We start from the raw sequence: 57,671 nt of genomic DNA on the forward strand, positions 1-57,671 counted from the left end.
GATAAAACCATAGATACCAATATTTATACTGTACTGGCCTTTAATGTTCCGGGCAACGGAACGGATTCCTTCGTCATTGAAAAGTACCAGGATTTTACCACCAGGGATATTGCTAGAATTTTTATACAAGGACTTGAACTTCTGGAAATCGAACAGGTTTATGCCATCATCGGTGGCTCTGTCGGAGGCGGAATTGCCTGGGAAATGCTTGCACTGCAACCTGAGATTACACAAAATTTAATACCGATTGCAACAGACTGGAAATCCACAGACTGGATGATCGCAAATTGTTATTTGCAGGAACAAATCCTGAACAATTCCTCACGTCCCATAGAAGATGCGCGAATTCATGCCATGTTGTGTTACAGGTCCCCGGAATCATTCAAAGAAAAATTTCAACGTACGATCAACCCCAATCTTTCGATTTTTAATATAGAAAGCTGGCTGGCGCATCACGGGGAAAAATTGCAAAAGAGGTATCAATTATCATCGTACAAACTGATGAATCAATTGCTCAAAACCATAGATATTACCAGAAACACTGCCGATTTTGTAACCTTGCTGTCTAAAACAAACGCTGCGATTCATATTATAGGAATCAATTCAGACTTGTTTTTTACGCCAAAGGAAAACCGGGAAACGTATCAGGAATTAAAAAAATTCAAAGACAATGTGTATTACAGCGAAATAGATTCCGTACACGGACATGACGCTTTTTTAATCGAGTACAAACAATTAGACCATTTACTTGCCGATATTTTTAAGGCAGAAACAATAAAAAGATAAAATGAAAGTATTAAAATTTGGAGGCAGATCACTATCAAACGGAGAAGGACTTAACAAAGTTGTTTCGATAATTACAGAAAAAATAAATCAGGGCGAGAAAATTGCCGTTGTGGTTTCCGCCCGCGGAAATGCTACTGATGAATTGGAAGATATTTTAATAATTGCCTCTAAAAACGGAAATTACAAACCTTTATTAGAAAGTTTTAAAACCTATCAGATTTCAGATTATCCACAAGTTGATTTTTCAGAAGAATTTAATGTGCTGGATAAACTTTTTGAAGGCGTTAGCTTAATTGGTGATTACAGCAATAAAATCAAAGACCAGATTTTATCTAAAGGCGAATTGCTTTCGGCTAAATTACTTACTGCAATTTTGATTGAAAAAGGGGTTCCTGCCAATTTTGTAGACACCAGGGAACTACTGAAAACCGATTCGAAATTTGGTGATGCACAGCCTTTAGAACAGCTTTCCAAAAAAAATGTGGTTAATTATTTTAAAGAACATAACGGAGAAACAGTAAATATTGTCACTGGATTTATTGGTTCCAACAACAATAACGATACGACGACTTTAGGCAGAAACGGAAGCAATTATACCGCTTCGTTAATTGCCAATTATTTAAATGCAGAAGAACTTCAGAATTTCACGCACGTTGACGGAATCTACACCGCAAACCCCGATTTGGTGGCCGATGCAAAAAAAATCGAATATTTGTCTTTTAACGAAGCCAATGAGCTGGCCAATTTCGGAGCCACTATTCTGCATGCCAAAACGATAATTCCTTTATTGGAGAAAAATATTCCATTACGAATTTTAAATACGTTTAATCACGAAAACAGAGGGACATTAATCACTTCTGATGCTACGAAAGAAGGAATTAAAACACTTTCTGTTCTTGAGAATGTTTCGCTGGTAAATCTGGAAGGCCGCGGACTATTAGGCAAAGCAGGTGTTGATGCCCGAATTTTCAAAGTAATGGGGGATCATAATATCAGTGTAAGTATCATTTCGCAGGGTTCTTCAGAAAGAGGGATTGGCCTGGTGGTGGCCACTGACAAAGCTACATTGGCAATGGTCGAATTAGAAAAAGAGTTTGAAAATGACTTTTATTCTAAAGATGTTAATCAGATTACGGTAACAGACAACGTTTCGGTTATTTCGATTATCGGACAGGATTTGAGTACGTTTCACAAACCCTACACAGCATTAATCAAAAATAAAATTGTTCCTATACTCTTCAACAATACCGTTACCGGTAAAAACGTGAGTTTGGTGGTTAAGAAATCAGAACTGAACAGAGCGCTAAGCGTAATTCACGGAGAAATCTTCGGGGTTTCCAAAAAAATAAATATTGCGATTTTTGGTCACGGATTAGTGGGAGGAACTTTAATCAATCAGATATTAGAATCAGCTACGGCCATTGAAAAACGTAAAGGCATTAAACTGAATGTTTTTGCTATTGCGAATTCCAAGAAAGTAATTTTAAACAAAAAAGGCGTAACTTCAGACTGGAAAAATGAGATTCAGAATAACGGAATTGCCTATACAATAGACGATGTGATCGCGTACGCGAATGAGCACCATCTTGAAAATTTAATTGCAATCGATAATACGGCAAGTGCCACTTTTGTCGAAAATTATATTTCATTGATTGAAAGTAGTTTTGATCTGATTTCATCCAATAAAGTAGCCAATACGTTAAGCTACGGTTTCTATAAGGAACTGAGGAAGTCTTTGGCGGAAAATCAGAAGAATTACCTGTACGAAACCAATGTAGGTGCGGGATTGCCTTTAATTGATACGATAAAATTATTACACCTTTCCGGTGAAAATATCACCAAAATAAAAGGCGTTTTTTCCGGTACCCTGAGTTACTTGTTCAATAATTTCTCTGCCAAAGACGCTCCGTTTAGCCAGATTTTGCAGGAAGCAATTGACAATGGTTATACAGAACCGGATCCGCGTGAAGATTTATGCGGAAATGACGTAGGAAGAAAATTATTGATTTTGGCAAGGGAACTGGATTTGCAAAATGAATTTGAAGAAATCTCCATTCAGAACCTGATTCCGGAACATTTAAGAGACGGAAATGTTTCCGATTTCCTGACTAAATTAAAAGAATTTGATCCGATTTATGAAAAGATAAAAGCCGATCAGAAACCAAATCACGTTTTAAGATATATAGGAGAATTGTCCGGAGATCTTCAAAACGACAAAGGAATTCTGGAAGTAAAATTGGTTTCCGTTCCTTCAGATACTGCGTTAGGCGGATTGAAAGGTTCTGATTCTTTCTTTGAAATCTACACGGAATCGTACGGAGACCGACCAATCGTAATTCAGGGAGCCGGTGCCGGTTCAGCCGTTACAGCGAGAGGTGTTTTCGGGGATATTTTGAGATTATCAGACAAAGAGTAGTAATTTTAGAGGGCAGATTTTAGCGTTTAGATTTTCTAAATTGATTTCAGTTTGTCATTTCGACGAAGGAGAAATCACACTGGAAACTCGACAAAGATGGAGCAATTTTGAATTCAAATAAAAAAGCAAACAACACAACAAAAAAAACAAAAAAATGAAAGTAACCTTAAACAGAGTAAATGACGCATTTCATTTTAAATTAAAAAATGAACGGGGTCATGTAGTCGATGTGGACAGCAGAGCTGAATTTGGAGGAAGCGATTTAGGCGCAAGTCCGATGGAACTTGTTTTAATGGGCGTTGCGGGATGCAGTGCCATCGATATGATTTCGATTTTGAAGAAACAACGCCAGGAAATAACCTCTTTTAATGCTGAGGTAGAAGGACTTCGTGTTCAGATCGACGAGGCAAAACCTTTTAAGGAAATCAATGTGGTTTTCTATTTAGAGGGAGATATCAATCCGGAAAAGGCACATCGTGCTGCACAGCTTTCTTTCGAGAAATATTGTTCAGTAGCCAAAACGGTTGAACCAACAGCTACAATAAAATACAAGGTTGTACTGAATAATACAGAATTAGGAAATTAGTCAATTAGAGAATTAGATAATTCTTAAATAATCAAAATTCGCATCAAATTCTTTAGTGAATCTCTGCGAAATTTAAAAAGTGATGATTTGTGCTGCTTAGTGCAATTCGTGTTAAACAAAAAAAAAATGAACGAACAAGAATTTGGTTTTGAAACACAGGCCATAAGAACACAATTAGAAAGATCTCAGTATCTGGAGCATTCGGTGCCCTTATACTTATCGTCAAGCTTTGTATTTGAAGATGCAGAAGATATGAGAGCTTCTTTTACAGAAGAGAAAGAAAGAAATATTTACAGTCGTTTCAGCAACCCGAATACGACTGAATTTGTAGATAAAATATGTAAAATGGAAGGCGCTGAAGCCGGGTATGCATTTGCTACCGGAATGGCAGCCGTTTACTCCACTTTTGCAGCCTTATTAAATGCAGGAGATCATATTGTATCCGCGAGCAGCGTTTTTGGTTCGACACATGCATTGTTTATGACGTATTTCCCAAAGTGGAATATCGAAACTTCGTATTTTGAAATTAACAAACCGGAAACTATCGAGAGCTTCATTAAACCGAATACTAAAATATTATACGCAGAGTCCCCTACAAATCCCGGTGTCGATGTAATTGATCTGCAATTGTTGGGAGATATTGCCAAAAAACACAATCTGATTTTAATTATCGATAACTGTTTTGCAACACCATATCTGCAGCAGCCCATTAAGTTTGGGGCGCATCTGGTCGTGCATTCTGCCACAAAATTAATTGACGGTCAGGGCCGTGTTTTAGGCGGAGTGACGGTAGGAAGTGAAGATTTGATCAGACAAATCTATTTGTTTTCAAGAAATACAGGCCCGGCTTTATCTCCTTTTAATGCCTGGGTTTTATCAAAAAGTTTGGAAACGCTTGCAATTCGTGTCGAAAAACACTGCGAAAATGCCTTAAAAGTAGCGGAGTTTTTAGAAGCGCATCCGAATGTGAATAGCGTGAAATATCCGTTTTTGAAATCGCATCCACAATATGAAATCGCCAAAAAGCAAATGTTATTAGGTGGAAATATCATTGCGTTTGAAATCAAGGGTGGCATAGAAGCAGGACGAAAATTTTTAGATAAAATAAAACTTTGCTCGCTTTCTGCTAATATTGGAGACACTCGGTCCATTGTTACGCATCCGGCTTCAACCACACACAGTAAGTTGTCTGAAGCAGATCAGCTGGCGGTTGGGATTACACAAGGTTTGGTGCGTGTATCTGTAGGTTTAGAAACCGTAAAAGATGTAATTGCCGATTTGGATCAGGCACTTTCTTAAATAAATTTTAGAGTTTAGATTTCTGATTTTAGATTGTTAGAAATCCATAATGCAAATGATAAATAACGATTTTTGACTGTAATTTTATTATGGTTAAAAATCGTTATTCTATTTTGTAATTGTTTGGTTAAAAAGTATATTTTTGTTGGGAGTAAAATTTAAATACGATTACTAATCATAAACTTAAAACCACACCAAACATGAGCAACTCTACTTACATTCTTGATGACAAATTATTAGTTTCAGGCGGACAAAGATTTCTTAATTATCTTCTGGATACTATTTTTATTCTGGCATTAATCTTTCTTTTAGCTATTTTTTTAGGATTTTTTGGAGCTCTTTTAGGATTGAACGGATTAGCGAACTGGATGGATGGTATTGGTGACTTAGAAGGAAGAATACTTTTTATTCTTTTCACGATTATTTATTATACCGTGACCGAAGGTTTCTTTGGAAGATCTTTGGCTAAACTAATTACAGGTACAATTGTAGTGGATGAAAATGGCGAAAAACCTGATTTTGGAACTATTTTTAAAAGAAGCTTGTGCAGAGTAATTCCTTTTGACGGACTTTCGTTTCTGGGAAGTTCAGGAAGAGGATGGCATGATTCAATGTCTGATACTTATGTCGTGAATAAAAAAGCTTTAGATGAAGAAGTGAAAATATTTCATGAATTTAACTTAATTGGTGTTCAGGAAACAGAGTCATAAAGAAAATGAAAACGATTAGATTAAAAAATAAAGATCAAAACGGGAGTCCCTTTATAGATATTCCTGAAAAGAAATTACTAACGTCTGATCGTGATCGCTTCTTTAACTGTATTATTGATTTTGTCTTTATTCTTATTACGATATTCATTATTACATTGTTTGTTATAATTACGGGAAATATTTTTCGATGGGATATCTATAGAAGATGGGAAGAAACTTTGGCTCATCTTGGATTCGTAGGAACGTATCTTTCTTTTGCTATTATTTACTATTTTATTTTTGAGAGTCTTTCGGGCAGAACTTTAGGAAAGATCATGACAGGTAGCATTATAATTAATGAATTTGGAGTAAAACCCGGTGTTGCTGTTATTTTCAAAAGAACATTATGTCGTTTTATTCCTTTTGAGGCTTTATCTTTTTTAGGAGAATCAGGAAGAATGTGGCATGATTCTCTATCTAATACCTATGTAGTTGAAAAAAATGTCTTAGAGGATGAAATGAAACTGCAAGAATTGAATTTAATTGGATCAGAAGAAGTAATTTGATAGGTAAGGTAGAATTTAAATTGATCTTGTTAGTATTCTCATATAAAAAGCATATTTTTGTTATTTAAAAATATAAGTTTGCGGATTTAGATAAAAATCTAAAATCAGCATTCTAAAATCTAAAATATTTAAAAAGTGCTTTCAAAGAAAACAAAATACGGAATCAAAGCTTTAACTTATTTAGCAAGACGCGAGAATAACGAACCTGTGCAAATTGCTGAAATTGCAAAGAGCGAACATATTTCAATTAAATTCCTGGAAAGTATTTTGTTGCTGCTAAGAAACTCCGGTTTCCTTGGTGCTAAAAAAGGAAAAGGCGGCGGGTATTACTTAATTAAAGATCCGAAGGACATCAGTATGGCCAAAGTCTACCGTATTCTCGAAGGTCCGATTGCATTGCTGCCTTGTGCAAGTCATAATTTTTATGAACGATGCGATGATTGTGATGACGAGTCAACCTGCGCCGCAAGAAGATTAATGACGGAGGTTAGGGATAATACGCTTAAAATACTGGAAAGTAATTCGTTGGCTGATATTGCATTTTAACATTTTTAAAATATTATTTTTAAAGAAATTTACTACTTTTCGATAATTAATTTTTTATTCTCTAATTGATTAAAGAACGACGTAAATTTTATGAACATACACGGAAAAGAAATAAACCTGGACTTTGACTTTCCTGAAATTAACGGAAATCCTACTGTTTTTGTTGACAAAATTATATTAGAAAAAACGGAATTAGAAATTTTGAATAGTTCAGTTCCAAGGGAGTTATATATTTTTGGCGCGATTGTAAAAACGGGCGAAATACATTGGGAGTTTGGCGAATTGAAACGATTGGAATTTATAGTTGTTGAAAAAAAATCAGAAACGAATGAATTTATTCATCATCATCTTGCACAGGATGAATCTGTAATGTATAAACGCAAGAAGGATTTGACAGGTAGTGAGTGCGTTGATATGCTAAAGAAGAAAGATATTTTATATCTTAAACGTCTTCCAAAATGGAAAGCTTCTGATGCCGGAATTCCTAAATACGGAGACAAGCTTTTTCATTTTTGCTCACAAATTTATCTTCCCGAAAATAAAACAACCAAACAATACATGAGTTGGGGGGCAACTATTTTTGTTTTTTTGCACGTGACAGAAGAGGATGAACTTTTGGTGCAGATTTTTGAACAGGATACATCCGAGCAAATAGCTGAAGATCGTTACAAACTTGAGGAACAAATGTTTCTGTTTGATCAAAACTATTTAAAACTCGAATTTGTAGCGAAATTAATTACAAAAGGAGACAAGTTTTTACATGAATATATTTTGAATCATAAGAAAACGAATAAAGAAATATTGGCACTTCTATTAGAAAACGGGAAGTCAAAGACATTTAAAAATGAAGTTTTAAAGAAGATTAAAGGTTAGTTTTATTTAAAAAATCAATTTATAGCCTACCATAAACAACATTACGGCAATAGCGTTTCTAAGGAGTAAGTCAGGAACTTTTCCGCTTAACATGCTTCCGATATAAATTCCGGGTAAGGATCCCAATAGCAATTGTCCAAGTAAAACCAAATCCAGATTTCCCATTGAAGCATGCCCAATTCCCGCTACAAGCGTTAAGGGTACCGCATGAGCAATTTCAGTCCCGACTAATTTCGGAGTGGGCAGCAACGGATAGAGGAAAAATAAAGTTACTGTTCCCAATGCACCCGCACCAATGGAAGTCAACGTTACCGTAGCTCCTAATAATACACCAATGGCAACCGTCAGTACATTCTGAGTCGTACTCTCTTTGTGAAAGCGGTCGCCGGCATGTTTTTTAGAAAACTTCATAATCCTGTTTTTAAACAAAATCGCCACAGAAGTAAAAAGCAATGCCCAGCCTAAACTGTATTTAATCAAAGCATTCAGGGTCGTAATATCGGTTTTGATGCTTTCTAATATCCACAAAGTGATCAGGGCAGCCGGCACACTTCCGAGAGAAAGCCAGCCCGTAATCTTCCAGTTGATATTACTTTTTTTATTATGCACATATACACCGCCCATTTTGGTAAAAGCGGCGTACAATAAATCAGTTCCAACAGCGGTCGTAGGAGGAATGTTGAACCACAATAAAATCGGAGTCATCAAAGAACCGCCGCCAACTCCGGTCATTCCTACTATAAAACCAACGACTAAGCCCGCAATTACTATTCCTATCTGAAAATCCATAAATAAAAATTTTTGCCAAAAATAATAACTAATTTACTACAATCCTATCGATTTTATAGACATTATATGTAGCGGTTTCTAATTATTGCTAAGTTATTGTTTTTTAGTTTGTTATTGTTACGGCTAATTCTCAAAGAAGTATCAATTTAGATAGAAAACGTAAGTTTTATTTTAAATGTTTGGCATTCAGTTGTTTTTTCAATTAAAAAATCCGGATATTGTTTTGTTATTTACAAATAAATACTAATTTTGCATAGTAATCTACTAAGCCGATAGGGTAATAGGTTTAAATTAAGGCATTTCAAAAAGATATGGAGAAAGGATTGGAAATAAACGCAGTTGAAACAAAGTCTGAAGTTTCTTTAAAAGAGAGATTGTGGATTATAATTCCGGTTGTATTGTTAATTGGTTTATTAGTAACACTTGGTTATAACCACTATTCTGAATTTACCTGGAATGGATTCGTAGAAGGTTTTAATCAGGAGCTTTTGGTTTTTTTCTTAATTGGGGTTTTCGCTCAGTTGGTAGACGGAACTTTAGGAATGGGTTACGGAGCCACTTCGACTTCATTTTTACTGGCTTACGGAGTTCCTCCTGTGGTGAGCAGTACTGCAGTTCACGTGTCAGAAATGTTTACAACCGGAGCATCGGCACTTTCGCATCACCGATTTGGGAATATCAATAAAAAGCTGGTAAAACATTTGTTGATTCCGGGAGTTTTAGGTTCCATAACTGGTGCTTATTTATTGTCAGATGTGATTAATGGAGATGTTATTAAGCCGTTTATTGCCGTTTATATGATTATTCTGGCCGTTATTATTATCAAAAAGGCCCTGAAAAAAAACATTGTAAAAAAGAAAACTAAAAAATTAAGTGTTTTGGCTGTTTTTGGCGGTTTTATGGATTCTGTTGGCGGTGGCGGCTGGGGACCAATTGTGACTTCAACATTATTAGGAAGAGGAAGAAACCCAAGATATACTATTGGTTCCGTAAATGCAGCTGAGTTTGCGATTTCATTTGCAAGTGGTATCACTTTTATGCTTTTTGGAGGAATCCACGGATGGCAGGTGATTATCGGTTTGATTTTAGGAGGCGTAATTTCGGCACCATTAGCCGCATTTTTAGTAAATAAAATTAAAAGAAAACCAATGATGATTGCAGTTGGAATACTAATCATTTTATTGAGTTTAAAAACATTATCTAAATTGTTATAAAATAAATTTAGAAAGGGAAAGAGAATATGAGTGCGACAGTTACAGAATCATTATTAGAAAAAACAAAAGACTTTACACTGGAACAAACATTGGCTTTTTTGGCTGATGAATACCCCGGGAAAGTAATTTTTTCAACTTCATTTGGACAGGAAGATCAGGTAATTACTGATTTTATCTTTAAAAATGATTTGGCCATCAAGGTTTTTACCTTAGATACCGGAAGATTATTTCAGGAAACGTATGATGTTTTTCACAAAACATTAAAAAAGTATAAAAAACAGATTGAAGTGTATTTTCCGGAAGCAGCGGCGGTAGAAAACTTACTTCAGACCAAGGGTCCGAACAGTTTTTATGATTCGGTTGAAAACAGAAAAGAATGCTGTTTTATTCGAAAAGTGGTGCCGCTACGAAAAGCTTTGTCCGGAAATGCAGTCTGGATTACGGGTTTAAGAACCGAGCAATCCGAAAACAGACATGATTTAAACCTGTTTGAATATGACGGAGGTTTTGAAATCATAAAATTCAATCCGTTACTAAAATGGAGTTTAGAAGAAGTAGAAAATCATCTGAAAGAATTTAATGTTCCGCAGAACGCCCTGCATAAGGAAGGTTTCGTAAGTATTGGCTGTGCGCCTTGTACCAGAGCAATTTTACCTGGGGAAGATATCAGAGCCGGAAGATGGTGGTGGGAATCGAGTCATAAGGAATGTGGTTTACATGGGGCTAAGAAAGACTAGGCAGAAGCTAGAAGATAGAGGAAAGAAGCTAGAGGAAAGAAAATAGAGAATAGAATAAAGATTACAGAATCAGGAATTAAGATTGGAGCAACGGATTTTTAATCTGTTGAACAAAAAGAAACAAAAAAACAGAATAACGATAGTTTAAGATTTTAGACCAGGTAAAACAACCTGAAGCCTGAAGCCTGAAACTTGAAACAAAAAAACACAATGAGTTCAGTATTAAAAACAAACGCTTTAGAGAGTGAAGCCATATACATTTTCAGAGAAGTAATTTCACAGTTTGACAAACCGGTTTTACTTTTCTCCGGAGGGAAAGATTCTATAACATTAGTTCGTTTGGCGCAAAAAGCCTTTTTTCCTGCAAAGATTCCGTTTCCTCTTTTACACGTTGATACCGGACACAATTTTCCTGAAACAATTGCTTTCAGAGATAAGCTGGTAGAAGAATTAGGATTGGAGCTGATCGTTCGTAATGTTCAGGATGCTATTGATGAAGGAAAAGTAGTGGAAGAAACCGGAAAATATTCCAGTAGAAACAGCTTACAGACAATCACGCTTTTGGATGCCATCGAAGAATTTAAATTCGATGCCTGCATTGGCGGAGCACGTCGTGATGAAGAAAAAGCAAGAGCAAAAGAGCGTATTTTTTCCGTTCGTGACGATTTCGGTCAGTGGGACGAAAAAAATCAACGCCCGGAGTTATTTGATATTTTGAATGGGAAAATAGAAAATGGTCAGAACGTTCGTGTTTTCCCAATTTCAAACTGGACAGAGTTAGACGTCTGGAGTTATATTGAGAAAGAGCACATCGAAATTCCGTCCATCTATTTTTCACATAAAAGAAAGGTTTTTTTGAGAGACGGTTTAATCTGGTCACATTCTCCTTTTGTGTACCAGGAAGAAGACGAACAAATCGAAGAACGAATTGTTCGCTTCAGAACCGTTGGAGATATGACTTGTACAGCCGCAGTTGATTCGTATGCAGCAACCATTCAGGAAGTAGTGGGAGAAATCAGAACTTCAACTATTTCTGAAAGAGGTGCCAGAATTGATGATAAACGTTCTGAAGCCGCAATGGAAAAGAGAAAACAACAAGGATACTTTTAGTAGTTGATAGTTGATGGTTTTAAGTTGATAGTTTTATCGTTTAGCCCAACCAATTTATAAAAAGTAGTTTCAATATTTGAAGGTTTTAGTTGACAGCTTGAAGCAAACAACTAACAACCAACAACCAATAACTAAAAAAATGGAAGTTTTAAAAATAGCAACAGCAGGAAGTGTAGATGACGGAAAAAGTACTTTAATCGGAAGATTATTATACGATACAAAATCATTGACGACCGATAAGATCGAGGCAATCGAAAAAAGCAGCAAACAAAAAGGATACGATTATCTTGATTTTTCACTGGCAACGGATGGATTAGTAGCCGAAAGAGAACAGGGAATCACAATTGATGTTGCGCACATTTATTTTTCGACTGCCAAGAAAAGTTACATTATTGCCGACACTCCGGGTCACGTAGAATATACCAGAAACATGGTTACAGGAGCTTCGACTTCTCAGGTTTCCATCATTTTAATCGATGCCAGAAAAGGGGTAATTGAGCAAACGTACCGTCACTTTTTCATCAATAATTTATTGAGAGTAAAAGAGGTAATTGTAGCGATCAACAAAATGGATTTGGTCGATTATTCGGAAGAAGTTTACAATAAAATCAAAGCCGATTTCCAGGCATTAAATGCTAAAAGCACGTTCAAAGAACAAAATGTAAGCTACATTCCGTTAAGTGCCATCAACGGCGGAAATGTGGTGGATCAGTCTAAAGATATGCCGTGGTACACCGGTCAAACCGTTTTAGAGCATTTAGAAGGACTGCATTCTTCGGATGTTTTTGAAGCCGGAAAAGCCCGTTTTCCGGTTCAGACCGTAATTCGTCCTAAGACACAGGAATACCATGATTTTAGAGGATATGCCGGAAAATTATACGGGAATTCCATAAAAGTAGGAGATGCGGTTACCGTTTTACCTTCTTTAACAGAATCAAAAGTATCTAAAATTCACTTTTTCGATAAAACATATGATGAAGCTGTTGCAGGTTCTTCTATTACCATCGAATTAGAAAACGATATCAATGTGACAAGAGGCGATATGATCGTAAAATCATCAGAGCTTCCAAAAATTGAAAAAGAAATCAGTACAACGGTCTGTTGGATGGACAGCAAAAAACTGGTGGCAGGGACGAAATATATTGTACAGCACAATACCAACTCCGTTTTGGCCAAAGTAGAAAGTATCAAGAATACGATCTCCACAGATTATTCCGGAACCAAAGAAGCCACACAATTAGCAATCAACGAAATTGGAGAAGTAACGATCAAATTAAGCAAGCCTTTGTATTTTGATGCCTACAACGACAATAAATCAAACGGAGCATTTATCCTGATTGATACCGCAACAAACACCACAGCAGGAGTAGGATTCATTCGATAAATGCATTAGGCTTTAAGCAATAAGCCTTAAGCAAAAACACAAAGTTAAAAAAGCCTAGAGCGTACAGCTTAAAGCCTAAAGCCAGAAATAAAATGGAAAGTTTTAGAACAGAAATAGAAAATCCGATAGTTCAGAAAGAGATTATCGATCTTGAAAAAAAGATTCACTTATTCCGTGGAGGAAAAATTGACGATGAGCGTTTTCGCAGTCTTCGTTTAGCACGAGGTATTTACGGACAACGTCAGGAAGGCGTACAAATGATTCGTATTAAATTGCCTTACGGTAAAGTAACGAGCGAACAATTGGTGCGAATTACCAAAGTTTCCGATGAATATTCAACCGGACGTTTGCATATAACAACCCGTCAGGACATTCAGATTCACTATGTAAGTTTAGACAGAACTCCGGAGCTTTGGGCAAACCTGGCCAAAGACGATATTACGTTGCGTGAAGCTTGTGGTAACACGGTTAGAAATATTACAGGAAGCGAACTAGCTGGTGTAGACGTAAACGAACCGTTTGACGTTTCGCCTTATGCCCATGGACTTTTCCAATATTTATTAAGAAATCCAATTTGTCAGGAAATGGGACGTAAATTTAAAATTTCGTTCTCATCCTCTGAAGAAGATACCGCTTTGAGTTATTTACACGATTTAGGATTTATTCCTAAAATTGTAAATGGTGAAAAAGGGTTTAAAATCATGTTTGGGGGAGGTTTGGGCTCACAGCCGGCGCATGCCGAATTGCTTTCAGAGTTTGTTCCCGTAAACCAGATTATTCCAACAGCAGAAGGAATCATCCGTATTTTTGACCGCTATGGTGAGCGTGCCAAAAGAATGAAAGCACGTATGAAGTTCCTGATCAAAGAAATGGGAAGAGATGTTTTCCTTGATCTGGTTGAAAAAGAGAAAAAAGCAATTGCTTTTGAAACGTACGAAATAGATACAACTGCTTTTGATGGTCCGATTCCGGAACCATTATTAGAAGTGCCGCAAGTTACGATTGAAGATACCGCAGCTTATGAATCGTGGAAAGAATCGAATGTAATTGCACAAAAACAAGCAGGTTATTACGCGATCGGAATCAAAGTTTTATTAGGCGATTTTTATACCGATAAAGCGAGATTGTTAGCCGACTTAATTAAAAATTATGCTGCCAATGAATTACGTTTTTCATTGCGTCAAAATATTGTAATCCGTCACGTAAAAGAGGAAAATCTTCCTTTCTTTTATCAGGAATTAGCCAAATTGGACTTTGTTCATTTAGGTTATAATTCGACAGCGGATATTACAGCTTGTCCGGGTACTGATACTTGTAATTTGGGGATTGCAAGTAGTACCGGTATAGCTGAAGAATTAGAAAGAGTAATCAATTCCGAGTACCCTCAGTACAAAAACAACCGTGAAATTGAAATCAAAATCAGTGGCTGTATGAATGCCTGCGGACAACACAATATGTCGGCAATTGGTTTTCAGGGAATGTCTATCAACTCCGGAAAATTGGTAGCGCCAGCCTTACAGGTTTTACTGGGCGGAGGAAGATTAGGAAACGGAGCTGGACGTTTTGCTGACAAAGTGATTAAAATTCCAAGCCGAAGAGGACCAGATGCATTGCGTACCATTTTAAATGATTTTGATGCGAATGCCAAAGGAGAAAAATTCCTGAATTATTACGATCTGAAAGGGGAGAAATATTTCTATGAAATTTTAAAGCCATTTGCAGATGTAACCAATTTAACAGAAGCTGATTTTATTGATTGGGGGAATGCCGATAACTACGTAAAAGCAGTTGGAGTAGGAGAATGTGCCGGAGTTGTCATAGATTTAGTGGCTACTTTATTATTAGAAGCCAAAGATAAACTGACTTTCGCCCAGGAATCATTCAACGAAGGAAAATGGTCAGATGCAATCTATCATGCTTACGCCGGATTTGTTAATGGTGCCAAAGCGTTATTGCTTGCAGAAAATGAAAAAACAAACCATCACGCAGGAATTGTAGACCTGTTTGACAATGTTTTTGTTTCAACTCAGAAAATCGAACTGGCAACAACATTCAGAGAATTGGTATATCAAATCAATCAGAATGAACCTTCAGAAGCATTTGCAAAACAATACATTCAGCAAGGAATTTCATTTTTTGATATTATAGAAAAATACAGAGCTCAAGAATTAGCAAATGCTTAAGACGATAAAACCCAAAGTAACTTTAGTTGGTGCAGGTCCCGGCGATCCGGATTTGCTTACGCTGAAAGCCGTAAAAGCACTGGCTGAAGCGAATGTGGTTTTGTACGATGCATTGGCCAATGATGAAATATTAGCACACGCTCCCAAAAATGCGATCCGTATTTTTGTAGGGAAAAAAATAGGAAATCACGCTTATACACAGGATCAGATCAACCAGCTGATAGTTGACAATGCTTTGACTTATGGAAACGTGGTTCGGTTAAAAGGCGGAGACCCTTTTATTTTCGGGCGTGGAAGCGAAGAAATCGAATTTGTTGAAAGTTTCGGAATTCCGACCGTTGTAGTACCCGGAATTTCTTCAGTAGTTGCCGTTCCGGCGAGTCAGGGAATTTCGATTACAAAAAGAGGTGTTTCGGAGAGTTTCTGGGCCATTACGGGTACCACTTCAGACCGGAAATTATCGTCAGACATAGCTTTGGCTGCACAATCTTCTGCAACAGTGGTCATTTTAATGGGAATGCACAAACTGTCTCAAATTGTCGATTTGTTTCAAAAAGAAAACAAAGGAAATTTACCCGTAGCGATTATTCAGAACGGAACAACCAAAGAAGAAAAAGTAGGTATCGGAAGAGTAGATTCGATTTTAGATATAGTAAAAGAGCAACAATTAAGTTCTCCGGCGATTATTGTTTTGGGAGAAGTGGTTCGTGAAAGTAATAAATTAAAAGGTTTTTACGAAGAATTTCTATCACAGGAAATCGTTCGATAAGATAAAAATCATCTAATTTTGATTGGATGAAAATAAATTAAAATGGAACAGAACGAATTATATCCCATATTCTTAAAACTTCATAATCTGAATGTGTTGATTGTGGGCGGAGGAAACGTTGGATTAGAGAAACTTTCTTTTTTGTTAAAGTCCAGTCCAAACGCCAATGTTGAGGTGGTAGCACCGGACTTTCATTTGGAAATCAAAGTTTTAGCTGAAAAGCATCCTTCAATTAAATTGACGGAAGCGCGGTTCAAAAAAAGAATGCTCAAAAAGCGCCATATGGTAATCGCTTGTACCGATGATTTAAAGGTCAATAAAAGAGTATACGATTTGTGCCGAAAGCGTTATCTGATTTGCAACATTGCTGATACACCGGATTTATGTGATTATTATTTAGGCGGAATTGTTACCAAGGGAAATGTAAAAATCGCCATTTCAACCAACGGAAAATCGCCAACAACCGCCAAAAGACTGCGGGAGTTTTTCGAAGAAGTGATCCCGGAAGATATCAATCAGATGGTGGAGAATCTCAATGAGTACAGGAAAACTTTAAAAGGCGATTTTGAGGAAAAGGTGAAGCGAATGAACGAAATCACCAATTCATTAAAAAATAAAGAGTAAAAAATTTCACAAGGAAATCAATGACAAAAATCATTGGCAAAAGAATAATTTATTCGTTTCTTTGTATTATTAAGAATGATTATAAACAACAAGCATAATGATTAAAACAGATATACTTATAATTGGAGCAGGACCAACAGGTTTATTTGCCGTTTTTGAGGCAGGATTATTAAAATTAAAATGTCATATTTTGGATGCTTTACCACAAGCAGGCGGACAACTTTCAGAATTGTACCCAAAAAAGCCTATTTATGATATTCCCGGATTCCCGGAAGTTTTGGCAGGAGATTTAATTGATAACCTACAGGAACAAATTAAACAGTTCGAGCCGGGTTACACTTTAGGAGAACGTGCTGAAACGATCGAAAAACAAGAAGACGGAAGTTTTATCGTAACCTCAAATAAGGGAACTAAATTTCACGCACCGGTTATTGCTATTGCCGGAGGTTTGGGAAGTTTTGAGCCCCGCAAACCACTTATAGAAGATATAGGTTTTTATGAAGATAAGGGAGTAAAATATTTCATCAAAAATCCGGAGAAATTCAGGGACAAAAGAGTAGTGATTGCCGGAGGAGGAGACTCAGCTTTAGACTGGAGTATTTTCCTTTCTAACGTAGCTTCAGAAGTTACTTTAATTCACCGAAGAAACGAATTTAGAGGAGCTTTAGATTCTGTAGAAAAAGTGCAGGAACTAAAAACAGCCGGAAAAATTAAACTAATCACCCCTGCAGAAGTAATCGGAATTAATGGTGCTGAGCATGTGGAGTCTTTAGATATCGAAGAAAACGGAGCACACCGCAAAATCGAAACTGATTTCTTTATTCCGCTTTTCGGATTAACGCCAAAATTAGGACCAATCGGAGACTGGGGACTTGAAATCGAGAAAAACGCGATTAAAGTAAACAATGCCTTGGATTACCAAACTAACATTCCCGGAATTTTCGCAATCGGAGACGTAAATACATACCCTGGAAAATTAAAATTGATTCTTTGCGGTTTCCACGAAGCCACTTTAATGTGCCAGGCAGCCTACCAAATCATCAATCCGGGTAAAAAATACGTTTTAAAATATACAACAGTTTCCGGTGTTGACGGTTTCGACGGAACCCGTAAAGAAGCGCCAAAAGCGGTTGTGAAAGCGATTGTTTAAGTTGCTAAGACACTAAGACACTAAGGTTCCAAGATTTTTATACATAAGGCTCAAACTATTAGTTTGGGCCTTTTTCGGTTTTTTAAACATCGATGCTTTTGGGAAAGACCATAAACATAACCAGTGGTTTCAACCACTGGAGCGTAATGCATATCAAAATGCATTGTGACGTTGCATAATCACGATCCGTCTTCCACGGTTAAAACCGTGGGCTGTATTTGAAAAACATAGGCGAAACTTTAACCTTGGAACCTTAATATCTCAGAATTTCGGCACCTTTAAAAAAACCTTAGTCCCGATAGCTATCGGGATAGTTACTTAGCATCTCAGCATCTTCAAAAAAACATTTGCAAATCGCAATGCTATTTCATAGCTTTGCACTGTTCTTAAAATTATTGAAAGTTATCACGAAAGGCGGAGGGAAAGACCCAATGAAACCTTAGCAACCCTTTATCATAAAGAAGGTGCTACATTCTACTTTATACTATTCTTAGTATTAAAGATAGATAACACAAATACATAAACGTATTTCTCAAAACTCTTCCTGACAACCATACAATATTATTTTACTGAATTCAGTATCATGAGCGATCATTGACGCATTTTTGTCGTCAATTTAAACCTGACGGGTTTTCAAAATCCATCAGGTTTAATTTCGGAATATAATTTAATAAAAAACCTGGCCTCTTAGAACCTTAGCGTCTTAGCAGTTAAAAGAAAAAAAACATGTCAATAACAATTCAGGAAGCAATTAAAAAAAATATCTTAATCCTTGACGGGGCCATGGGAACGATGCTGCAGCGTTATAACTTCTCCGAAGAAGATTTTCGTGGCGAGCGTTTCAAAGATTTTCCGCATCCGTTAAAAGGAAACAACGATTTACTATCCATAACACAACCACAAGCCATTCGCGATGTTCACGCTGCGTATTTTGATGCAGGTGCTGACATTGTAGAAACCAATACTTTTTCAGGAACGACGATCGGTATGGCCGATTATTTCCTGGAAGATCTGGTTTATGAATTAAATTACGAATCGGCTAAACTTGCCCGTGAAGTAGCCGATGAATTCACCGCTAAAAATCCGGACAAACCGCGTTTCGTCGCCGGTTCTATCGGACCGACCAACAGAACCGCAAGTATGTCACCGGATGTAAACGACCCGGGTTACAGAGCCGTAACGTTTGATGATTTGCGAATTGCCTACAAGCAACAAGTAGAAGCCTTAATGGATGGAGGCTGTGATTTACTTTTGGTAGAAACCATCTTTGATACGTTAAATGCCAAAGCAGCACTTTTCGCGATCGAAGAAGTAAAAGACGAACGTAATATCGATATTCCCATCATGGTTTCAGGTACGATTACAGATGCTTCCGGAAGGACACTTTCCGGGCAAACGGTAGAAGCTTTCCTGATTTCAGTATCGCATATTCCGTTATTGAGTGTAGGTTTCAATTGTGCTTTAGGAGCGGATTTATTGAAACCATACCTGAAAACATTGGCACAACATACCAGTTTTAATGTTTCGGCACACCCCAATGCAGGATTGCCAAACGCATTCGGACAATACGATGAAACCCCGGAACAAACTCAGGCCTTCATCAAAGAGTATTTAGACGATAATTTAATCAACATCATCGGCGGTTGTTGCGGAACAACTCCGGATCATATAAGATTGATTGCTGAGGTTGCGAAGGATTATAAGCCGCGTGTGGCACCGGTTATTGCATAACTTCACCGTGAGTTTTTCAATAAATATGAAGAAGATTTTGTTTCTGATTAGCTTGATGCTTGTAGGCTGTAATTACACAACAAATACAGTTTTTAAGAAAAGGATTAAATGTGAAGATTGTTTAGTTACAAAAGAAGAAACGGCAGTCGGAATAGCGGAACCGATTTTATTTGAATCATATGGTAAAGATCAAATAGAAGATCAAAGACCTTATACAGTAACAATAGAAAATGATTCTATTTGGCATATTGAAGGGACTTTTAATAGCATTGGTTTTGGAGGTGTGTTTGATATTAAAATCTCAGCAAAAAATGGTAAGGTTCTTTATATGATGCATGGAAAGTAAAAAGATAATTGAAAAACAAAATAACATAAATGTCTTTTGAAACCAAATTTGCGTGAGGGATAGAAGTGGATAGCCCACAGCCTGACGAAGGAAGTGCGAGGACTAGGAACGGATAGCCCGACCCGGAGGGACACGCCCAAATTAATATAAAAGATTACTGGTTTAAACGCCTAAAAAAATATAGAATAAAAAACTTAGAACCTTAGTATCTCAGGATCTTAGTAACTTTAAAAGAAATGACAGAAAACAGAAGAGACCTTGTATTAGCAGGATTAGAACCGTTAATTATTACGCCCGAAAGTGTTTTTGTAAACATTGGCGAGCGTACGAATGTAACAGGTTCCAGAAAATTCCTTCGTTTAATCAAGGAAGAGAAATATGACGAGGCGCTTGATATTGCAAGACAGCAGGTAGAAGGAGGAGCACAAATCATCGATATTAATATGGATGAAGGAATGCTGGATGGCGTTCAGGCAATGACTAAATTTTTGAATTTGATTGCATCCGAACCTGATATTTCGAGAGTGCCGATTATGATCGACAGTTCGAAATGGGAAATCATCGAGGCAGGTTTAAAAGTAGTACAGGGAAAAAGTGTTGTCAACTCGATTTCGTTGAAAGAAGGCGAAGAAGCCTTTATTCACCACGCCAAATTAATCAAACGTTACGGAGCGGCCGCCATTATCATGGCATTCGACGAAGTAGGCCAGGCCGATAATTTCGAACGAAGAGTCGAAATTTGCCAGCGTTCGTATGATATTCTGGTTAATAAAGTTGGTTTCCCTCCACAGGATATTATTTTCGATTTGAACATTTTCCCCGTTGCCACCGGAATGGAAGAACACCGCCTGAATGCGCTGGATTTTTTCAGAGGTACAAAATGGGTTCGCGAAAACCTGCCACACGCCCACATTAGTGGTGGAGTCAGTAACGTTTCGTTTTCTTTCAGAGGAAATGATACCGTTCGTGAAGCCATGCACTCGGTGTTTCTATACCACGCCATCCAGAACGGAATGACAATGGGAATCGTGAATCCGGAAATGCTTTCGATTTACGATGATATTCCAAAAGACTTACTGGAACATGTTGAAGACGTAATTCTGAACAGACGCGATGACGCAACGGAACGACTTTTAGATTTTGCCGAGAATGTAAAAGGCGAAGTAAAATCAGATGAAAAAGCGATTCAGGAATGGCGTTTAGGAACCGTTCAGGAACGTATCACGCATTCCCTGGTAAAAGGAGTTGATGCTTTTATAGAGATTGATGTCGAAGAAGCACGTTTAGCAGCCACAAAACCAATTGAAGTGATCGAAATCAATTTGATGACGGGAATGAATGTGGTTGGAGATTTATTCGGAAGCGGAAAAATGTTCCTGCCTCAGGTAGTGAAATCGGCACGTGTAATGAAAAAAGCCGTGGCGTATTTGTTGCCTTTTATTGAAGCCAGCAAACAAGCCGGCGATAAACAAGGAAACGGAAAAATCCTGATGGCTACCGTAAAAGGTGATGTGCACGATATTGGTAAAAATATTGTTTCGGTAGTTTTGGCCTGTAACAATTACGAGATTGTAGATCTTGGGGTTATGGTGCCTCCGGAAAAAATTATTGCTGCGGCGATTGAGCACAATGTAGACATTATCGGATTAAGCGGACTGATCACACCTTCGCTTGATGAAATGGTGTATCTGGCCAAAGAATTAGACAAACAAGGAATTAAAATCCCGATTATGATTGGTGGTGCAACGACTTCGCGCGCACATACCGCCGTGAAAATCGCTCCGCAATACAGAGAAACTGTAATCCACGTCAACGATGCTTCCAGAGCCGTTACCGTTGCAGGAAATCTGTTAGATCATAACCGTAAAATATATGCAAGTGATATTCGGGCAGAATATGATGCGTTTAGGGAAACATTTTTAAATCGTTCGAGAGATAAAAATTTCCTGACGATTGAACAGGCCCGTAAAAATAAATTACAACTGGACTGGGACGAATATACGCCAACCAAACCAAAAGTAATTGGCAAACAAATTATTGAAGTCGAATTGGATGTTTTGGTTCCGTATATTGACTGGACTCCATTTTTCAGAACCTGGGAATTGTTCGGAAAATATCCGGCGATTTTAACCGATGAGGTTGTAGGAACAGAAGCAACTTCTCTTTTTGCAGATGCCCAGGCCATGTTAAAAGTGATTCTGGCAGAGAAAAAACTATCCGCCAAAGGAATTTACGGTATTTTCCCGGCGAACCAGATTGATGATGACGATATCGAATTGCGTGATGAAAACGGAAAAGTACTGGAAAAATTCCTAACACTTCGTCAACAGTCACAAAAAACAAAAGGAGCACCAAATATCGCGTTGTCTGATTTTATTCTGCCAAAAGATTCCGGAATTACAGATTATATCGGCGCTTTTTGTGTCACAACAGGTTTTGGTGTAGACGAATGGGCAGCCGAATTTGAAAAGGACCTTGACGACTACAATTCGATTATGGTAAAAGCATTAGCGGATCGTTTTGCTGAAGCTTTCGCGGAATATTTACACGAAAAAGTACGTCAGGATTTCTGGGGTTATGATGCAGAAGAATCACTTTCGACAGAAGATCTAATCGAGGAAAATTATAAAGGAATCCGACCGGCACCAGGCTATCCGGCATGTCCTGATCACCTGGAGAAACCAACAATCTGGAAACTTCTGAATGTAGCCGAAGAAATTGGAGTAACCTTAACGGAAAGCATGGCCATGTGGCCGGCATCATCTGTATCAGGTTATTATTTCGGAAACCCAAAAAGCAAGTACTTCGGACTCGGAAAAATAAAAGAAGATCAGGTGGTCGATTACGCCAAACGACGTAATGTACCCACAGATTATGCAATGAAATGGTTAAACCCTAATATAGCAGATTAAAAATAGTTGATGGTTGATGGTTTTTGGTTGATAGATTTGAGGATCTACAAACTTTCAACTATAATTGATTGTAGTTTTAGCATATAAATCAAAACTATCAAACATCAACAAACAACTAATAAAAATGGAATACAGTAAATTGGGAGTTTGGCTGGAAGCGCGAAAATTGGTGAATTTATTATATGATTCATCTAAACTATTTCCAAAAGAAGAATTGTTTGCATTGACTAATCAAATGAGAAGGGCAGCAATTTCAATACCTTCAAATATCGCTGAAGGGTGCGGACGACAAACATCAAAAGAAACAATACACTTTCTTCATATTTCAAGAGGGTCATTGTATGAATTAGAAACCCAGTATTATTTAGCATTGGATCAAAGATATATTGATGAAAGCAACTTTAATATTGCACTTGAACAGATTCAAACTTGTAAAAAGTTATTAAACGGGTTTATTAACTATTATAAAAAATTAATATAGCTGAGGTTGCTATTTTTCAGTTGCAAAATGAGCCAACAACCATCAACCAACAACTATTGACCATAAATTATTGATTTACGTTTTTTGATTCAGATTTTTTACACAATTCAAACTCAAAACTCATAATTCATAACTCATAACTCTACTAATGAAAGTAACAGAACATATAGAAAACGCCAAAGGAAATACATTATTTTCATTTGAAATTATTCCGCCTCAAAAGGGGAAAAGCATTCAGGAATTATACGATAATATCGATCCGTTGATGGAGTTTAAACCACCGTTTATTGATGTAACCACTTCACGCGAAGAATATATTTACATCGACAAAGGAAACGGTCTTTTAGATAAAAAACTGACTCGTATGCGTCCGGGAACACTTGGAATCTGCGCTTCTATAAAACATAAATACAACGTAGATACTGTACCTCACGTACTCTGCGGAGGTTTTACCAAAGAAGAAACAGAATATCTTCTGGTGGATTGTAATTACCTGGGAATTGATAATATCATGGCTTTGCGTGGTGACGCCATGAAAGACGAACAATATTTTATCCCAAAAGCAGGAGGGAATGATTACGCGATCGATCTGGTAAAACAAATCAGTTTACTGAATCAGGGAAAATACCTGCACGAAGTAATGGATATCGACAACAAAGCTGATTTCTGTATTGGCGTTGCCGGTTATCCGGAGAAACATTTAGAATCGCCATCGCTTCAGTCGGATTTAAAAAGGCTGAAAGAAAAAGTAGATGCAGGAGCAGATTATGTGGTCACGCAAATGTTTTTCGACAATACAAAATATTTTGAATTTGTAGCAAAAGCCAGAGAAATGGGAATTACGGTGCCGATCATTCCGGGAATCAAACCTATCGCTGTGAAAAGGCATTTACAGATTCTGCCACAGATTTTCCGAATAGATTTACCCGAAGATTTGATTCATGAAGTTGATAAATGCAAAGATAACGCAGAGATAAAACAAGTCGGAATTGAGTGGGCCATTCAGCAGTCGTTAGAATTAAAAGCGGCGGGAGTTCCGGTATTGCATTATTATTCAATGGGAAAATCAGAGAATATCCGTCAGATTGCGAGTCGTATTTTTTAAGTTCATTGCAAGGAAAGAAGCAATCTCATAAAGCATCTCTGTAGTGCTTATTTTAGTGCGGTTGCTTCGTTCCTCGCAATGACCAAACAGATTGGAATTTGGACCCGGGCGATAGCGAATTGGCGAAGCAATTTTTTATTTGGAATTTAAATTAAGTTTATGAAAAAAGAAGAATTACAGGCAATCGCGGCACAACTAAAACATCCAACAGGAGAAAAAGGTATTGAGATGGCGAACATGATGCATGAAACCAACATCAACATGACGCGCCATTCCATTCAGAACTTAAATATTGCAGCAGAAAACAAAATTCTGGAACTCGGTCACGGAAATGCCGGGCATGTAGAATTTGTAATGCAGCAAGCTGAAAAATTAACCTATTACGGACTCGAAATGTCTGAATTAATGTTTCAGGAGGCGCGCCAGATCAATAGAAATTTGGTCTCTCAAAAACAGGCTTTCTTTTCGCTTTATGATGGAAATGCAATTCCGTTTCAGGATTCGTTTTTTGATAAAATTTTCACCGTAAACACTATTTATTTTTGGCAGGAACCTGAAAAATTTCTCATTGAAATCTACAGGATTTTAAAGGCAGATGGAAATTTCTGCTTAACATTTGCGGAGGAAAGTTTCATGAAGCACCTTCCGTTTACAGCATACGAATTTACCCTTTACAGCACAGAAACAGCAAAGCAGTTAATCGAAAAAACAGCTTTTAAAATTGTTTACACAGAAACCTTAACCGAAAAAGTAAAAAGCAAAACCGGCGAATTCATGGACAGGGCTTTTACCACTATCGTTTTGGAAAAATAAGAAAAAAACGACTTATTCGTTTTAGTGCTCTTTTTTTAAGTAATTTAATTGATTTTTTAGTTCACGTTTCTAATCCGGAATCCAATACTCTTTTAAAATTATGGAAGTTAAAAAAATCAATTTTCTACAAAGCTACAGCAGCATTTTATTACTTCTGGGCGGTATTATAATCGGAAGCATCCTCGGGTTAATTTTTAAAGACAAAGTTGAGGTTATAAAACCTCTTGGGGATATATTCCTAAACTTGCTGTTTACCGCTATCATTCCGCTTATTTTCTTTACCATTGCTTCTTCTGTTGCCAATTTGGAACAGACAGAAAAACTGGGCAGGCTTTTCATGATTATGATTGCGGTTTTTTTAAGCACCATCCTGATTTCAGCACTTGTTATGATTGTGGCAGTTTATCTTTTTCCGATTCATCAGAGTATTATCATTTCCAAAGTTCCACTGGAAAATATTCAATCCGGAAGTATTGGGGAGCAAATTGCACAATTGCTTACAGTAAATGATTTCTTTGAATTATTATCGCGAAAAAGTATGCTGGCATTGATTATTTTCTCTTTTCTTATCGGATTTGCAAGCTTGCAGTCGGGGGAAAAAGGAAGTGCTTTCAGAAGTTTTCTCGATTCTGGAAATGAAGTCATGAAACAGCTTTTGACCATGATTATGAAATTGGCTCCGATAGGGTTGGGCGCTTATTTTGCTTATCAGGTTGGAGTTTTCGGGCCGCAGTTATTCGGACTTTATGCTAAACCACTGGGCGTTTATTATGCCGCCTGTGTTTTTTATTTCTTCGTGTTTTTTAGTTTGTACGCTTTAGTCGCCGGAGGAAAAAGAGCTTTTATAGTTTTCTGGAGCAATAATATTACGCCTTCTTTAACAGCAGTAGGAACCTGTAGCAGCATTGCAACAATTCCGGCAAATCTTGAGGCAGCCGAAAAAATGAGCATACCCAAACATATCAGAAACCTCGTTATTCCGCTGGGAGGGCCTTTGCATAAAGACGGTTCGAGTATGTCCTCTATCTTAAAAATAACCTTTCTTTTTGCCATGTTTGGAAAAGATTTCACTTCACCCTCCACCATACTTCTGGCATTGGGCATTACTGTGATCGTTTCGATTGTAGAAGGCGGAATTCCAAATGGAGGTTATATAGGAGAAGTTTTAGCCATTACCGTTTACGGATTGCCAATGGAACAGGCTTTGCCGGTCGCCATGATTTTAGGAACTCTGGTTGACCCCATTGCCACTTTATTAAATGCCAATGGCGATGTAATTTCTTCTATGATGGTTGCCCGGTTTTCTGAAAAAACGAAATGGTAGCCTAAAGTTATTCTTATCCGGTTAAATAAAAAAAATCCGCTTTATCTGCAAAATCTGCGGGAAACAAAATTAAAAATACAGCTAACAAAATAAAAATGAATGCAATACTTCAACAAGATCTAAACGACTTCGAAAATATCTTAGAAAAAACAAAACAGCAGGGAATTGGTTTTTTGAATAATTTGGAAAACATTCCAACATCAAATAAAAACACAATTGATCCAACACGCGATTTAAACGAGTTAGGCCTTGGTTCAATAGAAGCCTTAAGAGAATTTAACGAGCGAATGGCACCCTTAATGGTTGCTTCTCCAGGGCCAAGATACCTGGGATTTGTGACCGGAGGATCAACACCGGCATCGATTGTAGGAGATTGGCTGGCTTCTGTTTATGACCAGAACACACAGGCGATAAAAGCACAAGGCGGAGTTTCAGCACTGATTGAATTTGAAACGATTCATCTGTTGTTGCAATTGTTTGATCTGCCCAAAACATTTTTAGGAGGATTTGTAACAGGAGCCACGATGTCCAATTTTACCTGCCTCGGAATTGCAAGACAATGGTTTGGAGCTCAGTTTGGAAAAGATTTTGCTAAGAACGGAATTTCGGAACCCCTGAATATTTTGACGGCTACACCGCACTCTTCGGCTGTAAAATCATTAGCGATGCTGGGAATTGGAAGTCAGAATTACAGCGTCATAAAAACTATAGAAGGAAATCGGGAGGCTATAGATACTATTGATTTAGAAGAAAAAATAAAAACCTTAAACGGAAAACCGTTTATTTTAATCTCAAGTGCAGGAACAGTAAACACAGCTGATTTTGATGATTTTAAAGCGATTTCGCTACTAAAAGAAAAGTATAATTTCTGGTGGCATATTGATGCTGCTTTTGGAGGCTTTGCAGCAGTGTCTGATAAATTTAAACATTTGACGGAAGGCTGGGAAAATGCAGACAGCATCACTATAGATTGTCATAAATGGCTGAATGTACCGTATGAAAGTGCTTTTTATCTGGTAAAAAAGGATCATGTGAATTTACAAATCGAAACGTTCCAGAACTCAAATGCACCTTATCTGGGAAATCCGTTGGAGAATTTTAATTATTTGAATGTATTGCCTGAAAATTCAAGACGCCTTAGAGCTTTGCCGGTTTGGTTTTCTTTACTGGCTTATGGGAAAGAAGGTTTTTGTGATATTGTAGAAAACAGTGTTCACATGGCCTTGCATTTTGGAAATGCGCTTATTGAAGCAGATCACTTTGAGCTTCTGGCACCGATTCGCCTTAATAACGTTTGCTTTACTTTGAAAGGCGATCACAATCAGGAAAATGTAAGTCGGTTTTTGACTGCTTTAAATGATGGCGGAAAAGTGTTTATGACACCAACAGTCTATCAGAACAGAAAAGGAATTCGTGCCTCATTTGTTAATTGGAGAACTTCTGAAAAAGATATTAAAATTATAATCGAAGAAATGGAAGAAATTTTTTCGAAGCTGGATTTATAAATAAGAAGGAAATAATTTAAAAAAGAAGCCCGGTTTATTTTAAACCGGGCTTCTTTTTAATCACTATTAAGACTCATACTGAGACTGAGACTGTAAACTTATTTAGTAATCTCCCTAAACACCGCTTCCAGGTTTTTATTTTTCTGATTCAGTTGTAGTGTTTTTAATCCGTTGGCGTTCGCGAAATCAAAAATCATCGGACGCATGTCTTTTTCAGTAACGAAAGTAAGCTCCCAGGTCATATCATGAATGTTTCTATAAGAACTGATATTTTCCATTCGGGACAGCAATTGTTCTTCTATCTGATAATCGAATTCTACTTCAATAACTTGTTCTTTATTTTCAGAAATTAACTTATCTAATTTTTTATCGGCCACGATTTGCCCTTTGTCAATAATTATGACACGATCGCAGATGGCTTCCACTTCCTGCATGATGTGAGTTGACAGGAAAACGGTCTTATCTTTCCCCACATTTTTAATTACATTTCGAATTTCCATTAACTGATTCGGGTCCAGGCCGGTAGTCGGTTCGTCCAGAATCAAAACGTCTGGATTGTGCAGCAAAGCATTGGCCAGTCCAACACGCTGACGGTATCCTTTAGACAGTTGTCCGATCTTTTTATGACTTTCAGCTGACAGTCCTGTCAGTTGGATTACCTCTTCAATTCTTGATTTTTCAACATGGTAAACATCGGCATTAAATGCCAAATACTCACGAACATACAAATCCAGATATAGCGGATTATGCTCCGGTAAATACCCGATCGAAAGTTGTACGGCTTTAGTGTCTGTCATGACATCATGACCATTTACAAGGGCTGAGCCGCTATCAGCAAGCAAATAAGTAGTCAAAATTTTCATCAAAGTTGATTTTCCGGCACCATTCGGACCCAGAAATCCAACGATTTCACCTTTCTCAATTTTAAATGAAATTTCATTAAGGGCTTTTTGCGCTCCGTAACTTTTTGATATACTGTTTACTTCTATCGACATAACTTTTTATTTACTGCAAAAGTAAACAGAAATAGCTTTGATTACTAGAAATTGTCTTTCAAAGAACTCTTAAATAAAATATAAATTCTCCCGTAGCACGGCATTGTTATTGTTAAAGCATTGCTAAAATTAAAATAAAACAAAATGAAAAAAATTCTAGTGATGGCTGCATTGGCTATCTGCAGTTTTGCAAATGCTCAAAAAGGAACAATTTTAGTAGGTGGTAATATCGGATACACTTCTGAGAAAGCAGAATACCAATTTGGCGAAGATAAAACAAGTACCTTTAGTTTTTCTCCAAAAGTAGGGTACCAATTTCATGATAACTGGACTGTTGGGGGTGAATTTACAGTAGCTTCATCAAATGATGACAACGGTACAAGAGAAATTAAAGATAATGGTTTCAAAGCAGGTGCATTTGTTCGTTACTCAGTGCCATTGAGCCAGACTTTCTCTATTTTTGCAGATATGGGTGCTGGTTTTCAAAATGTAAAATCTAAAGTATACGGTCCTGGAAATGCTTTCTCAAAATCTAAAGCAGACGGAATGTATGTTGGAGTAACTCCGGCTCTTTTCATTAACATGAAAAAAGGTTTTGGTTTAAACTTCAGTATTGGTGGTTTAGGATACGAAACATTAAGTTATGATAATAACGGTCCTGATGTTAGTAGTTTTTACTTCAACTTTGGACAAACATTTAACATTGGAGTTTCTAAAAACTTCTAATCTTAAATCGATTGTTATTCAGAATAAAAGCACTCCACTGGAGTGCTTTTATTGTTTTTAGGATAGAATATTTTGAAAATAAGGTTTTTCGGGCTAGCCCCGATAGAAGCGGCATCCTGTTGTGGCGGCGTTCGCCACAAGAGATACAGCGGATAGCGGGACTGAGGTTGTTTTGAATACTGTAAATTTCTGCTTCAAAAAAACGTAACGGGCGTGAGTCAGCTCTTGAAAATAAGTTTCTTAAAAAAAATAATGCCAACAGAAGTGAAGTCGAAACAAATCATAACTACAATATTTTTGACTCCACCGTAGACACTAAAAAAACAAAAATTATCTTCCGGCTTTTGTTCCAAAAGGGCATCTTTTTATAAGATATTTTAAGGTGGACAGATAGGAATCGATACTGCTTCCAAAGGATGTTCTGGCTTTTGAATATATATTAATTCCCTGATCGTTAAAAAAGTTCAAATCAATCTCTGTGTTATAGTCGGTAGTAATAGTGGAGTTATTACTACTAAAGGCTGAACCGGAAGATTTCGTTTTTTCCTCTTTCTTTTCTCTGACGGATTTACGACCATTGTGTGTGTAATAATTATTATCGGAATAATAGTAGGAGCCATATTGTGGAATAGACGCTACACGGGCATCTACAATTTCTCCGTTTTCATAACGGGTTTGGGTTTTTACATGCCCAAAATCATTGGTGATTGTTTCGGTTACTTTATCTCTGTCGCTGTCATACGAAAATTGATAAGATCCCTGAGGAAGAGCATATGGATTTACATATCCGTATTGAATTTCAGGCTTAACAACGACAGGCCTTGAACCTGTTTCTTTAACTTTATCCTCCTGATAAGTTGTCCAGTCACTTGCGGCAGTTGAAGTCCCTACATTGCTCACATTGGCGACACCGTATACTACATATTCAACACTTAACAGTAAAGCTATTTCTTTGGGAGTTTTGGAAAGCAGTTTCGAAGGAGTAATTCCCGCTTTATTCAACATGGTATTGGTGGTAATCGGATCCTGAATTTGGATCCTGATTGTATTTTCTTTCAGTGAATTGTAACAATTGCTTTGTAATTTTAAGGTCATGCCTTCTGCGTCGATGGTATTATCGTTTGTGATATAATTAAAAGGCAACACGGCTATCTTGCCTTTTCTGTCTTTTGCAGTACTGAGATACAACAATTCTAAATCTTTAGTAGAATGGTTTACTATTTCTTTGCGGCCGCTGCTGAACTGAATTTCATTTATAGATTCTTTTTTCAAGGCATATTCACTGGTCTCGCCTTTATGCAAAAAACGCACAATATTCTCATCTATTGCTAAAATTTTGCCTTCTTTGACTTCTCCGTCCAGCATTATTATTTTATCAGTTTGTGCTTTTAGGGTGCTGTTTTTTTGGCCTGATACAAAGATTGCATGGGTAACCAAAATCAAAAGAAAAAGTACTCTTTTATTTAAAATGTATGTTTTCATAAAGTGGCTGGTTTTATAACTTTTTCAATCATTAGATTTCTTACAAAAGTATAAACATGTTTTGCGAAGTAGAATCTCTATGTAATAACTGGTACTGTTTCTGAAACAAATAACATTCTTTCATTACTACAGCGAATTTGCTTCCACACAAAATGTATAGTAAAGAAATTCCAATGCTTTAGGAATAGGTTTTGAAAACAAAGTTTGCTTCTGTATGACTATTATATTTACTTCGGAATGTTATATGAAATGATTTGCTATTAAAACATCTAATACATTGCCATTTTTTTAAGTTGTTATAAAAGTGAAAAATAACATTTTATGACAAAGTCCGTTTCAAGTGGAAACTGAAATCGATTTTAAAATAGTTTTTCCAGAAAAGGTTTTGTGGAATGTAGCGCTTGCTACAGGAGAAGTATTAAAAAGAATGCCAACCTGGTGAAGTCGAAACAAATCATAACTACAAGATTTTCGACTCCACCTGTTGGCACTAAAAAACAAAATTATTTAAACAAAAGGCATTACTTATACCGCACTTTCTACGGCAGCTCTCATTTCCTGAGCAGCAGCTACCATCTCGATAAGCGCTTTTTTGGTTTCATCCCAATGACGGGTTTTTAAACCACAATCCGGATTTACCCAAAGCTGGTCTGCCGGAATAACATCGGCCGCTTTTTCGAGTAGTCTTACCATTTCTTCACTGGACGGAACACGTGGGGAGTGAATATCATAAACTCCCGGTCCGATCTCGTTTGGATATTTAAAATCGGCAAAAGCATCTAAAAGTTCCATTTGCGAACGCGAACATTCTATGGTGATCACATCGGCATCCATGTCGGCAATATTCTGAATAATATCGTTGAATTCGCTGTAACACATATGGGTGTGAATCTGCGTGTCATCATTGACACCACTGGCAGAAATTCGGAAAGCTTTTACAGCCCAGTCCAGATAAGCGGCCCATTCTTCTTTTCGTAAAGGCAATCCTTCGCGAATCGCAGGTTCGTCAATCTGAATAATTTTGATTCCGGCTTTTTCTAAATCCACCACTTCATCACGAATCGCCAAAGCAATCTGCGTACAGGTTTCAGAACGCGGCTGATCGTTACGGACAAAGGACCATTGTAAGATGGTTACGGGTCCGGTAAGCATTCCTTTTACCCATTTTGGAGTCAGGGATTGTGCATATTTAGACCATTTTACCGTCATTGGGTTGGGTCTCGATACATCACCATAAATAACCGGAGGTTTTACGCAACGACTGCCATAACTCTGTACCCATCCGTTTTTTGTAAAAGTAAAACCGGCTAATTGTTCCCCGAAATATTCTACCATGTCATTACGTTCAAACTCACCATGAACGAGAACGTCAATTCCGGTTTCTTCCTGGAAACGAATAGTTTCCTCGGTTTCTTTTTCGATTAAGTCGTTGTATTGCTCCGCTGTTAATTCTCCTTTTTTGAATTTTGCTCTCCAGCTTCTTACTTCCGCAGTCTGTGGGAAAGAACCAATTGTTGTGGTCGGAAACAATGGAAGGTTTAAAGCCTCAATCTGACTTTTTCTTCTCGTCGCAAAAGAGCTTTTACGTTTATCGTCGGAAGCCGAAATAGAGGCAACACGTTTTTTTACGTCGTTATTATGAATTAATTTTGAAGTCTTGCGATTTTCATTGGCAATCGTATTTTCTTCAAATGCAACTGAAGTTCTGGTGTCAGTTTCATTAGAAGCAAATTGTTTCAATAGTACAATTTCCTGAATTTTTTGTTTGGCGAAAGCCAGCCATTGTTTGATTTCAGGCGTCAGGGTGGCATCATTGGTTTCTAAATCCAGATCACACGGACTGTGAATTAAAGAACAGGATGGCCCGATCAAGATTCTTTTTTCACCTAAGGCATCTGTTGCTTTTTGGATAAGGCTTAAAGAATTTTTGAAATCATTTTTCCAGATATTTCTTCCGTCCACAACTCCAAGGGAAAGGTTTACGTTTGGATTCAGTTGGCCGGACTCTATAATATCATCTAATTGCGATGGGCAGCGCACTAAATCCAAATGGAAAGTATCCACCGGTAAAGCTAAAGCTGTTGCCAGATTCTCGCCAAAACAATCAAAGTAATTGGCCAGGATGATTTTAATTTTCGGAAAACGGATGTTAATTTCATTATACACTTCCGTGAACGTCTTACGCTCTTTGTCCGTTAGGTTCAAAGCCAGAAAAGGTTCGTCTAACTGAATGTATTCGATCTTTTCAGCTTGTAACTTTTCGAAAATTTCAAAATAAACAGGAAGCAAGGCATCGATCAGATCAATTCGGTGAAAACCTTCTTCTTTTTCTTTTCCTAAAAGCAAATACGAAACAGGTCCGATTAAAACCGGTTTTGTGGCAATTCCCAAGGCATTAGCTTCTTTGAATTCGGTAATTATTTTTTCTGAAAACAAAGCAAACTTTTGATTCTTTGTAAATTCAGGAACAATATAATGATAGTTGGTGTCAAACCATTTGGTCATTTCCATTGCTACCACATCCTGTCCGTTTTTTTGTGCACCTCTCGCCATGGCGAAATACAAATCTATAGACGAATTTGATTTAGCGAAATCAGCATAACGCTCCGGAATTGCTCCCAAAGTAAACGTTAAATCAAGTACCTGATCATAAAAAGAGAAATCATTAGACGGAATTAAATCTATGCCCGCCTCAGCCTGTAATTGCCAATTGGTACGGCGAATGTCTTTTCCGGTCTGGATCAGTTCTTCAACCGAAATTTTTCCTCCCCAGTACAATTCACTGGCTTTTTTAAGTTCTCTGTTACTGCCAATTCTTGGATAACCTAAGTTGTTTGTTTTCATTTTGATTCAGTATTTTTTACTGAACAAATGTATTGTATTAGATTATAATACTTAAATTTAGGCTTTATTTCAGTAAATTGTGTTTTTTAAGTCTTTTTTTGAAGATTATATTACTGATGAATTGTTTAAAAAGAACCTTTAGCCGTAAAAATTACTATGGAAAACCTCGACAAAACCGATTTGCAAATCCTGAAGCACCTTCAGGAGAACTCCAATATCAACACAAAAGACCTTGCTGCAAAATTATTCCTGACCGTTACGCCGGTTTATGAACGTATCAAAAGGCTGGAACGTGACGGTTACATTACCAAATACGTAGCGCTTTTAGACAAGAAAAAAATGAACCGCGGTATGACCGTTTTTTGTAATGTCCGCTTAAAAGAGCACGCTAAAAACGTCGGAAGCAATTTTGTCAAAGATATTGTGGCACTTCCTGAAATTATCGAATGTTATAATATTGCCGGGGATTATGATTTTATGCTGAAGATTTTGGTTCAGGATATGGCTAGTTATCAGGATTTTGTAATGAATAAGTTATCGACCATCGAAAATATCGGAAACACCAACAGTATTTTTGTAATGGGTGAAATCAAACACAGTACGGCATTAGAGTTTTAATATTTTTCGCCACAGCTTACGCAGATTATAATGATTTTTTACAATTGGTGTTTAGGTTTTTTCGCCACGAATTCACTAATTGCCGTAAATCATTGTGTTTAAATTAATTCGTGAAATTCGTGGCGAAAAAAGCATTTAATTTTTTAAATCAAATTAATCAGTGGCCTATTTTTATTCAGCATTGTCCTAAAATAAAACGTATTTTTGGTCTTTAGATTAAAAATCTAAAATCAATAATCTGAAATCTAAAATTTAAAATGAACTGGGAACAACTTTTATCTCTTAAAAAGCAAGGCGACACCGGCAAAAGATTACGTATAGAACAAGACGATACCCGATTGGGTTTTGAGGTAGATTACGACCGTATTATCTTTTCGTCTGCCTTTAGATCATTGCAGGATAAAACGCAGGTCATTCCCCTTTCTAAAACAGATTTTGTACATACAAGACTTACTCACAGTTTAGAAGTTTCAGTTGTGGGACGCTCTCTGGGGCGTTTGGTTGGAAAAAAAATCATCGAAAAATATCCGTACCTCAAAGAAGTTCATGGCTATCATATGAATGATTTTGGAGCAATTGTGGCGGCTGCATCCCTGGCGCATGATATCGGAAACCCGCCGTTCGGGCATTCCGGAGAGAAAGCGATCGGAGAGTATTTTTCGATAGGAAACGGAAAGCAGTATAAAAAAGAAATGACCGACAAACAATGGCAGGATTTAATTGATTTTGAAGGAAATGCAAACGGATTTTCAGTCCTTACAGCGAGCCGTCCGGGAATTGAAGGCGGTTTAAGAATTTCCTATGCAACTCTGGGCGCTTTTATGAAATATCCGAAAGAAAGTTTGCCTAAAAAACCGACTTCCAATATTGCCGATAAAAAATATGGTTTCTTCCAGACCGATAAAGCTTTTTTTGAAGAAGTAGCCAAAGATATGGGAATGATCGCCAATAAATCAGGAGATGATATTGGTTTTGAAAGACATCCTTTGGCGTATTTGGTAGAAGCGGCAGATGATATCTGCTACACCATCATAGATTTTGAAGACGGAATCAATCTGGGTCTCGTTTCTGAAGATTATGCCTTAGAATATTTAATAAAACTGGTAAAAGACAATATTGGTGTAGCCAAATATAAATTGCTGGAAACTAAAGAAGACCGGATTAGCTATTTGCGTGCCTTAGCAATTGGTGCCTTAATTAGTGATGCCGTTGATGTTTTTATAGAAAACGAAGAAGCAATCCTGGCGGGGAAATTTCCCTATGCACTAACAGATAAAAGCAAATACAAAGCCCAAATGGATGATATTATCAACCTGAGTGTTGAGAAAATCTATCAGAGCCGTGAAGTGATCGAGAAAGAAATTGTCGGTTATCAGATCATCCAGACTTTACTGGATAAATTCATTACCGCTTTCAATAACAAATATGAAGGAAAAGCATCCAATTATGATAAATTGCTTCTGAAAATGCTGCCGGAAAAGCATCATTTGGAGAAAACAAATTTATACGAGCGTTTGCTTCATATCTGTCATTATGTTTCCCTTTTGACAGATGGAAATGCATTGGAATTATTCGAAATGATTAATGGCAGAAAACCGAATTAATTATTGAAAAGCATATACAAGACCCACACCTAAAACTTGTCTCAGCTGCGCTCTTGGCCCGTCATTGACCTGGCTTGTTGTTCCGGTTATCGGGTCAACAACATCTTTTTTAGTCTTAATGTCATCGTCATACACCAAATGAATTCCGATATTTGCTTTGACATAAGCATTGACAACAAGATCCAGACGCGTGTCGTAATCCACATCGACATTTCCAAATCGGTTCAGGTAATCGGTATATAAACTCAGTCTGTTTTCGTAGAAAATGTTTTTGAAAATTTCGCTTTTCATGTAGCCCGTTAGCAGGATACCAAATTCAGCTTTTACTTTTTGTCCCTGCTCGATTAAAATGGTATTGGCTGGATCAAGAGGATCCGGAGCATACACCGCTTTTTTAACACCAAATGCTCCCTGGTCTGCTAAATACTGGTCTAAAACCAAAGTAGTCTTTAACGTAATCGGAGAGAAATAGAAAGTCCTGTTTTTGGCTTTATTTGAATTCTCCGCTCCTGCTCCTAAAAAGATATAGGCAGGTGCAAACGGTCTCGATATGGCAATGTCCCTGTTCGGATAATTGTAACCATCTGTAAACTGAGTGCTGAAATTATATTTGGCAGAATAATACCAGTTTGACGTCGTGTCTTTTCTGAAACCGTAAGTGGAGTTAAAAATAAGGGCGTCATCTGTTTTTCTAAGTTCCGTACCATCTTGCTTATTCAAGCCGTACTTCACAATTAATTCGTTAAACCATTTGTGATTTCCTTTTACATACGTTCTTGCGAATTCTCCTTTAAACAAACCTGAAATAGAACTTGTTCCCCCCGCACTCCAATTGACAAAAGCAATTTCGGAGATGTCAAAACCAAGCTGGTTTTTTTTGGTCCAGTTGGAAGGCGGCTGTGGCTCCTGATTGGGTTCTAAAGTGGTTTTAATAATACTCTGAGCAGAAATAGTGGTGGCAAAAGTAAAAAGGAATAGTAAAAGGGAGAATCGAAATAATTTCATTAGGCTTGAATTTTTATTTTTTTTTGGCTTTGCAAAATAATTCTTTTCAATGGTTTGAAAAAAGTTTTGATAAATTTTTAACGTCAATTTTGCACAATTGTTGTAACTGCAGCACAGTTCCATGCTCGATAAATGTGTCAGGAATCCCTAAAATTTTCACCGGATTACTGAAGTTATTAGCAGCTGCAAATTCTAAAATGGAGCTCCCAAAACCGCCGTTTATGGTTCCGTCTTCAATAGTAAAAATGGTGCCGAAAGTGTTAAATATTTCTTTTAATAAATTGACATCCAATGGTTTGGTAAACGGAAAATCGTAATGGGCAATTGTATCGGGATTCGAACATTCGTTTAGCGCGGCTATGACATTATTGCCAATAGTTCCGGTAGATAAAACAGCTGTTTTTGTTCCTTTTTTCAGGCAATTTGCCTGTCCAATTTTAACATTTTCATAATGTCCGAAATTTTCTACTTCCCACTGAGGCAGGACACCTCTTCCCCTCGGATATCGGATCGCAATCGGATGATCTAAGCCTAATTGTGCGGTGTAAAGTATATTTTGCAAGGCAATTTCATTGATCGGAGCGTAAATAATCAGGTTCGGGATGCATCGCAAATACGCAATATCAAAAACACCGTGATGGGTTGCACCGTCTTCGCCCACCAGACCCGCGCGGTCCAGACAGAAAATTACGGGTAAGTTTTGCAATGCTACATCATGAATGACCTGATCGTAGGCACGCTGTAAAAATGTGGAATAAATGTTACAATAAACAATCATGCCCTGAGTCGCCATTCCGGCCGCAAGCGTTACTGCATGCTGTTCCGCAATTCCAACGTCGAAAGCGCGCTCCGGAATTTCGTCCATCATAAACTTCAGGGAACTTCCTGATGGCATGGCGGGCGTCATTCCGATGATTTTTTCATTCTTTCTGGCTAAATCTAAAATCGTTAAGCCAAAAACATCCTGATATTTAGGGGGTAAATTTTCTTCAGATTTCAAATGGATTTCTCCCGTCGAAGCATCAAATTTTCCGGGAGCATGATATTTTACCTGATTTTCTTCAGCCTGCTGCAGGCCCTTTCCTTTTGTGGTGACAATATGAAGAAATTTCGGGCCTTTTATATTTTTTAAACGGTTCAGTTCTTTTATCAGACCTTTCAGGTCATGACCGTCAATTGGTCCTGAATAATCAAAATTCAGGGATTTGATCATGTTGTTCTTCTTCGGATTCTTTCCTTCTTTTACAGCGGTAAGGTATTTTTTAAGAGCACCTACGCTGGGATCAATACCAATAGCATTGTCGTTCAGGATCACCAGTAAATTGGCATCCGTAACTCCGGCATGATTCAGGCCTTCAAAAGCCATTCCGGATGCAATGGAAGCATCACCGATAATGGCAATATGCTGTTTGTTGGTTTCGCCTTTCAGCTGAGAGGCAATCGCCATTCCCAAAGCGGCAGAAATAGAAGTAGAGGAGTGCCCGACACCAAAAGTGTCATAAATGCTTTCGCTTCTTTTAGGAAAACCGGAAATACCGCCGAGTTGTCGGTTAGTATCGAAATTTTCTCTTCTTTCGGTCAGGATTTTGTGTCCGTACGCCTGATGGCCGACATCCCAAACCAGTAAATCTTCGGGGGTGTTAAAAACATAATGCAAAGCAATTGTGAGTTCTACAACGCCTAAACTCGCACCCAAATGCCCTTCTTTTACCGAAACAATGTCAATGATAAAATCACGTAATTCTTTTGCCAATTGTGGTAGCTGCGTTTCGTCAAGTAAACGTAAATCGGCCGGATTGCTTATGTTGGAGAGTAAATTGCTTTTCATTTTTTTATAAAAAACAAATTTACGGTTTTAAATTTAATTTTAGTGTTCAGCTATTTATCAGAATGTTTATTGCAGCGTTATTGGTAAAGAATATTGCATTTTTATTTTTTTTCCATTTGATTCTCCCGGCTGCCATTTTGGACATAATTTTAAAACCCGGATCACTTCCTTTTCTATAGTTTGGTCAATAACGGGTGTGGATTCGAGATAACTTAAAGAGCCATCTTTTTCAACGGCAAAAGAAATTCTGAATTTGTTATTTACAGCATTTACGTTTTCGGGATTTTTAAATTCTTTTCCGAAAAAGTTATAAAATTGTTCGATACCTCCGGGGAATTCCGCATTGGTCTGCATTACCGCACCAGTAACAAATGCAGATTCCTCTTCCTGACCTTCATTTGAGGATTTTACTTTATTTTTAGTCGGTTTGGTACAATCTTTAGTTACCGGTTTTACAAATTTTACCTGATCTGCTTTTGGTGGCGGTGGTGGTGGTGGAGTTTGTTCTGAAGAGCCCTTAGGAGGTAATCCTTTTCCAAGCGTTTCATAGTTGTAGGGAGTTTCTTCTTTATCAACAACTTCTATCTTATTGATCTTTTTCTTATTGCCGTCTTTATCGGCACAACTAAACAAAGTAGTTCCCATAGAAATAAACAAGGCGAGTACAAACATTTTATAATAGGATGTCTGAGTATATAAAACACGACTTGGAATCTGAATCGATATTGTGTCTAATTGTGAATGCTTAAACCTGCCACACACACTGTTACTTTGATTCTGAATAAAAAAATGCTGAATTTCATTAGGAAGCATTTTTGTAAAATCAACAACAGTTTTTGCGCAGCTTAAACAAAATCTGCCATTGTCTTTAGGAGTCATTTTGTCCCAGTTTTCGTTGCAGGGTTCCGGAATAGTGATTTTTGGTTTTCTTTCCATTATTTAATTATATTGGTAAAATGTATGATGATCGGACAATACGATTGTTTAATTTTCCGGGAATCCATTTTGGGGAGGTTTTTAAAACTTTTATGGCTTCTTCTCCGTTTTTTTGCGATGTATTTTTAATGATATTAAAATTACTTAAGCTGCCGTCTTTTTCTATAATAAACAATATTTTACCTTGCGATTTTTCAGTTTTGTTTAATGGAGTATAGTTTTTAGAAAAGAAAGCAAGAAATTTTTTCATTCCAATTTCCGGAACAGGCAAAACATCCAAATCCTTTGAATTGTATATTACATTATACTTAAAAGTTCCTTGTTCAATAGAATTACGAGGAACTACAATACCAAGAGTAAATGCTTCGCGAGTTTTTGGTTTGTTTATTTTTTTAGATTCGATTTCATGTCCATAACAGGATGAAATTGTCTCTTCATCTTGATTTTGTCCTGTATTGTCAACAATTTCGATTTTATCAATTTTATTTTTGTTCCCCTCTTTATCGGCACAGCTAAACAAAGTCGTTCCCATCGAAATAAATAAAGCAAGCAAAAACATTTTATGGTATTGTGTCTGAGTATATAAAAGACGGCTTGGAATCTGAATCGAGATGGGATCTAATTGTGATTCTTTAAACCTGCCGCAAACGCTGTTACTTTGATTCTGAATAAAAAAATGCTGAATTTCATTAGGAAGCATTTTTGTAAAATCAACAACGGTTTTTGTGCAGCTTAAACAAAATTTCCCATTGTCTTTTGGAGTCATTTTGTCCCAGTTTTCATGACAGGGTTCCGGAATAGTGATTTTACGTTTTGTATTCATTATTTGAAATATCAGTGTTTAAATGTAATAAAAAAATATAAAGTAAAAATGTACTTTTCAATGATGAGAAATCCTTTCGTAGATTTCATAAATAGCAGTTTACGTAAAATGAGGCGATTATTTCGGTTAATCGCCTCAAAAAATGATTATATTTGAGGCGATTAATTTAATTAAATGCCTCATGAGTTACAATTGGCAATTACCGGATTGGGAAAAATTTGTATATGATGCTACCGTAATAGATGCATTATGTATTGAATTTGCATTGGAAACAGGAGAACTAAAAGGCCTTGTTGATTCTTTATCAACTGTAATTCAGCAGGAAACTATTTTACAATTTATGATTTCGGAAGCTATCAAAACTTCTGAAATTGAAGGTGAGTTTTTTAGTCGGCAGGATATTATGTCTTCGATAAAGAAAAATTTAGGTATTACTGATGTTTTTAGTCACATTCGGGATAAAAATGCCCAGAGTATCGGGAAGTTGATGGTTACGGTAAGAAATTCTTACTCGGATAAATTAACTGAACTTTCGATAAAGCAATGGCATACTATTCTGATGGAATATTCAAAACAGATTAGCCCGGGAAAGTATCGAACCGGAGAAGAGCCCATGCAAATTGTTTCCGGTAGTTATGGTAAGGAAATTATTCATTTTGAGGCTCCGCCATCCCATCAGGTTGGTGCTGAAATGAAAAAATTCATTAAATGGTACAATGATTTTGAAGTTAAATCAAGTGATATTAAAAAAGCATTAATTAAAACTGCAATTTCTCATTTGTATTTTGAGACCATTCATCCTTTTGAAGATGGAAATGGCAGAATTGGCAGGGCTATTGCTGAAAAATGCCTTTCGGAATCTTTGAGCCGCCCTGTTCTAATGAGTATTTCAAGTACTATTGAAAAAAATAAAAAAAAGTATTACGAATCTTTAAAACAAGCGCAGCAAACACTTGAAATTACAGATTGGATTTTTTATTTTTCTAATTTGATTTTAGAATCTCAGAAAAATGCAAAACAAATTGTACTTTTTACTTTAAGTAAGAGCAAATTCATAGATCGGTTTAAAGATCAGATGAACGAGAGACAGACCAAAGTTGTTCTGAAAATGTTTGAAAATGGTGCTGCTGGTTTTGTAGGTGGAATGACAGCAATAAAATACATATCTATTACTAAAACGTCACGAGCAACAGCAACAAGAGATTTGCAGGATTTGACAGAAAAGAACATTTTGGTACCAAGAGGAGAAGGCCGAAACCGGGCATACGATTTGAATTTATCAGATCAGGAGATAATTAAAAGGTAATTTTTATGATGCTTTCTCGTTTTTAAATCAGGAAAAATTACTTCAAAAATGTACTTTTGCAACTATGATAAATCCTTTCACTGACGAGTACTTCATGAAAAAAGCTTTGCAGGAAGCTGAAATGGCTTTTGATAAAGGCGAAATTCCTGTTGGAGCCATAATCGTTGTTGCCGATAAAGTGATTGCCAGAAGTCACAATCTGACCGAGTTGTTAAATGACGTTACGGCTCATGCTGAAATGCAGGCGATTACTGCCGCCGCTAATTTCTTAGGCGGAAAATACCTTAAGGATTGTACGTTGTATGTCACACTCGAACCTTGCCAGATGTGTGCAGGTGCTTTGTACTGGAGCCAGATTTCGAAAATTGTTTTTGGAGCGCGGGATGAACAACGCGGTTTCATGACCATGGGAACCAAATTACACCCCAAAACTACCGTAGTTTCCGGAATCATGGCCAATGAAGCTGCTGATTTGATGCAGCGGTTTTTTGTGGAGCGACGTAAATAGTTTTTGTAAGTTATTTTTTATGTATTTATATTTGCTGAGTAATTAATTATACAAAATGATTTATTTAATAAGAAATAAAGATACAAATTGGGGTGATTGGAGTGATGTACTTTGGTCAGGATTTGCACCACATGATGAAGAAAGTAATTTGGTTTATGTAGAAAGATCAGGTCCTTTTGTTCCTCCTATTTACGAGGCAGATGGAAATTTAATTTTTACAGACAAGGCAAAAGAGTGTTACAATACTTATTTTCCTAATTCATTAATTTTTCCATACACTTTAGAGAAAAGAAAAATAGTGAATATTGATTGGCAGTCATGGAATAAAGATGAATTTTATAATAAGGTCATTGAAGAGGTTTCGGAACCAGAGGATATAATAGAAAATTCTTTACATGATGATGAAATAGCAACTTCGATTGGCAGTTTATGGTTAGCAAAAACAACAGTATCAATTCATTTGGAAGTTCAGAAGAATAGTAAAAGTGAAAACCCTTCTGATTTTATTTTTCTTCAAAACTCACCGCAACAAGAATGGCATTTTATGGAAGGAATCGAATATAAGGCATACTTTATTAGTAGTAAAGTAAAAAAATGGTTAGATGATAATTTTCCAGAATGCTTTGAAGTGTATTTGATAACCGAATTTAAAGAAAAGTGATTGAATCTTTATTTATTGACTCTCATTAAGAAATAGTATAAGTAAGCAAGTTTCCGGATTCATGGCTGATTTGATGCAGCGTTTTTTTATAGAAAGGCGTAAATAATGGATCATTTTTTAAGGTAAAAAAAATAATTCATTACACTGAATTTTCCTCTTAAAATATTTCAAAAAATATTCTACATTTACTACAATATATTGAACATTCCGATAGTTATGCTCTGTAACTGCCAAATGTTAAAACGTTCTGTCATTTTCTATAATTTGTAACCTTATAACTCTAAATAAAAGTGAAAGCAAAAGGATTAGTTCTCGTGTTTTGTGTGTTTTTTATTTTTCAATCTTGTGGCAGAAAATCAGCTGCCGATTTTAATTCCGATTTTTCATTATTCAAAGAGTACATAAGTAGTTTTACGGGCGGAATCGTTCCTTCACAGTCAGACATACGGGTGGTTTTGGCTTTCGAAAAAAAAGAATGGAAAATCAATGAGGTTTTAGATGACGACTTATTCGATATTTCACCAAGTGTGAGTGGAAAAGTAGTGGCACTTTCGAGTAATACCCTTGCTTTTATTCCGGAGAAAAAATTAAAGCCGGGAACGGAATATCAGGTGACGCTGCACTTAGATAAACTGATTACGCTTCCGAAAGAAAAAGAAAAGGAGCTTTCTGAATTTAATTTTACGGTTAAAACCATAAAACAGGATTTCACTATAAATACGCTCGATATTCAATCCCACAGTAAAGAATATCAGTACCTGAACTGCGTGTTGAAAACAGCAGACGATATCGATTCCGAAATGGCTCAAAAATTAATTTTAGCCAGCCAAAAAGGAAATACCCTTAAAATTAAATTTGATAAAAACGTAAAATCAGGAAAAGAATTCAAATTTACCATTGACAGTATCCAGCGTTTTTCCGAGCCAAGTGAACTTGAAATCGCTTATGACGGAACTGATTTTGATATTGACCAAAAAGGAAAAATTGACTTTCCGATTACTTCCATAAATGAATTTAAAGTTATAAAAGTCGATGTTCCCGACGAAAATAATCAGTCGGTTTTAATCAATTTTTCAGAACCTTTAGAGAAAGGCCAGGATTTTAAAGGTCTGGTTGCCATTCAAAATACCAATAATTTAAAATTTTCAACTCAGGGAAATGTACTGAAAGTGTATTTCAGCAATGAGAAACCAGCAGCCGAAGTGGTTCACGAAGTGGTAGTCGAAGAACCGGTTGCAACCGTGACGGCAGATTCGGCAAGTGTTGCTGTTGATAGTGCAGCGACGGCAACACCGGAAGCAACCGTCGAAGCAGAACCGGAAGTTGTAGAGGAGGAAGAAGCCGCACCGGAACAAAACATAACCGGCGAATTGTTGCTGGAGGTTTTTCAGGGAATAGAAAGCCAATATGGTCAGAAAATGATAGCGAGTTATTCTCAGAAAATTTCTTTTGATCAGATAAAACCGAATGTAAGATTTGTAAAAAACGGGACGATTCTGCCAAGTTCCAATAACCTGAAACTGAATTTTGAAGCTGCAAATCTGAGTGCCGTAGACGTAAAAGTGTACAAGATCTATAAAAATAACATCCTTCAGTTTCTTCAGAACAATGAATTAAAAGGATCGCAAAACCTGAAGCGTGTTTCTCAGCCCGTTGCCAAAACGACCATTAACCTTAAAGAAAACACTCTGGTTAATTTAAGCAAATGGAACACTTTTGCCCTGGATTTATCCAAAATTATTAAGCCGGAACCGGGCGCGATCTACAGGGTAGAATTCTCGTATAAAAAGAAGTATTCTTTATACAAATGCGAAACATCAGAAGACGATTCCGATCAGAATGAAGAGGAAGAAGAGGTGGATGAAAACGATGTGAATTACAGTGAGAATCCGTATGACGACTATTATTACGACGATTATCAGTGGAGAGAAAGCCAGGATCCGTGTACAGGCTCTTATTATTACAATGCCCGAATTGCGACGAATATTTTAGCGTCGGACTTAGGGGTAATTGCGAAAAGAGGAGAAAATAAATCGTACTTGTTTGCTGTAAATAATATCCTTACCACCGAGCCGGTTTCGAACGCTCGTGTTGATTTATACACCTATCAGCAGCAAAAAATTGCTACCGCATCGACCAGCAGCGAAGGTATTGCTACTTTCCAGATCAATAAATTCGCGTATTTTGCCATCGTTACGCTAGGAGATCAGTCAACGTATGTGAAGCTCGATGATGGAAATTCATTATCTGTCAGTAATTTTGATGTAGCCGGAGAAACACTTCAGAAAGGGCTCAAAGGATTTATCTATGGAGAACGTGGCGTCTGGCGTCCGGGAGATAATTTGTATTTATCCTTCATTCTGAATGATGTTTCGAATAAACTTCCAAAAGCACACCCGATAAAATTCAGGCTAACCGATCCAAACGGAAAAGTATCGTATCAGACCGTTCAGAAATCGAATGAATTAAATCATTACGCTTTTATCGTACCGACAGATCCGGATGCACCAACGGGAAGCTGGGAAGCCATGGTAAGCGTTGGAGGAGCCAAATTTTATAAAAACATAAAGATTGAAACGATAAAACCTAATCGTTTAAAAATTAAGAACAGTTTCCAAAGGGCGATTTTATCTTCTTCCTATCCGAACACCAGTAATCTCGAAGTGACCTGGCTTCATGGGGCGATTGCTAAAAACCTGAACGTAGAAATGCAGGCTAAATTCTCGGAACAGAAAACTACTTTCAAAGGATATGACAAATATACTTTTGATGACTTAGTTCGCAGATTCAGTACTGAAGAAGTAAATATTTTCTCCGGAAAATTAGATGCTAACGGAAGAGCATCAGTCAGTATTAATCCAAAGTTACAGGGACAGGCACCCGGAATGCTGAAAGCTTCCTTCATTACAAAAGTATACGAAGAGGGCGGGGATTTTAGTATGGATGCCATGGCCACGACCTATTCGCCATACAAAACCTATGTGGGTGTAAAAGCACCGGAAGTCAACAAATACGGAATGCTGGAAACCAGAACAAACAATCGTTTTGATATTGTGACCGTTGATGAAAACGGAAGACCAAAAGCGGTAAGGGATCTGGAAGTCAAAGTATATAAAGTAGAATGGCGCTGGTGGTGGGATGCTTCAAGTGATAACTTATCCAATTACAATTCATCTGAAGCCACAACTTCTTACAAAACCTTTAAAGTTAACACCGATTCAACCGGAAAAGGCAGCGTTCAGTTTGCCTTAACGGATGAAGAATGGGGACGTTACATGATTCGCGTTTCAGATGAAACCGGCGGACATGCAACAGCTTTAACCGTAAATATCGACTGGCCGATTTGGTCCGGAAAAACCAGAAATACAGATGCCTCAACTGCCAACATGCTTGTTTTTTCTACAGATAAAAGAGACTATGCAGTAGGCGAGAAAGCACAGATTTCTTTCCCTTCAAGTGAAGGCGGACGCGCTTTGGTTTCTATCGAAAACGGATCGAAAGTAGTACAGACCCTTTGGGTAGAAACGAAAAAAGGAGAAACAAAAGTCGAAATTCCGATTACGGCGGCAATGGCTCCGAATGTTTATTTTAACATTACGCTTTTACAACCGCACGCCTCGACTAAAAATGATTCCCCGATTCGTATGTACGGAATTGTTCCGATTGGAGTCGTAGATAAAAATACAAAACTGGAACCAACGATTACCATGTCGGATGTGTTAAGACCGGAACAATCCTTTCCTGTGAAAGTGAGCGAGAAATCTGGTAAAGAAATGACGTACACGATTGCTATAGTTGACGAAGGATTGTTGGATTTAACCCGATTTAAAACACCAAACGCCTGGGATAGCTTCTACGTTCGCGAAGCCCTAGGGGTAAAAACCTGGGATGTATACGATGATGTGATTGGCGCTTACGGCGGAAAAGTAAACCAGATTTTCAGTATCGGTGGAGATCAGGATTTAGGTGGAGGAAAGGCTAAAAAGGCCAATCGTTTTAAACCGGTAGTAATCTATCTGGGGCCCTTCAAGCTGGAAAAAGGACAAACCAAAACACATCAGATCACTTTACCAAAATACATCGGATCAGTACGAACTATGGTAGTGGCGGGTGATGCGGCGGCGAGTGCTTACGGAAGCGTGGAAAAAGCAACTCCGGTCCGTAGTCCGTTAATGGTGCTGGCTTCTTTGCCAAGGAAAATTTCACCATCGGAAAAAGTGACCATTCCGGTTACGGTTTTCGCAACGGAGAAAAATATTAAAAATGTAAAACTTCAGATAAAAACCAGCAGAGGATTGCAGGTTATTGGAAGTGCAGCCCAAAATGTAACCTTTGCACAGCCGGATGAGAAAATGGCGTATTTTAATCTTGCCGCAGGAAACCAGACCGGAATTGCAAAAGTGCAGATCATTGCCACCTCCGGAAAGGAAAAATCATCTTACGATGTCGAGATTGATATGACCAATCCGAATCCGGTTACGAATACGTATACAGATGTTATTTTATCTCCCGGCAGTACTAAAACCATTTCCTGGAAAACCTTCGGAGTTTCGGGAAGTAATAAAGCAAAGCTGGAGGTTTCTTCCATGCCGACGATTAATCTGAATGGAAGATTGCAATATCTGATTCAGTATCCGCATGGTTGTGTCGAGCAGACCACTTCATCTGTTTTTCCGCAATTGTTTTTAAGCGATGTGGCCGATATTGATGCCACACGTCAACAGCTTATTCAAAAGAATGTGACGGCAGGAATCACAAGATTAGGAAGCTTTCAATTGCCAAACGGAGGGCTCTCGTACTGGCAGGGAAATACCATTGCAGACGATTGGGGAACTTCTTATGCCGGACATTTTATAATCGAAGCAGAGAAAAAAGGATATGTTTTGCCGATTAACTTCAAATCAAAATGGACTTCCTATCAGCAAAAAGAAGCCAAAAAATGGCGTTTTGAACCACGATACGGAAATGATATGGCGCAGGCGTATCGTTTGTACACATTGTCTCTGGCTGGCTCTCCTGATTTGTCTTCCATGAACAGATTGCGCGAAACAACCGGAATTTCAAACGAAAGTAAACTACGTCTGGCAGCGGCTTATGTGCTGGCAGGACAAAAAAGTGCAGGATTGACCTTGTTATTGCACAGTAAAATCGATGATACTTCAAGTGATTATAATTATTACTATTATGGTTCAGGTGACAGGAACAGAGCCATGGCTTTGGAAACATTATTGTTGTTAAACCAAAAAGAAAATTCATTCCTGATGGCAACAAAACTGGCGAAAAACATGGCAAGCGATCAATGGATGAGTACCCAGACTACTGCTTATTGTTTGTATGCGATGTCGAAATTCTCACTAAATAACGGCCCGAAAGGAATTGATCTTCAGTTTAGCAAAGACGGAAAAGCACAGACTATAAAAACGGCTAAAACCGTTGCAGACCGAAACCTGGTGGTGAAATCAGGATCCAACAGTATTACTCTGAAAAACAATAAAAAGAATACGATTTATGTCCGAGTGTTAAATACCGGAATTCTTCCTATTGGTCAGGAAAATGCAGTGCAAAGTAATCTTTCGGCCGGAATCGTTTTCAGAAACAGAAAAGGAAGTGTCATTGAGGTGTCGAAAATTGCTCAGGGAACGGAATTTATGGCTGAGGTAACCATTAAAAACCTGAAGAACGAATATGTACAAAATGTAGCTTTATCGCAGATTTTGCCATCCGGTTTCGAAATTGTAAACACCCGTTTTACAGATTACGGTGAAGCAACAAATAATACAGCTGATTATATTGATATCAGGGATGACCGAACAAATTTCTATTTTGGGCTGAAAGCCGGAGAAACAAAAACATTCAAAATTTTACTGAATGCCTCCTATCTCGGGACTTATTATTTACCGGGACTGCAATGTGAAGCGATGTACGATCATACTTTCCTGGCCAGAACCAAAGGATTTTGGGTTCAGGTGGTGAAATAAAGTTTCACGCAGATTTTGGAGATCGAGCAGATAAAAGAAAATCTGCAAAATCTGCGTGAAAAAAACTTTATAAACTTTGCAAATAACCTCGCGTTCCTTGCAGTTAAATTACAACTAAGCTTTGAAAAATAAATTAATTGCGTTCTCACAACGCATTATAAACTGGATAAAAAAGAATAAAATAAAATCAGCAATTGTATTTCTGCTCTTGCTGATTTATTATTTCTCCCTACCCCGAACTTTATTTCAGGAACCCTATTCTACGGTGATTGAGAGTAAAGAAGGAGAATTATTAGGAGCGAAAATTGCCCGGGACGGACAATGGCGTTTTCCGGCGCACGACAGTGTTCCCGATAAGTTTAAAAAATGTATTGTTTATTTTGAAGACGAATATTTCTATAAACATCCGGGTTTTAATCCGGTTGCAATGGTAAATGCAATCCGTCAAAACAGAAAAGCCGGAAAAGTAGTTCGTGGTGGAAGTACGCTGACGCAGCAAGTGATACGATTATCCAGAAAAGGAAAGGGAAGGACTTATTTTGAAAAAATCATAGAACTTATTCTCGCAACAAGATTGGAATTAGGCTATTCTAAAAACGAAATCTTAGAATTATATGCCGCTCACGCTCCTTTTGGCGGAAATGTTGTCGGACTCGAAATGGCGGCATGGCGCTATTTTGGCGTACAATCGAATCAGTTGTCATGGGCTGAAAGTGCAACTTTGGCCGTTTTGCCCAATGCACCGAGTTTAATTTATCCGGGAAAAAATCAAATAAGGTTATTACAAAAACGCAATCGTCTGTTACTAAAACTAAATCAGGATGGTATAATCGATCAACAGACGTATGAACTTTCCATAGATGAGCCTTTACCCCAAAAGCCTTATGATTTGCCGCAAATCGCACCTCACTTATTAGAACGTGTGGCAAAAAATGAAGAAGGAACGCGGGTAAAAACAACATTGGATTTTACGCTGCAAAACAGGGTCAATCAGATTGCAAAATATTATTACAATCAATACAGGCAAAATGAAGTCAGTAATCTGGCGATTCTGGTCATTGATGTTCATAATAGAAATGTCATAAGTTATGTTGGAAATGCTCCGACAGATGGTGATCACCAGAAAGATGTTGATATTATCGACGCGCCAAGAAGTACAGGAAGCATTCTTAAACCTTTATTGTACGCAGCTATGCTGGATGATGGCGAATTACTGCCCAACACTTTAGTGGCCGATGTCCCTACGCAGATTGCGGGTTATACGCCCCAGAATTTTAATCTTACTTTTGATGGTGCTGTTCCGGCACATCGGGCCCTGTCACGTTCCTTAAATATTCCGGCCGTATTGATGCTGCAGGATTTTGGTGTGAATAAGTTTTATGAAGAACTTCAGAAATTTCAGTTGAGTGACATTGATAAATCTCCGGACCATTACGGATTATCGCTTATTTTGGGAGGTGCCGAAAGTAATTTATGGGATTTATGCAGGACGTATTCGAATTTATCTTCCACGGTCAATTATTTTAATAAAAGTCACGGAAAATACAGAACGAAAGAATTTACAGAACTTAATTATAAGAATGACTTTCAGCCTGATTTTGGATCAGAAAGCGAACAGAAAAATATTTTGGGTGCCGGATCAATCTGGCTTACGTATAATGCAATGGAAGAAGTAAACCGTCCGGAAGGCGATGAAGCCTGGAAATTTTACGACAGTTCACTTAAAATTGCCTGGAAAACAGGGACAAGCTTTGGTAATCGTGATGCCTGGGCTATCGGAACAAATTCCAGATATGTAGTGGGTGTCTGGGTCGGAAATGCAACAGGTGAGGGAAGGCCTACACTGACAGGAGTGACGAGTGCAGCACCGATTTTGTTTGACGTGTTTAATTTATTGCCAAGACAAAGATGGTTCGGAATTCCGTATGAAGATTTAAATGAAGTTGAGGTTTGCAGTCTAAGCGGATATCTTGCAAAAGAAGGCTGTCCTAAAATAAAACAATGGGTGACCAAAAAAGGAAAAACAACAACAGTCTGCCCGTATCATAAAACCATTCATCTGGATCAGACCGGACAATTTCAGGTAAACAGCAGCTGTGAAAGTGTAGAAAATATAGTAACTAAAAACTGGTTTGTATTACCTCCGGTCATGGCCTGGTATTACAAAAGCAAACATATCGAATATCTGCCGTTACCGCCTTTTAAAGAAAACTGTATCGGAACACAGACCGTTGCAATGGATTTTATTTATCCAAAAACGAACAGTAAAATTTATCTAACGAAGGATTTCAATAGTGAAGTGCAGCCGGTAATTTTTAAAATTGCTTATGCACAAAGAGAAAAACAGTTGTTCTGGTATGTAGATCATGTTTACAAAGGCGTGACCAAAGTGTTTCATGAAAAGCCGATCATAATGAGCGCCGGATTTCATTATATTACTGTTGTTGATGAATCAGGTAATGAAATCAGCAGAAAAGTAGAAATCATTAGGGAATAATACTGATGTCAGGCTGAGCGGAGTCGAAGCCCTTCTTAGGCAGTAAGCCTTCGACTCCGCTCAGGGTGACAATAATGAATAATTACATAAATTAATTCGTGTTTATTCGTGCAATTCGTGGCAAAAAAACAAAAAAATAAGGCATAAAAAAAACCGCTTCTCGAAAGAGAAGCGGTTTTTAATTTATTCTGAAATAACATTTCCTTTTTTATCATAGAAATGGTATTCTAAGTACGTGTAAGCGTCACGAGGTATGATTTTCACCCATTTCTTATGTTCAAAAAACCATTTTGAACGTAATGATGGAAAACCTTTACTGAGGTATGCAGCCACAAACGGATGTACATTAAGTACAACACTTTTATGGATTTTTAAAATTCTTTCTAAATCAGATGCGATTCTATCAATGATTAAAATTGGCGCTTCAATTTCGCCATGTTCATTGTTTGGATCTTCTTCTCTAGTTTTAATATTTACTTCTGGTCTTACGCGTTGTCTGGTAATCTGGACTAAACCAAATTTACTAGGCGGTAAGATTTTATGCTTTGCTTTATCGTCGCTCATTTCTTCTCGCAAGAAGTCGAACAGGACCTTCCTGTTTTCAGGATTAGACATATCGATAAAATCAACTACGATTATTCCGCCCATATCGCGCAAACGAAGTTGTCTGGCAATTTCAGCGGCAGCAATCATATTAACTTCCATGGCAGTATCTTCCTGATTAGTCGCCTTATTTGAACGGTTTCCGCTGTTTACGTCAATAACGTGAAGAGCTTCAGTATGTTCGATAATAAGATAAGCGCCTTTGCTCATAGAAACTGTTCTTCCAAATGAAGTTTTGATTTGTCTCTCTATATTGTATTTCTCGAAAATTGGAGTGTCATTTGATTGATAAAACTTAACAATCGATTGTTTCGAAGGTGCAATTTCCTGCAGATATTCCTTCGTTTGTTGGAACAACTCTTCATCATCTATCTGAATACCACTGAAGGTATCATTAAATACATCTCTTAGTATTGAAGAAGCTCTGTTAAGCTCTCCTAATACTTTTGATGGATGATGAGCAGTTGGTAATTTTTTACACATTGCAGTCCATCTGCTTAGCAGGTTCTGCAAATCTTTTTCTAATTCGGCTGTATTTTTGCCTTCGGCTACTGTGCGAACAATAACACCAAATCCTTTAGGTTTGATCGATAACACAAGTCTTTTTAGACGATCTTTTTCCTTTTTGTCTTCTATTTTTTGAGAAATAGAAACACGGTCAGAAAACGGAACGAGAACAATAAATCTTCCTGCCAGTGAAAGCTCAGCGCTTATCCTTGGGCCTTTGGTAGATATAGGTTCTTTTACGACTTGTACTAAAACAGATTGATTGGCACTTAAAATATCAGTAATGATGCCATCTTTGTCAATCTCTTTTTCAAACTGAAAGGTTTTTAGGGAGAAATCTTTTATTTTACCTGCGCTTACAAGTTTTATGAATTTCAGTTGGGAAGCTAAGTTAGGTCCTAAATCATGATAATGTAAAAAAGCATCTTTTTCGAAGCCTACATTTACAAAAGCAGCATTAAGTCCGGCAACTGGTTTTCGTATTTTGGCAATAAAAATATCACCAACCTGAAAGTTGCTTTTCTCTTCTTCTTTGTGTAATTCAATTAGTTTTCCATCTTTTAATAAGGCAAAATCTACGGCTTCAGAACTAGATCTAATGATTAATTCTTTATTCACACTGTAAATTTTTATCTGTTTTTTCAGAAAATAGAATATAGAGAAAAGAACATAGATTATAAAAATCTAAAATCTAAAATCCAAAATCTAAAATCTTATCTACAGATGGATTAAACAATATTTTTTAACAGGTATTGAACCCGGGGGAATTTTAATAAGCAGTTTTCGGTGTCAGTTGGCAGTATTAAGCTGCTGACTGTGACTTGTGACTGAGACTAAATTCCAATTTCAATGAACGTTTAAAAAGAAAAAAGTAGTTTAAAACTACTTTTTCTTTTTGTGACGGTTAGCTCTCGCTCTTTTTTTTCTTTTGTGAGTAGCTACCTTATGTCTCTTTCTTTTTTTACCACTTGGCATATCGTGTCGATTTTATGATTAATTAATAGTATTATTTTGCTTCGTTGTTTGTTTTAACTCCTTCTACAAATACTTTTGCAGGTTTAAAAGCAGGAATGTTGTGTGCTGGAATTTTGATAGTGGTGTTTTTAGAAATGTTTCTACCTGTTTTTTCAGCTCTTGTTTTTACGATGAAGCTTCCAAAACCTCTTAGGTAAACATTGTCTCCAGTTTCTAATGAAGTTTTAACTTCTTCCATAAAAGTTTCTACTGTTGCCTGAACATCTCCTTTTTCAAGACCAAGTTTCTCTGAAATTTTCGCTACGATATCTGCTTTCGTCATTTTCTTTCCTATTTAATTTTATAAATGGTGTACTATTTTTTTGAGTTTGCAAATATAGGAATTAAAAAAATAATTAATCAAGCTAATTCGTTAAATTTTAATTACATAAACATTTACTTTTGTATTCTAAGTATTTTGCGATGAATTTTCATAACATATTGATAAATTGGTATTTACAAAACAAACGTGATTTGCCATGGCGAAAAACGACCAATCCTTACCTAATTTGGCTCTCAGAAATTATGCTCCAACAGACCAGAGTTGCGCAGGGAATGCCTTATTTTTTTTCTTTTACGAAGGAATTTCCTACTGTATCTGATTTGGCAAATGCAGATGAAGAGCAGGTTTTGAAACTTTGGCAGGGATTAGGATATTATTCCCGTGCCAGAAATTTGCATAAAACGGCTCAATATGTAGCAAATGAGCTGAATGGCATTTTTCCGCCTACTTATAAGGAGTTGCTAAAGTTAAAAGGTGTTGGCGAATATACGGCCGCAGCAATCGCCTCTTTTTCTTATAATGAAGTCGTTCCTGTCGTGGATGGAAATGTATTTCGGGTACTTTCGCGTTATTTTGATATAGAATCGGATATTGCATCGCCCGCCGCTAAAAAAGAATTTACAGAGCTCGCCAGGGAATTAATGCCAAAAGATAACCCGGCGATTTTTAATCAGGCCATCATGGAGTTTGGTGCTTTGCAGTGCGTGCCTAAAAGTCCTGATTGTACTGTTTGTGTTTTTAATGACAGTTGCCTGGCGCTGCAAAAAAAGAAAGTAGATGTTTTGCCGGTAAAATCAAAAAAGACAAAAGTGACCAATCGCTTTTTTAATTATTTGATTCTGGAAGATGTTTTGGGTAATACTTTAATTCAAAAAAGAACAGCCAAAGGGATCTGGCACAATTTATATGAATTTCCTCTTTTGGAGACTCAGGAGATTGCAGACTTTGATTTTGTTTCAAAAGCGGTTCAGAATGACCTTTTTTCGGGCTATACCATTATAGGTATAGAAGAATGCAGTCATGCGACGGTACTTCATAAACTTTCCCATCAGCATTTGCATATCCAGTTCTGGAAAATTAAAATTAAGGAAATAATTGAAAACGGTATAGAGGCTAATATTTTGAAAACGTTTCCCTTTCCAATTGTGATATATAATTTTATTGAAAAGCAGGAAATAAATTGCTAAAAAAATGTATCTTTGGGATAAATACCACAAATAAACCATGAACGGAACATTAAATAAAGTGATGCTCATTGGCCATTTGGGCGATGATGTAAAAATGCATTATTTTGATGGAGGAAACTGCATCGGACGTTTTCAGCTGGCTACAAATGAAATTTACATCAATAAAACTACAAACGAAAAAATAACTTCAACGGAATGGCATAATCTCGTCGTTCGCAATAAAGCAGCTGAAATTTGCGAAAAATACCTTTCGAAAGGCGATAAAATATATATCGAAGGTCGTATAAAATCACGTCAGTGGCAATCTGAAGACGGGACAACTAAATATACTACAGAAATTCAGGTCACGGAATTTACTTTCCTGACAACCAAAAAAGAAACTACAATACAGAAACCAAATACCGATTCAGAATCCGCAAAAAACACTAACTTTGACGCGACTAACGAGGACTTGCCTATAAATGACTTGCCTTTTTGATTGTTTAACTAATTTCTTTCAGTTTGGACCCGGAGCCCAGTTTACTTTTTAGTACAAATTTAGACATCAATTTAATAATTGGTTTTGTCGGAATATTTATTTTGCTGTTTTTATCGGCGATTGTCTCAGGTGCCGAAGTGGCACTTTTTTCTTTATCCCAAAAAGATATTGACGACACACTTCAGGAAAACCTTTCGAAAGGAAAAATTATTTCCAGTCTTTTAGATAAACCCAAAAAACTTTTAGCAACATTATTAGTTGCCAATAACTTCCTAAATATCGGAGTCGTTATTTTGTTCTCCTTCATAGGACAGAATATTTTTGCGAATGTAGAGTCGCCTGTTTTTAAATTTATCTTAGAAGTAATTCTCGTAACCTTTTTAATTTTGTTGTTTGGGGAAGTTTTACCAAAAGTATATGCCAGCCGTAACAATATAAAATTTGCAAAATGGGTAGCATATCCCGTAGCCTTTCTTGATAAATTACTTTCACCTGTAAGTTTGCCTATGCGCAGTCTTACCTTATATTTGCAAAATAAACTAGGGAAACAAAAAAATAATTTTTCGATCAATCAGCTGTCACAAGCGTTAGAGCTTACAGATTCTGAAGGAACATCAAGTGAAGAACAAAAAATACTGGAAGGAATCGTTTCTTTTGGAAATACAGATACCAAGCAGGTAATGAGTCCGAGGATTGATATTTTTGCTTTGGAAATTTCAGAGGCATTTGAAGCCATTTGTCCGAAGATAATTGAAAAGGGATTTTCGAGAATTCCGGTTTACAAAGACAATATCGATCAGATTGAAGGTGTTCTGTTTGTGAAAGATTTATTGCCTCATATCGATAAAAAAGAATTTGACTGGACCTCATTAATACGGGATGCTTTTTTTGTTCCTGAGAATAAAAAACTGGATAATTTGCTAAAAGATTTTCAGAGCCTCAAAAGTCATTTGGCAATTGTAGTGGATGAATACGGTGGAACATCCGGATTGGTTTCTTTAGAAGATGTTATCGAGGAAATTGTGGGAGATATCAGTGATGAGTTTGATGATGAGAATTTAAACTTTTCGCAAATAGATGAAAAAAACTTTCTGTTTGAAGGAAAGATCAATATGAAAGATTTTTACAGGATTGTTGAAGTCGATGAAGATCTTTTTGAATCCCGTAAGGGTGAAGCAGAAACCTTAGCCGGCTTTATTTTGGAAATCCTGGGCAACTTCCCTAAAAAAGATCAGAAAGTAACATTTGAAAACTGCATCTTTACCATCGAAGCAGTTGACAAAAAACGCATAAAACAAATAAAAGTAACATTAGAATAAAATGCTTAAAAAAATAATTTCAATACTGACAATTTTGCTAATTTTTACAATTGTAAGTTGTAAAAATGACGTCTTACCTAAGCCATCCAGTTACCTTAGGTTAGATTATCCGGAAGCTAAATATGTAAATTTTGAAAACAATTGTCCGTTTACTTTCGAAATGAATGAAGGCGCTGTAATCAAAGGAGAGAAAAATTGCGGGTTTGCAATTACATATCCAAAAATGAAAGCGACTATATACCTGACATATAAACCAGTCAATAATAATATTGAAAAGTTATTAAAAGATGCACAGAAGCTGACTTATGAGCACGTTATCAAAGCAGATGATATTTTAGAACAGCCCTATTTAAACCCCGAAAAAAAAGTATACGGAATGTTTTATCAGGTGGACGGAAATGCCGCTACAAACTCACAGTTTTATGTGACAGACAGTACCAAACACTTTATCACAGGATCGGTTTATTTTTATGCCAAGCCCAACTTTGATTCTATTATGCCAGCCGCAAGTTATATTAAAAATGATATGCG

General features: G+C 37.1%; 46 protein-coding genes and 1 riboswitch (2 of these 47 only partly in view). Of the genes, 36 read left to right on the forward strand and 10 right to left on the reverse strand.

Going from position 1 to position 57,671, the window contains the following annotated elements; genetic code table 11:
* The 8 genes from GJU43_RS00765 to GJU43_RS00800 form a co-directional block, all read left to right on the forward strand.
* Window positions 1-786 carry the 3' portion of an alpha/beta fold hydrolase gene (locus GJU43_RS00765; protein WP_229654978.1) on the forward strand. The gene continues 198 nt to the left of window position 1, outside the view, so the window shows 786 of its 984 coding nt (coding positions 199-984); the start codon falls outside the window, past its left edge; it ends in the stop codon at window positions 784-786.
* Window position 787: 1 nt separating this feature from the next.
* Complete coding sequence (gene thrA / locus GJU43_RS00770; RefSeq protein WP_154338959.1) at window positions 788-3,202, forward strand: bifunctional aspartate kinase/homoserine dehydrogenase I; 2,415 nt, start codon at window positions 788-790, stop codon at window positions 3,200-3,202.
* A gap of 154 nt (window positions 3,203-3,356) precedes the next feature.
* Window positions 3,357-3,788: an OsmC family protein gene (locus GJU43_RS00775; RefSeq protein ID WP_154338960.1), complete on the forward strand. Its 432-nt coding sequence runs from the start codon at window positions 3,357-3,359 to the stop codon at window positions 3,786-3,788.
* Between the two features lie 126 nt (window positions 3,789-3,914).
* Window positions 3,915-5,087, forward strand: coding sequence for a PLP-dependent aspartate aminotransferase family protein (locus GJU43_RS00780; protein ID WP_154338961.1), 1,173 nt, complete (start codon window positions 3,915-3,917; stop codon window positions 5,085-5,087).
* Window positions 5,088-5,287: 200 nt separating this feature from the next.
* Window positions 5,288-5,797: an RDD family protein gene (locus GJU43_RS00785; protein WP_154338962.1), complete on the forward strand. Its 510-nt coding sequence runs from the start codon at window positions 5,288-5,290 to the stop codon at window positions 5,795-5,797.
* Window positions 5,798-5,802: 5 nt separating this feature from the next.
* A complete protein-coding gene (locus GJU43_RS00790; protein WP_154338963.1) occupies window positions 5,803-6,342 on the forward strand; it encodes an RDD family protein in 540 nt (179 codons plus the stop codon).
* A 135-nt stretch (window positions 6,343-6,477) separates the two neighbouring features.
* Window positions 6,478-6,888 (forward strand): Rrf2 family transcriptional regulator, encoded by a 411-nt coding sequence (locus GJU43_RS00795; RefSeq protein ID WP_008466594.1) that lies wholly within the window; start codon window positions 6,478-6,480, stop codon window positions 6,886-6,888.
* A gap of 90 nt (window positions 6,889-6,978) precedes the next feature.
* On the forward strand, window positions 6,979-7,761 hold the full coding sequence (locus GJU43_RS00800) for a hypothetical protein (RefSeq protein WP_154338964.1): 783 nt from the start codon (window positions 6,979-6,981) through the stop codon (window positions 7,759-7,761).
* A 6-nt stretch (window positions 7,762-7,767) separates the two neighbouring features.
* Here the strand turns inward: GJU43_RS00800 and GJU43_RS00805 are convergent, their stop codons facing one another.
* Window positions 7,768-8,550, reverse strand: coding sequence for a sulfite exporter TauE/SafE family protein (locus GJU43_RS00805; protein ID WP_154338965.1), 783 nt, complete (start codon window positions 8,548-8,550; stop codon window positions 7,768-7,770).
* Between the two features lie 311 nt (window positions 8,551-8,861).
* Between GJU43_RS00805 and GJU43_RS00810 the strand changes: the two genes are divergently transcribed.
* The 16 genes from GJU43_RS00810 to GJU43_RS00885 all read left to right on the forward strand — a co-directional run bounded on the left by GJU43_RS00810 (window position 8,862) and on the right by GJU43_RS00885 (window position 27,938).
* A complete protein-coding gene (locus GJU43_RS00810; RefSeq protein ID WP_154338966.1) occupies window positions 8,862-9,764 on the forward strand; it encodes a sulfite exporter TauE/SafE family protein in 903 nt (300 codons plus the stop codon).
* 26 nt (window positions 9,765-9,790) lie between these two features.
* Window positions 9,791-10,501 carry a phosphoadenylyl-sulfate reductase gene (locus GJU43_RS00815; protein ID WP_154338967.1) on the forward strand — a complete coding sequence of 237 codons (711 nt, stop codon included), beginning with the start codon at window positions 9,791-9,793 and terminating at the stop codon, window positions 10,499-10,501.
* A gap of 210 nt (window positions 10,502-10,711) precedes the next feature.
* Window positions 10,712-11,611, forward strand: coding sequence for a sulfate adenylyltransferase subunit CysD (cysD, locus tag GJU43_RS00820; RefSeq protein WP_127337837.1), 900 nt, complete (start codon window positions 10,712-10,714; stop codon window positions 11,609-11,611).
* 139 nt (window positions 11,612-11,750) lie between these two features.
* Window positions 11,751-12,995 carry a sulfate adenylyltransferase subunit 1 gene (locus GJU43_RS00825; RefSeq protein WP_154338968.1) on the forward strand — a complete coding sequence of 415 codons (1,245 nt, stop codon included), beginning with the start codon at window positions 11,751-11,753 and terminating at the stop codon, window positions 12,993-12,995.
* A 92-nt stretch (window positions 12,996-13,087) separates the two neighbouring features.
* Complete coding sequence (locus GJU43_RS00830) at window positions 13,088-15,178, forward strand: HEPN domain-containing protein (protein ID WP_154338969.1); 2,091 nt, start codon at window positions 13,088-13,090, stop codon at window positions 15,176-15,178.
* Window positions 15,171-15,947 carry a uroporphyrinogen-III C-methyltransferase gene (gene cobA, locus GJU43_RS00835; RefSeq protein ID WP_154338970.1) on the forward strand — a complete coding sequence of 259 codons (777 nt, stop codon included), beginning with the start codon at window positions 15,171-15,173 and terminating at the stop codon, window positions 15,945-15,947. Before GJU43_RS00830 ends, cobA begins: the two co-directional genes overlap by 8 nt.
* Before the next feature lie 42 nt (window positions 15,948-15,989).
* Entirely contained in the window at window positions 15,990-16,571 is a 582-nt protein-coding gene (locus GJU43_RS00840; RefSeq protein WP_154338971.1) for a bifunctional precorrin-2 dehydrogenase/sirohydrochlorin ferrochelatase, read from the forward strand.
* Window positions 16,572-16,668: 97 nt separating this feature from the next.
* Window positions 16,669-17,721, forward strand: a complete 1,053-nt coding sequence (locus tag GJU43_RS00845; protein ID WP_154338972.1) for an NAD(P)/FAD-dependent oxidoreductase — start codon at window positions 16,669-16,671, stop codon at window positions 17,719-17,721.
* Between the two features lie 399 nt (window positions 17,722-18,120).
* A riboswitch (SAM riboswitch) is annotated at window positions 18,121-18,234 on the forward strand.
* Between the two features lie 213 nt (window positions 18,235-18,447).
* Entirely contained in the window at window positions 18,448-19,452 is a 1,005-nt protein-coding gene (locus GJU43_RS00850) for a homocysteine S-methyltransferase family protein (RefSeq protein WP_154338973.1), read from the forward strand.
* Between the two features lie 25 nt (window positions 19,453-19,477).
* Window positions 19,478-19,798, forward strand: a complete 321-nt coding sequence (locus tag GJU43_RS00855) for an NTF2 fold immunity protein (RefSeq protein ID WP_154338974.1) — start codon at window positions 19,478-19,480, stop codon at window positions 19,796-19,798.
* Between the two features lie 236 nt (window positions 19,799-20,034).
* Window positions 20,035-22,710 carry a methionine synthase gene (metH, locus tag GJU43_RS00860; protein WP_154338975.1) on the forward strand — a complete coding sequence of 892 codons (2,676 nt, stop codon included), beginning with the start codon at window positions 20,035-20,037 and terminating at the stop codon, window positions 22,708-22,710.
* A 124-nt stretch (window positions 22,711-22,834) separates the two neighbouring features.
* Window positions 22,835-23,191, forward strand: a complete 357-nt coding sequence (locus tag GJU43_RS00865) for a four helix bundle protein (RefSeq protein WP_154338976.1) — start codon at window positions 22,835-22,837, stop codon at window positions 23,189-23,191.
* A gap of 148 nt (window positions 23,192-23,339) precedes the next feature.
* Entirely contained in the window at window positions 23,340-24,296 is a 957-nt protein-coding gene (gene metF, locus GJU43_RS00870) for a methylenetetrahydrofolate reductase [NAD(P)H] (protein WP_127337827.1), read from the forward strand.
* A 159-nt stretch (window positions 24,297-24,455) separates the two neighbouring features.
* Window positions 24,456-25,109 (forward strand): class I SAM-dependent methyltransferase, encoded by a 654-nt coding sequence (locus tag GJU43_RS00875; RefSeq protein ID WP_154338977.1) that lies wholly within the window; start codon window positions 24,456-24,458, stop codon window positions 25,107-25,109.
* Between the two features lie 100 nt (window positions 25,110-25,209).
* Window positions 25,210-26,433, forward strand: coding sequence for a dicarboxylate/amino acid:cation symporter (locus tag GJU43_RS00880; protein WP_154338978.1), 1,224 nt, complete (start codon window positions 25,210-25,212; stop codon window positions 26,431-26,433).
* 95 nt (window positions 26,434-26,528) lie between these two features.
* The gene (locus GJU43_RS00885; RefSeq protein WP_154338979.1) at window positions 26,529-27,938 is read left to right on the forward strand and encodes a pyridoxal-dependent decarboxylase; all 1,410 of its coding nucleotides are present in this window, start codon (window positions 26,529-26,531) and stop codon (window positions 27,936-27,938) included.
* Between the two features lie 98 nt (window positions 27,939-28,036).
* Here GJU43_RS00885 and gldA read toward each other — a convergent pair whose 3' ends face one another.
* Window positions 28,037-28,933 (reverse strand): gliding motility-associated ABC transporter ATP-binding subunit GldA, encoded by an 897-nt coding sequence (gldA, locus tag GJU43_RS00890; RefSeq protein WP_154338980.1) that lies wholly within the window; start codon window positions 28,931-28,933, stop codon window positions 28,037-28,039.
* Between the two features lie 144 nt (window positions 28,934-29,077).
* Here gldA and GJU43_RS00895 point away from each other — a divergent pair, with 144 nt between their 5' ends.
* Window positions 29,078-29,659: an outer membrane beta-barrel protein gene (locus tag GJU43_RS00895; RefSeq protein WP_154338981.1), complete on the forward strand. Its 582-nt coding sequence runs from the start codon at window positions 29,078-29,080 to the stop codon at window positions 29,657-29,659.
* Between the two features lie 330 nt (window positions 29,660-29,989).
* On the opposite strand, the gene GJU43_RS00900 is transcribed toward GJU43_RS00895, so the two are convergent.
* Together GJU43_RS00900 and metE are read right to left on the reverse strand one after the other, a co-directional pair.
* On the reverse strand, window positions 29,990-31,141 hold the full coding sequence (locus GJU43_RS00900; protein WP_154338982.1) for a hypothetical protein: 1,152 nt from the start codon (window positions 31,139-31,141) through the stop codon (window positions 29,990-29,992).
* Window positions 31,142-31,666: 525 nt separating this feature from the next.
* A complete protein-coding gene (gene metE, locus GJU43_RS00905) occupies window positions 31,667-33,985 on the reverse strand; it encodes a 5-methyltetrahydropteroyltriglutamate--homocysteine S-methyltransferase (protein WP_154338983.1) in 2,319 nt (772 codons plus the stop codon).
* 156 nt (window positions 33,986-34,141) lie between these two features.
* Between metE and GJU43_RS00910 the strand changes: the two genes are divergently transcribed.
* Both GJU43_RS00910 and GJU43_RS00915 read left to right on the forward strand, forming a co-directional pair.
* The gene (locus tag GJU43_RS00910) at window positions 34,142-34,603 is read left to right on the forward strand and encodes an Lrp/AsnC family transcriptional regulator (RefSeq protein WP_154338984.1); all 462 of its coding nucleotides are present in this window, start codon (window positions 34,142-34,144) and stop codon (window positions 34,601-34,603) included.
* Window positions 34,604-34,860: 257 nt separating this feature from the next.
* Window positions 34,861-36,207, forward strand: a complete 1,347-nt coding sequence (locus tag GJU43_RS00915; protein WP_154338985.1) for a deoxyguanosinetriphosphate triphosphohydrolase — start codon at window positions 34,861-34,863, stop codon at window positions 36,205-36,207.
* On the opposite strand, the gene GJU43_RS00920 is transcribed toward GJU43_RS00915, so the two are convergent.
* The 4 genes from GJU43_RS00920 to GJU43_RS00935 all read right to left on the reverse strand — a co-directional run bounded on the left by GJU43_RS00920 (window position 36,208) and on the right by GJU43_RS00935 (window position 40,799).
* Window positions 36,208-37,212, reverse strand: coding sequence for a DUF3078 domain-containing protein (locus tag GJU43_RS00920; protein ID WP_154338986.1), 1,005 nt, complete (start codon window positions 37,210-37,212; stop codon window positions 36,208-36,210).
* Between the two features lie 46 nt (window positions 37,213-37,258).
* Window positions 37,259-39,040: a 1-deoxy-D-xylulose-5-phosphate synthase gene (locus tag GJU43_RS00925; protein ID WP_154338987.1), complete on the reverse strand. Its 1,782-nt coding sequence runs from the start codon at window positions 39,038-39,040 to the stop codon at window positions 37,259-37,261.
* Between the two features lie 66 nt (window positions 39,041-39,106).
* Window positions 39,107-39,976 carry a hypothetical protein gene (locus GJU43_RS00930; protein ID WP_154338988.1) on the reverse strand — a complete coding sequence of 290 codons (870 nt, stop codon included), beginning with the start codon at window positions 39,974-39,976 and terminating at the stop codon, window positions 39,107-39,109.
* 7 nt (window positions 39,977-39,983) lie between these two features.
* Window positions 39,984-40,799, reverse strand: a complete 816-nt coding sequence (locus GJU43_RS00935; protein ID WP_154338989.1) for an energy transducer TonB — start codon at window positions 40,797-40,799, stop codon at window positions 39,984-39,986.
* 181 nt (window positions 40,800-40,980) lie between these two features.
* On the opposite strand from GJU43_RS00935, the gene GJU43_RS00940 reads away from it, so the two are divergent.
* The 5 genes from GJU43_RS00940 to pbpC all read left to right on the forward strand — a co-directional run bounded on the left by GJU43_RS00940 (window position 40,981) and on the right by pbpC (window position 51,749).
* Window positions 40,981-42,105 carry a Fic family protein gene (locus GJU43_RS00940; protein ID WP_154338990.1) on the forward strand — a complete coding sequence of 375 codons (1,125 nt, stop codon included), beginning with the start codon at window positions 40,981-40,983 and terminating at the stop codon, window positions 42,103-42,105.
* A gap of 64 nt (window positions 42,106-42,169) precedes the next feature.
* Complete coding sequence (locus tag GJU43_RS00945; protein WP_154338991.1) at window positions 42,170-42,613, forward strand: nucleoside deaminase; 444 nt, start codon at window positions 42,170-42,172, stop codon at window positions 42,611-42,613.
* Between the two features lie 55 nt (window positions 42,614-42,668).
* Window positions 42,669-43,274 (forward strand): hypothetical protein, encoded by a 606-nt coding sequence (locus GJU43_RS00950; protein WP_154338992.1) that lies wholly within the window; start codon window positions 42,669-42,671, stop codon window positions 43,272-43,274.
* Window positions 43,275-43,564: 290 nt separating this feature from the next.
* Window positions 43,565-49,252: an alpha-2-macroglobulin gene (locus tag GJU43_RS00955; RefSeq protein ID WP_370455458.1), complete on the forward strand. Its 5,688-nt coding sequence runs from the start codon at window positions 43,565-43,567 to the stop codon at window positions 49,250-49,252.
* 121 nt (window positions 49,253-49,373) lie between these two features.
* Window positions 49,374-51,749, forward strand: coding sequence for a penicillin-binding protein 1C (pbpC, locus tag GJU43_RS00960; RefSeq protein ID WP_154338993.1), 2,376 nt, complete (start codon window positions 49,374-49,376; stop codon window positions 51,747-51,749).
* Window positions 51,750-51,932: 183 nt separating this feature from the next.
* Here pbpC and GJU43_RS00965 read toward each other — a convergent pair whose 3' ends face one another.
* Window positions 51,933-53,477 (reverse strand): Rne/Rng family ribonuclease, encoded by a 1,545-nt coding sequence (locus GJU43_RS00965; RefSeq protein WP_370455460.1) that lies wholly within the window; start codon window positions 53,475-53,477, stop codon window positions 51,933-51,935.
* Between the two features lie 388 nt (window positions 53,478-53,865).
* Complete coding sequence (locus GJU43_RS00970; RefSeq protein ID WP_007805026.1) at window positions 53,866-54,156, reverse strand: HU family DNA-binding protein; 291 nt, start codon at window positions 54,154-54,156, stop codon at window positions 53,866-53,868.
* Between the two features lie 140 nt (window positions 54,157-54,296).
* Here GJU43_RS00970 and mutY point away from each other — a divergent pair, with 140 nt between their 5' ends.
* The 4 genes in view from mutY to gldD are tightly spaced (at most 37 nt apart) and all read left to right on the forward strand, a layout consistent with a single transcriptional unit that may run on beyond the window.
* Window positions 54,297-55,343, forward strand: a complete 1,047-nt coding sequence (gene mutY, locus GJU43_RS00975) for an A/G-specific adenine glycosylase (protein WP_154338995.1) — start codon at window positions 54,297-54,299, stop codon at window positions 55,341-55,343.
* A gap of 37 nt (window positions 55,344-55,380) precedes the next feature.
* Window positions 55,381-55,821 (forward strand): single-stranded DNA-binding protein, encoded by a 441-nt coding sequence (locus tag GJU43_RS00980; RefSeq protein ID WP_154338996.1) that lies wholly within the window; start codon window positions 55,381-55,383, stop codon window positions 55,819-55,821.
* 23 nt (window positions 55,822-55,844) lie between these two features.
* The gene (locus GJU43_RS00985) at window positions 55,845-57,140 is read left to right on the forward strand and encodes a gliding motility-associated protein GldE (protein WP_154338997.1); all 1,296 of its coding nucleotides are present in this window, start codon (window positions 55,845-55,847) and stop codon (window positions 57,138-57,140) included.
* Between the two features lies 1 nt (window position 57,141).
* Window positions 57,142-57,671, forward strand: the 5' portion of a protein-coding gene (gene gldD, locus GJU43_RS00990; RefSeq protein ID WP_154338998.1) for a gliding motility lipoprotein GldD. 31 nt of this gene lie beyond the right edge of the window; 530 of the gene's 561 nt are visible here — the first part of the coding sequence; it begins with the start codon at window positions 57,142-57,144; the stop codon falls past the right edge of the window.

It is taken from the genome of Flavobacterium sp. LC2016-23 (assembly GCF_009674775.1).
Lineage (GTDB): Bacteria > Bacteroidota > Bacteroidia > Flavobacteriales > Flavobacteriaceae > Flavobacterium.

Coding starts and splice junctions, on each gene's coding strand:
- thrA (WP_154338959.1), top strand. CDS start 788: ATGAAAGTATTAAAATTTGGAGGCAGATCACTATCAAACGGAGAAGGA.
- GJU43_RS00775 (WP_154338960.1), top strand. CDS start 3,357: ATGAAAGTAACCTTAAACAGAGTAAATGACGCATTTCATTTTAAATTA.
- GJU43_RS00780 (WP_154338961.1), top strand. CDS start 3,915: ATGAACGAACAAGAATTTGGTTTTGAAACACAGGCCATAAGAACACAA.
- GJU43_RS00785 (WP_154338962.1), top strand. CDS start 5,288: ATGAGCAACTCTACTTACATTCTTGATGACAAATTATTAGTTTCAGGC.
- GJU43_RS00790 (WP_154338963.1), top strand. CDS start 5,803: ATGAAAACGATTAGATTAAAAAATAAAGATCAAAACGGGAGTCCCTTT.
- GJU43_RS00800 (WP_154338964.1), top strand. CDS start 6,979: ATGAACATACACGGAAAAGAAATAAACCTGGACTTTGACTTTCCTGAA.
- GJU43_RS00805 (WP_154338965.1), bottom strand. CDS start 8,550: ATGGATTTTCAGATAGGAATAGTAATTGCGGGCTTAGTCGTTGGTTTT.
- GJU43_RS00810 (WP_154338966.1), top strand. CDS start 8,862: ATGGAGAAAGGATTGGAAATAAACGCAGTTGAAACAAAGTCTGAAGTT.
- GJU43_RS00815 (WP_154338967.1), top strand. CDS start 9,791: ATGAGTGCGACAGTTACAGAATCATTATTAGAAAAAACAAAAGACTTT.
- cysD (WP_127337837.1), top strand. CDS start 10,712: ATGAGTTCAGTATTAAAAACAAACGCTTTAGAGAGTGAAGCCATATAC.
- GJU43_RS00825 (WP_154338968.1), top strand. CDS start 11,751: ATGGAAGTTTTAAAAATAGCAACAGCAGGAAGTGTAGATGACGGAAAA.
- GJU43_RS00830 (WP_154338969.1), top strand. CDS start 13,088: ATGGAAAGTTTTAGAACAGAAATAGAAAATCCGATAGTTCAGAAAGAG.
- cobA (WP_154338970.1), top strand. CDS start 15,171: ATGCTTAAGACGATAAAACCCAAAGTAACTTTAGTTGGTGCAGGTCCC.
- GJU43_RS00840 (WP_154338971.1), top strand. CDS start 15,990: ATGGAACAGAACGAATTATATCCCATATTCTTAAAACTTCATAATCTG.
- GJU43_RS00845 (WP_154338972.1), top strand. CDS start 16,669: ATGATTAAAACAGATATACTTATAATTGGAGCAGGACCAACAGGTTTA.
- GJU43_RS00850 (WP_154338973.1), top strand. CDS start 18,448: ATGTCAATAACAATTCAGGAAGCAATTAAAAAAAATATCTTAATCCTT.
- GJU43_RS00855 (WP_154338974.1), top strand. CDS start 19,478: ATGAAGAAGATTTTGTTTCTGATTAGCTTGATGCTTGTAGGCTGTAAT.
- metH (WP_154338975.1), top strand. CDS start 20,035: ATGACAGAAAACAGAAGAGACCTTGTATTAGCAGGATTAGAACCGTTA.
- GJU43_RS00865 (WP_154338976.1), top strand. CDS start 22,835: ATGGAATACAGTAAATTGGGAGTTTGGCTGGAAGCGCGAAAATTGGTG.
- metF (WP_127337827.1), top strand. CDS start 23,340: ATGAAAGTAACAGAACATATAGAAAACGCCAAAGGAAATACATTATTT.
- GJU43_RS00875 (WP_154338977.1), top strand. CDS start 24,456: ATGAAAAAAGAAGAATTACAGGCAATCGCGGCACAACTAAAACATCCA.
- GJU43_RS00880 (WP_154338978.1), top strand. CDS start 25,210: ATGGAAGTTAAAAAAATCAATTTTCTACAAAGCTACAGCAGCATTTTA.
- GJU43_RS00885 (WP_154338979.1), top strand. CDS start 26,529: ATGAATGCAATACTTCAACAAGATCTAAACGACTTCGAAAATATCTTA.
- gldA (WP_154338980.1), bottom strand. CDS start 28,933: ATGTCGATAGAAGTAAACAGTATATCAAAAAGTTACGGAGCGCAAAAA.
- GJU43_RS00895 (WP_154338981.1), top strand. CDS start 29,078: ATGAAAAAAATTCTAGTGATGGCTGCATTGGCTATCTGCAGTTTTGCA.
- GJU43_RS00900 (WP_154338982.1), bottom strand. CDS start 31,141: ATGAAAACATACATTTTAAATAAAAGAGTACTTTTTCTTTTGATTTTG.
- metE (WP_154338983.1), bottom strand. CDS start 33,985: ATGAAAACAAACAACTTAGGTTATCCAAGAATTGGCAGTAACAGAGAA.
- GJU43_RS00910 (WP_154338984.1), top strand. CDS start 34,142: ATGGAAAACCTCGACAAAACCGATTTGCAAATCCTGAAGCACCTTCAG.
- GJU43_RS00915 (WP_154338985.1), top strand. CDS start 34,861: ATGAACTGGGAACAACTTTTATCTCTTAAAAAGCAAGGCGACACCGGC.
- GJU43_RS00920 (WP_154338986.1), bottom strand. CDS start 37,212: ATGAAATTATTTCGATTCTCCCTTTTACTATTCCTTTTTACTTTTGCC.
- GJU43_RS00925 (WP_154338987.1), bottom strand. CDS start 39,040: ATGAAAAGCAATTTACTCTCCAACATAAGCAATCCGGCCGATTTACGT.
- GJU43_RS00930 (WP_154338988.1), bottom strand. CDS start 39,976: ATGGAAAGAAAACCAAAAATCACTATTCCGGAACCCTGCAACGAAAAC.
- GJU43_RS00935 (WP_154338989.1), bottom strand. CDS start 40,799: ATGAATACAAAACGTAAAATCACTATTCCGGAACCCTGTCATGAAAAC.
- GJU43_RS00940 (WP_154338990.1), top strand. CDS start 40,981: ATGAGTTACAATTGGCAATTACCGGATTGGGAAAAATTTGTATATGAT.
- GJU43_RS00945 (WP_154338991.1), top strand. CDS start 42,170: ATGATAAATCCTTTCACTGACGAGTACTTCATGAAAAAAGCTTTGCAG.
- GJU43_RS00950 (WP_154338992.1), top strand. CDS start 42,669: ATGATTTATTTAATAAGAAATAAAGATACAAATTGGGGTGATTGGAGT.
- GJU43_RS00970 (WP_007805026.1), bottom strand. CDS start 54,156: ATGACGAAAGCAGATATCGTAGCGAAAATTTCAGAGAAACTTGGTCTT.
- mutY (WP_154338995.1), top strand. CDS start 54,297: ATGAATTTTCATAACATATTGATAAATTGGTATTTACAAAACAAACGT.
- GJU43_RS00980 (WP_154338996.1), top strand. CDS start 55,381: ATGAACGGAACATTAAATAAAGTGATGCTCATTGGCCATTTGGGCGAT.